Raw genomic sequence first — 56,891 nt, 5'->3', positions numbered from 1 at the left:
TCATTGTAGCACATTCATTTCGTAAAAAAAGTGAGTCAAAAAGCCGATTCAACGCAAAATTCTATTTAGTTTACATAATGAATTTATTGTCATGTATTAAATGTTTGCATCCTGAAAATGAATTCAGTAAAATGGCAAATAATCCTACTGCTTCCTCCCAAATATTTGGGGAGGGGTTAACACTTGTTTACATTATCAGATATGTGGACATTTTGCTGGTCGTTTTTCGTCATTCTTCCTATCGTTGCCATCTTGCATCAGCTTGGCCATATTATGGTCGCGTGGATGTTTGGGGCAAAGGTTTCTTTTGCTCTTGGCAGAGGCAAAAAAGTATTGAAAATAGGCGTTGTTGAAATTAGACGAATCTATTTTCTAGATGCATTTTGCCATTATGAAGAAATGAGGAAAAATAACCGATTCTCGCACATTCTTGTCTACCTAGGCGGATCATTATGCAACCTGCTCAGTGTTCTCATACTGAATACAATGATCGCCAATGATATCCTGCCAGAACATCAATTTTTCTATCAATTTGCTTACTTCTCAGTCTACTATGTATTTTTTGCACTGCTGCCAGTCCAGTATGCAGATCATCATCCGAGTGATGGGCAAGCAATTGTGAATATCATTCGGCACGGTGAACCATGTGACATCATTGACTAACAGGATGGCTTCCAGCTGTCAATTTGATAATGAATCGTTAAAAAGGGAATACCGAATAGCTTCATTTGATGAACTGCTGTGAGACTTTTATCTGTCTCCGGCTTCATATGAAAGCTTTCTTCCATTGGCAGTTTCATGGTGATAAAAGGCGTATGCAAATACAATCCTTCGTCACCGGTACTGCCTTTTGGACATGCACTTTTTAAGAGGAAGTCTTCCTTTTCATTAAAAGGTTTTAAAATGGCAGTTAGCTGAGAATATGGAAGCGGCAGCGCAATATTCATATAACCCGCAGCTGCATCGTGATGCTGAGCATAAAGTGCAAAAAAGACCTGCTCCCCTTTTTCGTTGTGACGAATCCACGCCCTGACATTCTTTCGCTCTTCTTTAGGATGTTGAAATGTAGTCAGACGTCCCTTCATTTCATAAGGCCTGCGAGCTGTTCCCAAATAGAGCTGGCCTATTTTCTTAAAAATGGGCTGAAGTAAAAAAACAAACGGCCTCACCCACCAATGAAAACAGACGGCTGCTTTTAACGTAAATGACATGGGGTTTTCATAAAACCTTCGAATCACAGGTGATACCCTTTCAGCCGAAAATGTCATTCCATTTAATTCATCAAGTGAATCGACTAAACCGAGCTTCTCCCGCTCATGCATTCTTTCCTTTTGAAAAGAAATCAAATGAAAGCGGCCATGCACTCTTGAAATTGGAAAGTCCTTCTGCCTTAATTGATCCCTCGGTCCTTCGATCAGCCATCCAATCAGACCTGGTAAAATAACAAAAAAGGCATTGATACTGCCATGAAACCAAATCATCTGATCAATGCTGATATAGGTCACGCGCATGAGCATACCAGCTGAATAAAGAAGAGACAGCACGATCGTTCCCATTAACACGCAGCTAGAAAACACAACGAGCCTTTTTGCCACAGTTGATCGAAACCTTGTTTTCATACAAAGAATGCCGTACAAATAGAGTGCAATGACAAATAGCATAACGCTTAACGTATCAAATAGACGGGAGAAGCTAATCCCAACAGCAATCATCACAGGCGACAGCAAAATCACCCAGCCAGCCGCTTTGTATAAAGCTGTCTCTTTTTCTCTCTGTCTCCCTAATAATCCATAGAAAAGCGGGATAAAAAAAGCGGAGTAATGAAAATGAATAGCGGTCAAAAGCACTATAATCGGTGAAAAGGTCATCACCTGTATATCTGCCGTGTACAGCCAAAACCAAAGCCCGCCTAAAGCGAGATACATCCATGCACCATCGATCATCAATTCATGAAGTGAAAAGCTTCCCCTTTTCAGCAACCGAGTAAAGCCATATAACGCCAAAATGATCGTATACAAAAACCAGCCCGATGCGAACAGGGCAGAATGATAGACGAATGCAGCCGTTGCACAAAAAGCAGCTAATGGAAAGGCTTTCATTAAAAAGCCGATTAGTATCCCCGGCTTACTCTCCTTCCTTTCCTTCGCAAAAAAGCATAAAACAGCAGGAAGAAAAAACAGAATGGCTATAAGTACAAAAAACTCTGCTATCGGACCTGTCATCAAACGGGTGGCGATAAAACAACACATGAAGAGAAGGCTTGATATCAAATGCCATTTATTCATCATGAGACTCCACCCTTTCAGTAAACCGGCCTTTATATGTAAAAAGAGTGCCAAACAGTCGATTTTTCACATGCACATGAATGGTATACTCACCCGAGTGCTCCTCGTAGCCTTCTGTGACATCTGACACACCATAAAGCCATGAAGGCAGCGGCCACTCACGTCCTAACATCAACAGCTTCTGCTTGCCAGATTGAATGTGCAGAAAACCATGCTTTGTTACTGTAAAATGAAGCTCTGACATAAGAAGTCGAGGCTTTCCAAAATAGTCTAGTACTTTATGACTCTTCTGATCAATAATCATATCTGCATCAAAGTGCCTTTCCTTCTTTGGGAAATAAAACGTACGGAACCAGTGCATGCCTTCCTCTCCCTTATTTGTCATAAAGGGTTTATTCACAATTCGGAAGGGAATGTTTTTTCCTCTCTCAGGGAAAAAACAGCGAAAGCGTGGACCAATTTTGAAGAAAAATCGAATGAGCCTCGTTCCGCCGCCTATTTCCTTCATGGTACCTTCAGCAGTAAACGCACGGTTGTATCTCTCTTTTAATTTTGGATGCAGCTTATCGTAATCCTTCACTAGATGACGATGAACGACCATGTCTACCTCCCCTTTTCCGTTTGATCGAAAATACATCTATACAATCTTTTAAATTAATCATTCCTCCAATGGATAGAATCAAAAATGCACTCATCACAAGCGGCTCATGAAGTGTCGATTGTGGAGATACAATCCCGATACAAAGCATCATCAGCAGAAACACGCTTTGAAGAATGAACAGATATTTCTTTGATAGCTTAGGAATCAACCACGATACACCTATCAGGGCATAAAACAACCGAAATCCGGTGCTATGATCAAAAGCAGAATGTGAAAATGGGATGACCGCTTGGCATAGCCAGACGATGGCAAACAGCAAACAAATTCCATAATGGGCAAGTGTTCTCTCCAGTAACAACCGAGGGTGCGTTCCCTTTTCAAGCCACGTCTTTAGTGCGCCAAAACTAAAGGCCGTCATAAACCCCATCAACGGGCGAAAAAGAAATCGATCTGCCCACGCCCATCCTTTTCCTTCTTTCGTTTCGTAATCAAATTGAGTTTGAAACACAATATGATCGTTCGTTTTTACATATTTCCAATAGCCGCCGCCTTCTTTGATAAAAGACAACGGGTGTGACGATTTAAATTTCAGCGAGGATGCCCGTTCATTCCGTTCATCCATCATTCTAGTTCGATATGCTCCTGTCCCTGTGACACTTACACCAAATCCAAGATGCTTTTCATACAAAAAGGTTTGGGGCTGTTCATCTTGAGGTCCATTTAATGAAATAGTTGAAAAGCGCAAATCCCACTGTTCATGAAGCTTTGGATTTTGCGTATATTCCCATACTTTCTCTAAAGGTGCATGAATGGTTGTTTCCACATAAACAGGCTTTCTTTTCATCTGCCTCTACTCCTCTATGTGAATTATTTCACATAATAAGCATACCATGTTTCACAAAACTGTCAAATCTTTATTCATTTTTTCTCAAAAAAATTGTGCCAGAAGGACGCTCCTTTATGATATCGGTTCGCTGCAAAAAAAAGACCTGTCATATAGACAGACCTTCTTTTTGCAATACACCTGTGATATAGAGCCGAACCGCATAGCTCACACTTTCTTCAAGCTCTTCTTTTCGTTGAAATCCCTTTTTATTAGAAATATCACCGAAGCCGTGCAGTAAGCTTCTCAGTCCTCTGACGACATGCGTCATTTCCTCTTCCTTTACACCAAAGCGTGACATAATGGATTGAACAAACTGAACAAGGCGCTCTGCCGCAACACTTACTTCTTTTTCGTTCATATGTGAAAAGGCAGCTTCATAAAGGCCAGGGTGTTCTCGGACAAATTGCACATATTGTCTGGCAAAGGCTAAAACAGCTGCTTCTTTTTCCAGCCCCTCTGTGACTTGCATCCCTTCCTCACATAGCATGGATAGCCCCTTTACTGCGAGTGCGGCCTGAATCTCATGAAGGCCGGATACGTGATTGTAAAGAGAAGGCGGTCTGATGTTCAGCCTTTTAGACAATGTAGCAATGGTCAAAGCGGAAAAGCCCTCTTCATCAACAAATGCTGCCGCTGTATCCATAATTTTTTCTTGTGTAATACCCATTCTAGGAGACACAGTTTATTGCCCCCCTTTTTTTAGCTGGTGCTGCCTTTTACGGACGGCAGCTTGAAGCTTTTCATAAGGTTCTATCATAAGGTCACCATGTCCGGCAGCAAGACAGGATATGCGCAGCGCTAGTAATTTTTCAGCGCTTTTTAATGCGGTTTCTGCATCCCATGTGGCAAATGCCGGGAACGGGAAGCTCCACCGAAACTCACCCGTTACCGATAAGCCGCCTTTTGTCACAAGTGCATCACCTGCAATGACAACTCCTGACTTTTCATCGTATAAAGAAATGCTTCCAGGTGTATGCCCTGGTGTTGCAATTACTTTGAGGGTCCCAATCTCATCTCCTTCTTCGACAAGCACATCTGGTTTTGTATGAATATTTTTCATAAAACTGCCTTTGATTTTTTGCTGGGGTTCACCAGGGAGTAAGGAAAAGTCACCTTCAAAAAGGCGCGCATCACGTTTTGATAAATAGACGACTGCCTCGGGAAAAGCCTTCTTCACCTCATCTAATGCACCGATATGATCCATATGACTATGAGTGAGAATAATCTTATGAATTGGTTTGTTCTTTTTACGGGCAAATTCGATGATCGAGTTCGCCGCCATTTTTAAAGCAGCATCAATTAAAATGAGCCCTTCCTCTTCCTCAAATACATAGCAATTTACCGGAAATAATCGCGGCAGCAATGTAAGCTGGTGCAGACGGTCAAAAGTTGTTAATCTCATGATTGCCCTCCTAAAACTAATGTCGTTAGTTTTATATTAACTAATGGTATTAGTTTTAGCAAACATTTTTTCATCAACCGCAATATAAATATCAATTTGCGCTTCTTTTGGATCAATAGATCTTTCATCATACCATTCAAAATCACCTGTATAAGTGCGGTATTGCCGCTGATCCCACGTCCAAATCTTGTGCCATGTTTCAAGTACAACCTCTTCAATCGGTCCCTTTCTCGTTTGAAATCTTGCGTAGGTGGACGCAGGAATCTCTTTTACATGTTCGATCGGCTGATCCGCGAATTGCCCAGCCGTAAATAAATAAGAGCCATGTTCATCTTTTTCATAATCTGAATAAAGCCCTATGACTGGGGCTTGTCCCCCATGAAGCTGCTGCGCAAAAAATTCCTGCCAAAGCGGCGCAATCTTCCGCTCTTTTGTTTGCTCTATTTCGTTTGTAGTTCGAACAGACAACCCTTTGATCCATTGTTTCTCTAATGTCACGATATCGTACATACATTCTCATCTCCTTTTCTCCCATCATATAAAAAGAAACCTGACAACTGTGTGTCAAGTTTCTAATCTCTTCATAAATTGTTTTAATTTGAGATCAAACGCTTCCTTGATGTGCTGAGGTGAAAGAATGTCGACGTCCGGTCCTAAATGGAATAGGAAACTGTGCAGCCAATCATCTTGCGGCACGGTCAATGCTGCCAAATAGGTTCCATCTGAACTGACGATCAATTCGTTCTCATCCATCCATTCCTTCACTTTGCCAACTGATGCTTCCGTTAACCTGAGCGTGAGTGTTGTGACTGAAGGTTCTTCATGCCAAGAGTCATTCCAAGGCTTCTCTTCATTTTTAATTCTTTTCGGCCTGAAATATGCTGAAATGGTGACGAGGTCTGTTATTCTTGTCAGCTTGAACAAACGAAAAGCTTTTTTCACACAACAGTACGCATACAAATACCAATGCCTTCCTTTTAAGACAAGCGTATAAGGCTCCACTTTCCGTGGAAGTGTTTCCCCTTTTGCATTGCGATAAGTGAACTGAATGAATTGATGCGCGGAGGCAGCCGTATGGATCAGCTGCAGCTTCTTCTCTGCCTGGCTGTCTTTTCCCCATGAGCTTAAATCAATAAAGACATGGTGCTGTTTCTCACTTTCATGAGTTTGTCGCGGAATAAGAGATTTGATTTTTTTCAGTACATGTTCACTTTCTTTAAAGGAGTATGCACTCGTCATGCTTTCGAGGGCTGTTAAAATAAGCTCAATGTCATCATCGGTAAATAATTTTTTCTCTAAACGATAGTCATCAACAAGTGAAATGCCTCCACCTGCTCCTTGCGTTGTCACAACAGGAATCCCGGCTTGATTGATGGTCTCAATATCGCGATAAATCGTCCTCACGCTCACTTCATGAAGTTCAGCAAGGTCTTTCGCTTGTACTTGCTTCTTGCTAATAAGCAGCATCACAATAGACAAAATACGATCGATTTTCATGCCTTTTCCTCTTTTTCATAAATATAGGTTTTGATTTGATAAAAAAAGAAAGAATGGTAAAGATAAGGAACAGCCAGCATTCGTTTACATCCCTGCACATGCAGGAGGAGGTTGCATCATGACACATCACGTGTGGCAGTTATTCATAATTGGAGGCATTATGATGATCTGCATCATCTTTCGAATGAATCGAATGAGACGCTATCAGCCTGTGCGCCCAATCAGTCTTTTGATGAGAATGTATGTATTTGGACTCACTGCCCTTATTCTCTTATTAGAAGGCTGGCAAAATCACAGCATTTTCATCTATGCCGCTATTGGTATGCTCTTTGGAAGCAGTCTGGCCGTTCATGCCTATGAGACGATCCGCATGAAAGAAGAAAACGGCCGTCTTTATGTGAAAACGAGTAAATGGATTGAAAGCTTCATTTTATGCTTATTTTTATCTAGACTTAGTTTTAAGCTGGGTGAGCTGACGAACCATTCGCTCACAAAGATTGGTGTTGTTGAACTGTATCAGCATATTGTGAGTGATGATGCCATGACCATGCTCAGCTTTTTTCTATTAGCTGCTTACTATGTCGTTTTTTCTTATCAAATGGTAAAAGCAGGTAAACGATCAACACATATGCATCATGCGTAAAAACCTTCCTATATGAGTAGGAAGGTTTTTATTAGTCATGCTGCGCATGGTGAATCATTTGTTCAAGTACTTCCATCACATGCTGATCTTCAGGGCTGTAAAAAATCGATGTCCCTGCTCTTCTAGATTTCACGAGACGAAGGTTTTTTAAAAAGCGCAGCTGATGTGAAACAGTTGATTGCATGAGATTCAGCGTTTCCGCGATATCATTGACCGAGTATTCACCTTGAGACAGCAGGTGCAGGATGCGAATACGTGTCGGATCAGATAAGGCTTTAAACGTTTGGGATACAAGAAATAAACTTTCTTCATCAAGCTCCATCCGTTCCTGTTCTTGATTTGTATTCAGTTCTTCCTTCATTTCGCTTCACCTTTCTTGTTAGTCAAATCACGACTTATTCTATGTATCATCATATACCAAAACGTGCGGCGTGCAAAGCGGGCACACTTTAGAAAAAAGATTTATTCAAATAGCATTGACACTTGGTAGCATTCTTTTTAAAATGAGCATTATTTATTCATTTTTTTAGAGGAGCTGATAGGCAAATTGACTGAAGAGCCAAGACTAAAACGCAGCCTGACTGTCTTTCCACTTGTTGTGATCGGGCTTGCTTATATGGATCCACTTGTCGTATTTGATTCATACGGCATTGTTGCTCAGCTGACGAAAGGACACGTAGCTGCAGCTTATATATTTACGTTACTGGCATTACTATTGACAGCGCTTAGCTATGGGAATATGGTGAAGGCTTTTCCAAAAGCAGGATCTGCTTATACATATGCGCAAAAAAGTATTCATCCTCATGTCGGCTTCCTTGTGGGCTGGACACTTTTACTGGATTATTTATTTCTGCCTATGGTGAATTTTGCAATCGGAAGTGCTTATTTAACCGCAGCCTTTCCTGATGTACCTCATTACATTTGGATCATCATACTTGCTATCGCCATAACGTCTGTCAATGTAATCGGTATAAGGCTTACAGCCAACATTACGGCGCTATTTGTGACGTTTCAGGTCATTGTCGCCGTCACCTTTGTTGGGTTTGTTATTTATGGGCTCACGCAAAACGCTGGCAGTGGAGAGTTATTGTCAGCCCGGCCTTTTTATTCAGCGAGCTTAGATCCAGCGCTTATTTTTTCAGGAGCGACCATTTTATGTTTCTCCTTTTTGGGATTTGATGCCATTTCGACGATGTCTGAGGAAACCATTAAACCAAAAAAGACGATTCCGCTTGCCATTTTCTTAACAGTTGCGATTGGAGGCGTACTTTTTACTTTGACGTCTTATTTTTTGCAGCAGGTGTTTCCAAATTTTCAGCAGTTCAAGCATCCTGATGCAGCCTCACTTGAAATTGCAGAATTTGTGGGCGGCGCATTTCTCCACTCGTTCTTTTTAGCTGGCACAATGGTCGCAGTCATTTCTTCCTCCTTATCGTCACATGCAAGTGCAGCAAGGCTTTTATATGCAATGGGAAGAGATCAATCCTTACCGAAGCGTTTCTTCGGGTATATTCATCCGAGATTAAAAACCCCTGTTTTTAATATTTTATTAATCGGGGCTTTCTCCTTAACCGCAGTCGTTGGCGAACTTGAAGTCATTTATTCCTTTATCAGCTTCGGCGCGTTAATTGGATTTACCTTTGTGAATTTGTCTGTTTTTGCGTACTTTTTCGTCAGACAAAAACAAAGAGGTATTCTGAATACATTGAGATATGCAGTGATCCCTTTATGCGGGACGGCGTTTTGTATTTGGCTGTTAACGAGCATCAGTACAAATGCATTAATCATTGGCATGATTTGGCTGATTATCGGTTTTATTTATTTCTGCTTCAGGCTGAAAACAAGACCTGAATTTACGTTTGGATATGATTGATTATAAGGTTTTCACTTGGTATCCTGCACAGGATATGGCATAATAAAAAGGCTGTACTTCCCTTTTAAAAGCGGGGCAAAACAGGGGTGAACTGACCTTGAAAAAGAAAAAAACAGGATGTTTTGCCATTTCAGGCTGTTTCACGATTTTTCTCTTTGTTTTCGTATTAGCAGCCATTGCCATCTCCTTTAATCAAAAGGAGTTAAAAAAGCTGCCGATTGATACGGAATCAATTGTTTTGTCGAGATTGGATGATTACAAACCGCTTGTAGAAACAGAGTTAAGAGATCAAGATTTAGATCAGTATACCGCGTTAATCCTCGGTATGATGTATCAAGAATCAAAAGGCAGAGGCGGAGATCCAATGCAGTCCTCTGAATCTCTTGGTTTGAAACGAAATGAAATCAATGACCCTCAGAAAAGCATTAGACAAGGAGTCCATCATTTTTCGACTATGTACAAGCATGGGAAGAAAAAAGGCGTTGATTTGGAAACCATTATTCAAAGCTATAACATGGGAATCGGCTATATTGATTTTGTTGCAAAAAACGGGGGAAAACATTCCGAGAAATTGGCAAAGCAATACTCCAAAAAGCAAGTGAAACGAAACCCCAAGATCTATACGTGTGGCGGCAACAAAGATAACTTCCGCTATCCATATTGCTACGGTGATTTCACTTACGCTGAAAAAGTAAAAGAAAAAACGAAAACAGTTGAAGAAAAGATGAAATTGGCTTCATCATCCACACCATCATCGTAAAAAAAGCACTTCCGTCAAGGAAGTGCTTTTCATTTTATCACTGTTCTTTCCCAATTTCCGGCAGGATCGTTTTTGCTAAATGCTGATCCATTTCCTCATACTCATCATAATGAATCGTTTCATACAGCTCTTTTCTCGATTGCATATCCCCAAGTATCCCCTGCTGCGTTCCCTTTTCCATGATTTCTGTAAATAAACGCTCATACGCTTTTGCAGCGACTCTGAGTGATGACACAGGGTAAATGACCATTTGAAAGCCAAACATTGAAAATTCGTCTGCATGATAATAAGGCGTCTTGCCAAACTCCGTCATATTTGCAAGGAGCGGACCTTTAATATTGTTTGACGCATGCGTGAAGTCCTCTGCTGTGATAAGTGCCTCAGGGAAAATAGCGTCAGCTCCTGCTTCTACGTAAAGATTGGCCCGGCGGATGACATCCTCCATTCCATTTACGGACTTTGCATCGGTTCTCGCAATCACCAAAAGCGTTGGTGCCGCTTGTTTGATGGCTTTGATTTTTGCGACCATTTCTTCTACTGGAACGAGTGATTTCCCATTTAAATGCCCGCATTTTTTCGGCATTTGCTGATCTTCAATTTGAACAGCTGCCACCTTGCTTTCAACCATTTCTTTTGCCGCTCTTGCTGCATTTAAAACACCGCCATAGCCTGTATCCATATCGACCAAAAGCGGCAGCTGGGATGCTCGAATAATCTCCTTCGCTTTTTCTGCCATTTCTGTTGAATGGATCATTCCGAGATCAGGAAGTCCTTTGCTGGCACAAAAAGCGGCACCTGATAAATAGAGTCCTTGAAAACCCATTTTTTTTGCATAGAGCGCAGACATTCCATCGTGAACGCCTGGAATTTGAAATAGAGCTGATTTGTTCATTTGTTCTTTAAAGGCTGCGGCTAAATCAGCCTGACTTCTTTCTTCATTCACGATCCACACACTAGCTCCCCCTTATATGACGAATAAGTCCATAAATGCTGGTACTGTTGTTGTTTTTAATTGATTTGGATTTTGGCAGAGTGACACAATTTGATCTACTTGTTTTTGTGGAAATCTTGTCTTCAAATGATAGACCCACTTCTTTTCAAGCAGCGGAATGCCTTCCTGTCTTCTTCTGCGATGACCAAGCGGGTATTCAATTTCAATTCGGTCTGTCATCGTCCCGTCTTTAAAGAAAATTTGTACACAGTTTGCAATTGATCTCTTTTTCGGATCTAAATAATCCTCTGTATAACGCTTATCCTCTTTCACAACCATTTGATCACGCAGACGATCAATGGCTGGATTTTGCGCCGTTTCCTCTTCATAATGGTCAGCTGTTAGCTCACCATAAATCAGTCCAATGGCTGTAATATACTGCAAGCAATGATCACGGTCTGCCGGATTATAAAGCGGCCCTTTCTTATCAATAATCCGAATTGCTGACTCATGTGTCGTAATCTCTACCCGATCAATTTCATCTAAACGATCTTTTACCGCGTCATGCAGCATCACAGCCGCCTCAGCAGCAGTCTGCGCATGGAACTCAGCAGGATAAGCAATTTTGAAAAGAACATTTTCTATGACGTATGATCCAAGAGGCTGGGCGAGCGTAAGCGGTTTTCCTTTCATAAGAACATCTTCAAAGCCCCACTTCTCTGCACTAAGCGGCGTTTGATAGCCCATTTCCCCCTTTCGTGTCATCATTGCCAGTCTCACTCCGCGGCTTGTTGCATCCCCTGCTGCCCATGATTTCCTAGATCCTGTGTTTGGGGCGTGGCGATATGTTCTAAGCGGGGAATTATCAACAAACGCTTGTGATAACACATGCTGGACTTCTTCCTTTGTTCCGCCAAGCATTGCACATACAACTGCACTTGTTGCCACTTTGACAAATAACACATGGTCCAATCCATTTCGATTCAGACAATTTTCTAAAGCGAGCACACCTTGAATTTCATGTGCCTTGACGATTGCATGCAGTACGTCATTCATCGTTAGCGGTTCTTCTCCGTTTGCAAGGCGAGTTCTGCTGATATAATCACTTACAGCTAATATTCCGCCTAAGTTATCTGACGGATGGCCCCACTCCTGTGCAAGCCATGTGTCATTATAATCTAACCAGCGGATCATACAGCCAATATTAAAAGCCGCTTGAACAGGATCTAGCACAAACGAAGTGCCGGGAACTCTTGCTCCGTTAGGTACGACTGTTCCAGGTATGATGGGACCAAGGTGCTTCGTACATTCTGGAAAATTGAGCGCAAGCATTCCGCACCCGAGTGTGTCTATGAGCACATAACGCGCGGTTTCAATGGCCTCTTTGCTCGTAATTTCTCCGTCTACTGCATAGGCAGCAATTTCTTCTAATAGCTGATCTGTTTGATTGGCGACTGCTGTTTTGTTCATATTCATTCCCCCGTTTTTCCATCATCATTTGAAACCTTTAATCCTCTTGGCCCTAAATACCGGACTCTCGGTCTAAAAATGCGATTATGCAAATGCTGTTCAATAACGTGGGCTGCTAATCCGCTAGCTCTTGCAGCAAAGAAAATGGGTGTATAAAGTGAAATAGGAATTCCGAGCACGTAATAAATAGGTGCAGCATAATAATCAAGATTCGGATAGAGGTTTTTCTGCTCTTTCATGTATGCCTCTCCTGCTACACACATGTCATATAGCGTTGTATCTCCCTTTGATTCAGTAAGCGTTTTCAATGAACGTTTTAAAAGAGCGGCTCGCGGATCCATTTTTCTCATGTATACTCTGTGGCCAAAGCCCATCATTTTTTCTTTTGCGGCTAATTTTCGTTCAATGAGCGCAAGAAATCCTTCCGTTGTTTTTCCTTCAAGAAGCATGTGCATGACAGCTTCATTTGCTCCTCCGTGGAGATCACCTTTTAATGAAGAGATCGCTCCAGTAAAAGCACCATACATGTCAGAATGCGTGGATGCAATGACTCTAGCCGCAAACGTTGAATTCGGCAGCTCATGTTCACTATATAATGTAAGTGTTTGGTCAAAAGCGGTGATTTCGTCTTCGATCGGGGTGCGTCCAGTTAGCATGGATAAAAAGTTTTCAGTGTAGGATTTGGTCTGATCTGGAGAAATAGCGGCGTCTTTTGTGAGAATATGATAGCTTCCAGCAACAATGGCCGGCAGCTGGCCTAGTAATCGAACGGCACGCTTCACTTGGCACGCTTCTGATCGATCATGTAATGCATCATCGTACCCCGCAAGAGCAGATAAGCACGTTCTCATCGCATCCATAGGGTGAGTGGTTTTTGGAAGTTTCGTTAAAATGGTTTGAATCGTTGGATGTAAGTTCGTTTGTGAGGATATATCTTGCTGAAATTGGTGATATTCCATCGTATCTGGTAATCTTCCATAAATGAGCAGATAGGCTGTTTCTAAATATGTCTTGTTTTGTGCTAGCTCAATGAGGTCGTACCCGCGAATCACAATTTCCTCTTGCTCCACATCTAAATATGATATGGACGTTTCGCTTGCCACAATGTCTTCAAGCCCCGGTTTATACTGCAATTGTTCAGTCATCATATAACCCCCGTTTCGTCCAATTGTTGATCTCCAAACGAGCAAACGGCCAGAAATGATGTGAATCTATAGATGGGAAGATACCGTGCACGTCGGATATCCAATTTCCATTCTATCCAAAGCACTTCATCTTGTAAATAAAAGAACGTATGTCCAGTTGGACATACGTTAGCTGTAGTATGGAGAAATCATGATATAGACAATGACGCCAGTGAGACTAACATAGAGCCAAAGCGGCATCGTCCAGCGGGCAATTTTACGGTGACGCTCGACCTGCATCTGTGCGCCTCTAAATAGTGTAATCAATGCAAGCGGTACAATAATTGCTGAAAGCACAATATGTGTAATCAAAATAAAGAAGTAAATTGGACGGATGATCCCTTCTCCGCCGAAGTGTGTATCAGCTGCCATTGAATGATATGTCACATAGGAAATTAAAAAGACAAGTGTTGTTGAAAATGCAGCAAAGATAAATCGTCTATGTGCTTTAATGTTCTTTTGTTTAATCATAATGAGTGCTGAAAGTAAAAAGATAAACGTAAAGCTGTTCATCACGGCATTCAGTAAAGGAAGAAATGTAATATCCAGATGACTAAATTTATCTGTTTTTGGCATTAAAAATAATAAAGCGATTAATCCGTTTATGGCAATTGTTAAAATGACAACAATGCCGGTGAAATTTTTCGGTTTTTGATTCTGTTCGTTCATGTTTGAAAACCTCTCTTTATTAGTTCCGACTAAGAGTATGTTATTTAACTTTCTCTATAAAGTCAATGAATTCGCTGTCTTCGTCGAATTTTAGACAAACTTGCCGATTACTGGCGTTCTAACGGCTTGAAAGATCCATCCACTTCCTTTAGAATGGGAATTTATGTGGTTTTTATGATTTCTTATATGAAAGGAGTAATGGACTTGTCAATCTTACAGGAAACAACCAAAGATGTGAAGACGTTAGAGCAAGAATTACAGCAATTGCAGTTCCAAATGTATCGAATGCAAGAAAATATGAAAGATATTTCGAAAAAAGCAAAGATCATTGGCATTGATCAGGCGAAAGAAGATGAATGGATGATTGTCTCTGCCATTGAAAGTGCGGATACATGCAAAATCATGCTCAGCGATTGTGAAAAAGCTTTTCGCGGACAATCTGATTTTTCCTTAATCGCGGAATACCCTGAAGAAGGAAAGATTCATATTGCTGATATTAAAGGCCCTCCCGATAATGGATACGGCTCAATCTGCATGAAGCATTTAAAAGAAATCGCAAGAGAGCAGAACATCCCAGTCATCACAGGTGACCTCGTCAAAAGAGATTGGAATCACGTGGACCGCTTGATTCACTTTTATGAAAAACACCAATTTGATGTCCAAATCAATTGGAAAGAACAAAGCGGGGAAATTTATTGGGTGGACAGCTAACGCCAAAAAACCAGCGTGTATGATGGAATATACGCTGGTTTTTGTCGAAAATGCAAATTTTTCTGAAAAATATGTGTTTTTTTGACCAAAAAAAGGGTACAATAAAAGCATCAGGCCGCCACCTGATGCTTTCTTCCAAAAAACAATAGATTACTAGTTAAGTACTTTCACTTTGACTGATTTTACGCCCCAATTTTTTGCTTGGGATTTGCTTGGTACATGTACATCAATTTTGTTACCTTTAATTGCGCCGCCAGTATCTGCTGCGGTAGCTTCACCGTAGCCTTCAACATAAACCTTACTTCCTAATGGAATGACATTAGGATCTACTGCAATGACTTTCGCATTTGGGTTTTTGTTTAAGTTTACCCCTGTTGCAGTGATACCTGAGATGCCACCATCATTTGCTGTATAAGCCGTAGCCGTTACAGTCAATTCTTTTTGTACACTTTGACTAGCAGAAGATGATTCTGCTTTAGCTGTTTCCTTTTTAGGAGCAGCTTTTTGTGTTGTTTGCTCTTTTTGGACAGGCTCCTGTTTTTGTACAGGCTCTGAGCTTACCGGAGCTGAGCTTTGACCAGCAACACTTAGTGTTGAACCAGTCACAATTATATCTGAGTTTAAGTTATTCCAAGACTTAATATCGCTAATTGACACATTGAATTTTTGAGCGATTTTCCAGAGGCTGTCCCCCTTCTGGACTTTATACTGCTCCTGAGTTTTCTCTTTTGAAGAGATTGTCAATTTATCACCTACATAAATCATGTCTGTAGATAAATTGTTCCAACCCTTTAGGTCCTTTAGAGACACATCATTTTTTTGAGAGATTCCCCAAAGTGTATCACCTTTCTTCACAGTGATTTCCTTTGCAGAAGCTTGCTGTGCTCCAAATGCTGTTGTTGAGATTGCTGCAACAGCAACCAAGGACATAATAGTCTTCTTCATAAAGTAAATCCTCCCTTGTTAGCTTTTTATGGCGGCTAACGAGTGCTATCGTAACATATGTAAATGTCAATTCAATAACAAAACGATATGTTTTAGATTACAGTTCCTTTACATGAAACATCTCTCTCCATTGGTAAATCAGACCACAAAACAGCTCAATTACCCGCCATATCAAGGTTTTGAAAGGATCAGAAACCTCCTGTTGAAAACGTGTCCAAACGTAGCGAAAAAAATTTATTTTTCTTCTTCAATCTCTTTATTTTTCTCTTTTTCTATAAATAAACGGATTTCTTCTAGAAAAACATCCCCGTATTTCTCTCTTTTTTGAGCGCCTATTCCCTTAATATGGAGTAGTTCTTCTTCTGTTTTAGGCTGAACAGCTGACATTTCCTTCAAGGTTTGATCAGAAAATACAACAAATGGCGGAACACCCTGCTCTCTCGCCAGCTTCATTCTCACCGCTCTCAGCTGCTCAAATAATGCATCGTTTTCTTGAATCGCCTCTCTTTTAACTGCCTGCTTTTTATACACAGCCTCTTGTCCGACTAACACTTTCTTCCCTTTATGTGTCACTTTTAATGTTGGGTAAGCCCCTTCAGACATGTGCAAATATTCTTCTGTAATTAAAAATTCGATGAAATCACTGATTTGCTGGGCTGATTGCTGCTTCATTAAAGCGTATGTAGGAAGACGGTCGAAACCAAGATCAAGCACTTTTTTATTTTTAGAGCCTGCCAGTACTTGAGCAATCATCATTTTTCCAAATCGCTCGTTCATTCTAACCGTACACGATAAAACCATTTGCGCTTCTCGAGTGACCTCTTCACGCTCTCTTTCATCAAGGCAATTGCTGCATTTTTGGCAAGGAGTACTTGTTGATTGATCAAAGTAGTCCATCACAAATTGCTGCAAACATTGCTCAGTATGACAGTAATCCACCATTTGTCTTAGTTTAAGCAGCTCATGCTGATAGCGCACTTCATCTTCTGTTGACTGTTCGATGAGGAATCGCTGCATTCGTACGCCCTGCGGCGAAAACAGTAAAATGCATTCACTTTGGAGCCCATCTCTGCCTGCGCGCCCAGCTTCTTGATAGTAGCTTTCAATATCCCTTGGAATTTGATGATGAATGACAAAACGGACATTTGATTTATTAATTCCCATGCCAAATGCAGATGTAGCGACCATGACCTGGATGTCATCATTTAAAAACAGGTTTTGCTGCTCTTCTCTCACATCGTCATCTAACCCGCCATGGTAAATGCCAGCTTTGATCTTTTGTTTCTTTAGCCGATTGAAAATGTTTTCAGCTTCTTTTCTTGTAGCTGTATAAATAATGCCTGACTCAAGCTTGTTTTTCTTCATATAATGTGTGATAAAGCGGTCACTATTTTCTCCTTTGACCACCTGAAAAGATAAATTCTCTCTAGCAAACCCAGTAAAAATAGTTTCTTCTTCGTTCATGCCAAGCTGTTCACAAATATCTCGGTGGACCTTTTTCGTGGCTGTAGCCGTTAGTGCGACAATCACTGGCCTTTTTGTCAATTTATCTAAGCATTCTTGAATAAAGCGATAGCTTGGCCTAAAATCATGCCCCCACTCAGATATACAGTGTGCTTCATCAATTGCGATTAAAGGGATCGTTAACCGATCAAGGAGCTGAAAAAAACGTTCATTTTGTAAGCGTTCAGGTGTGATATAAAGCAGCTGATATTCCCCATCTTCACATTTTTTCAGTCTCTTATTCATTTCAGCTGCAGAAAGTGTGCTGTTTAAAAAGGACGATCGTATGCCCATCTCATTTAGCGCATCGACTTGATCTTTCATTAAAGAAATTAGCGGGGATACAACGATCGTTGTTCCTTCCATCATCAGGGCAGGAATCTGGTAACAAACCGATTTCCCTCCGCCTGTCGGCATAATACAGACGGTATCCTTCTGTTTGTTTACAATCGATTCAATGGCTTGTTTCTGTCCTTGCCTAAAGGTGTCAAATCCAAAGTATTGTTTCAGGAGTGCTTCTGCTTGTTCTAACATCCAATTCCCTCTCCGTCTTTTGTTTTGTCTATTTTAACATACATTCATGCCTCTTCCGGCTGTCTGTGCAATTTCGTTTTTTCACAAAATAAAAAGCCATTTTCCGAAATGGAAAATGGCTTGAATCATCCTAGGAAAAGCTGCGGATGCCGTAATCTAAGTAAGAAAGTTTTAAACCACCACTCCTCAAAGTGGGTGTTTGCAGAAACGTTCCTGTCTTCCTCTCTAAGGAGGCATGACATTCCGGCTTCAATATAAAACTCCCTATTACAGCTTAAAGGTTAAAACTTAATTAACATTACGCGCATCGCAGCCTTTAAACTATACTACACGAAAGTTAATTAAATTTCAAGAGATCTTTTTTCTTTGAAATACTCATGTATACAAGATTTTTGTCCACGAGTACATTTGGAAACATTATTCTGAAAAAATTTAACCTGCGCTAATGATCCTATTTTTCCTCATCCACATCAACATCCTGCTCTTCCTCTAATCTTTCATACGTATCCGAATGCATTTGATCCATTGTTTCTCTATTCGTTAAATCACGCATTTGATCGGAGAATGAACGGTCAAACTCGTTTGGATCTGGAGTCGTTTCTTCATTTTTCTTTGCATCAATTGAAAAACGTGTATATGGAACTGCTTTTAAACGCTCATATGGGATCTCTTTCCCTGTTTTCTCACAAATCCCATATGTTCCGTCTTCCATTCGTTTCAGTGCTGCATCGATTTCTCCTTCAAGTTGCTCATCGACTTGATCGAGCGTTTGTTCTGTCATGCGGTCTAAATAGATGCTCCCATGATCAGCGATATGATTACCAACACCATTTGATATCTCACTCGATTCAACGAGCATAGATTCTTTTTTCTTTTTTGATCCCTTCACATCTTCTTTTAATTGAATCAATCTTTCGTATAAATCAGCTTGTTGTTCTTTCGTTAAGCCCACGGTCAATCACTCCTTTCTCATTACCTTCCCGCTGGAAGGGGAAAGAAAACATCAAAAAAGCCGCCGCCTATTTGGCAGCAGCTTTCTTCTCTTACAGATGGCGAAGTGCTTCTTCGATTCGTTTATCGCCTTTAATCAAGTCAAAGGACTTATTTTTCACATTCGATTCTGTTAAGCTCTCCACAAGAACAATGGCTACGTCCTCTCTTGAAATCTCGATGTTTTGATCATCTGTAATATGCTCGGCAGCTTCAATCTTTCCTGTCTTCTCCTCATGCAGCAGGGCACCTGGACGGACAATCGTATAGGAAAGACCAGACTGTTTCAAGTGCTCATCAGCTTTTCTTTTCGCTTCATAATAAGTTTCCATACTTCCTTGCCCTTTTCCTTGGTTTGGATCATCAGCATTATAGGAACTAAGCATAACAAAATGCTGGATGTTTTCTTTTTTCGCTGTATCAACGAGGCGTTTTGCCCCTTCTTGATCGACCGCAATGGTCTTATCTGCACCTGTTTTTGAGCCTGAACCAGCTGCAAAGATGACAGCGTCTGCTTGTTTCACAGCATCTGTCACATCTTTTTCAAGATCACCGATGACAGGTGCTGCACCAAGTTCTTTTAGCGCATCAGCTTGTTTTTCATCTCGAATGAGAGCAAGCGGCTCATGTCCTTTTTCTTTTAAATAACGAACGACAAGTCTACCTGTATGTCCATTTGCTCCTGCAACTAACACTTTCATTATTCATTCTCCTTTCTGTATCTGTTTCATCTTTAACCTTTTTTGCTATCATTCAAACACTTAAGCAGAAAAAAGCCCTTCCCATCAGATGGGAAAGGCTCAGAAACGTGCGATCTATGAAAATAAGAACGAAGAATGAGAAAAGTGCATATGATCTATGTAATCGCAAGATTGATCAGCAAAGATGTTTTGTCAAAATGGCTTGCACATCACTCAAATCCGTCTCTTTAGAAAAGTCGAGTTCAAATACTTTTGAGCTTGTGACAAGTAGCATACCTGTGTCCTGATCAAACACGCCAGCTTCTTGAATGGCAAAACTTTCAATTGATCGATATGGCAAGGAGACCCTGACTTTCTTCTTAGAAAATACGCGGTTATCGCCAAAGATCAGTCGTTTATTTGTAAAGCAAATTTGGTCGTGACGCAGTCTGTAAACAGCCTCAATTCTTTCCCCTTCAATCAATAAGGATTCGAATTTCTTATCATTTTGTTTACTGACAGAAAAAATACCCACGTAAACCCCCTCTTCCTGCATCAAATTCCTTTATGACAAAACGGCCACACGGCTCTGTGGGTACGTTTTATTCTCACTTATAGAATACGCTATAAATGATCGTTATTCCATTACGAATAGATTAAATTTCATTTAACTTTTTCTTTTTGATCCGATGCTCTTTCCTCTATTTATTTAGACTGTTAAAGCAGGAAAAAAGTTTCAGTTCTTTTCGAGAAAAAATGCTGAATCATTCCAATAAAAAAACAGTGATTATGCCAAATCACTGTTTTTAAATGACTATTCGTCTTTTGGTGTATCAATCGTTCCCTCGGCATACACATCGGAAATCTGTTCAAGTGTAATCGCCATATCAGCATCTTCGTGTTCATGCCATGCATTTTGATTTTTCTGCTCGTCATTTTGCTGCTTTTTCATCATCATCACCCTTTACTGTTTTTCTTAGTATGAGTGATGACCCTCAAAATCATTCAGCCGAAATATCTTCGAAATACTCCTTGTAATACCCGCCTACTTTACCCGTATTGTCAACGACAAACAGGAATTCCTCTGTTTCATTTTTCACTTCATATGTGCTTCCAACCGTTAATGCCCGGTCGACCATATATTTTTTCGCATTTGTATGTACACATTTTACTTGTTTTAACGTTTGAGCCGTTTGCCAGTTTTGATGGATCATGTTTTAAAAACTCCTTTTTTCATCTATACATTTATTGTAGCCAAATTTTCACGAAATGCAATGAGTGTTATGGATTGCTTTCAGACATGTCGTGTAATATGATAATTGTATACGTTTACATTTTTGTACGTATACAGTTTCATTGCATGTCCGCTTTTCTCACCTAGAACTCGCAGAAAACAATCCATATCTTTAAGGAGGTTTGTTTATTTATGAGCTCTACAACACTTCAAATTAGTTCAAAACTCGAATCTTTTCTCCAAGGGACGAAAAAACTCTACATTAACGGTCAGTTTGTCACAAGTCACGATAATAAAACCTTTGCTACTCCTAACCCAGCCACAGGCGAAACCCTTATTGATGTATATGAAGCAGGTGCAAAAGATATTGATGAGGCAGTAAAAGCTGCAAAAAAAGCCTTTCATGGTCCTTGGCGCTCAATGTCTGCCGCTGAACGCGCCCGCCTCATGTTCAAGCTTGCTGATTTAATGGAAGATAACCAAGAAGAGCTTGCACAGCTTGAAACTTTAGATAACGGAAAACCAATTAATGAAACAACAAATGCAGATATTCCCCTCGCTATTGAGCACATGCGCTATTATGCGGGCTGGACGACAAAAATGAATGGACAAACCATTCCTGTTAGTCAAGGATATTTTAATTATACCCGCCATGAGCCGGTTGGCGTTGTAGGACAAATCATCCCATGGAACTTCCCGCTACTCATGGCCATGTGGAAAATGGGTGCCGCACTTGCAACAGGATGCACCATCGTTTTAAAGCCAGCCGAACAAACTCCACTCTCTGCTCTTTATTTAGCAGAATTAGTGGACAAAGCCGGCTTCCCAGAAGGCGTCATTAACATCGTTCCTGGATTTGGCGAAACAGCCGGAAATGCCTTAACTGAACATCCTGATGTGAACAAGCTTGCCTTCACAGGGTCAACAAGCGTTGGAAAATTAATTATGGAGAAAGCGGCTAAAACCATTAAGAGGGTCACATTAGAGCTTGGCGGAAAATCACCGAATATTATTTTACCTGATGCTGATTTAAAGAAAGCCATTCCAGGTGCTTTAAATGGCGTCATGTTTAACCAAGGTCAAGTATGCTGCGCGGGCTCCAGAGTCTTTGTTCACCGGAGCCAATATGATGAAGTAGTCGATCAAATGGCCAAATATGCAGGATCACTCAAGCAAGGCGCTGGTCTTCATCAAGATACGCAAATTGGACCTCTTGTAAGTAAAGAACAGCACGAACGCGTATTAGGCTATATTGAAAAAGGTAAATCCGAAGGGGCAACAGCCGTTGTCGGTGGCGATTGCCCTTATGAGGCTGGCTATTTCGTCTCCCCTACTATTTTTAAAGATGTAGAAGATGAAATGACCATTGCCAAAGAAGAAATCTTCGGACCTGTTTTATCTGCAATTCCTTACGATTCCATTGATGAAGTGGTCGAACGGGCCAACCAGTCTGAATATGGATTAGCAGCAGGACTTTGGACAGAAAACTTAAAGCATGCCCACGATATTGCTGCACGTCTTGAAGCAGGAACGATTTGGGTCAACTGCTATAATGTCTTTGATGCCGCCTCCCCGTTTGGAGGATATAAGCAATCAGGTCTTGGCAGAGAAATGGGGTCATATGCCCTTAACAACTATACAGAAGTCAAAAGTGTATGGATTAATCTCCAAGACTAATGACGCCAGAAAGCCGGTGACCCTGTCATCGGCTCAGATCGTTGACAAAGTGCTAAAATGATTTTTATTTTAGCACTTTGTCTTCTTTTCAGCGTGATAGAAAACCTTTGCAGTCTAGGAAGGACGACCACTGGCGCGCAGCGAATTGACATTCGTGAGCACCAGCGCGCAGACCTGACACCGAATGCGAGGGTTTGTCTACACGCTGAGCCGGTGACCCTGTCATCGGCTTTTTTTGTGTTTGCATGTGACAGGCCGGCTCCTGAATATAGTATGAAAGGAAAGGAGCATGGCCGCATATGCAAGATTTTCAATTGAAAGTAAACGAATTTATCGAAGAATTGCACATACAAATGCAGCGAAGACAACGAGAAGATGGCGCCTTTGTTTTCTGCTTTGAAGGTCCTATGATGACAAATGCTTTTTTGATTATGCTGTTAAAGGCTGTCGGTGATTCGGATCAGGCGTTGGTTCATCAATTAGCAGAAGCGATACGCGAAAAACAAAATGAGGATGGGTCTTTTTCTTTGTATCATGATCAAACGGGACATGTAACTGCCACTGTGCAGGGCTATTGCGGAATGCTCGTATCAGGCAGGTTTCAACAAGATGAGCCTCATATGGAAAAAGCAGCGCAATATATACGTTCAAAAGGCGGATTAAAGAACGTTCACTTTATGACAAAGTGGATGCTCGCTGTCAACGGCATGCACCCTTGGCCGTATTTCTATGCACCACTTTCCTTTTTACTCATCCCTACATACTTTCCGCTGCATTTTTATCATCTTAGTGCATATGCAAGAATTCATTTTGTACCAATGATGATTGCACTCAACAAACGATATACCTCTCATGAGACATTTCCAAGCTTGGCACACCTTGATGCAAACATGTCTAAGAATCCATTTGACTGGTTTATGGCAAGAGAAGAACGTTCCGCTCAACACTTTCTGACTTACATGCGATCGTATACAGCACTCGACAGCCGGCTGGACTTTTTCGGATATGAAGCAGCAAAGCGATATATGTTTGATCGCCTTGAAAAAGATGGCACGCTGTACAGCTATTTAAGTGCCAGTATTTTTATGGTCTATGCACTTATGAGTCTTGGGTACTCCCCAGGGCATCATCTCATTTTAAAAGCAGTCAAAGGCATGAAAAAGCTAGTCACTGTTTGTCAGGGCAGAATGTATGCAGAAAATTCCACATCCACAGTTTGGGATACAGCGCTTGTCAGTTATGCTTCTCAAAAAGCTGGCAAAAAACAAGAAGACCCAGTCATCACTAAGTCTTTCTCATACTTGCTGAACCGGCAGCAAATGAAAAAAGCAGATTGGGCGATTCATAACCGGCATGCTGCTCCGGGAGGCTTTGGTTTTTCAGATATCAACACAAATAACCCTGATTGTGATGATACGCAAATTGTCTTAAAAGCCATTCCGCGAACATACGCACCAGTTCAGTGGAAACGAGGATTTCATTGGCTTCTTTCCATGCAAAACCGTGACGGCGGGTTCTCTGCTTTTGAAAAAAATCAAGATCACTTCCTGCTTCGACATCTGCCGCTTGAATCTGCGGAGGATGCAGCGATTGATCCATCGACTCCCGATATTACAGGCCGCGTGCTTCATCTCATTGGTCTTGAAGAGAAAAACATGTCACCACCTCTTCACAGGCAAAAAGATCAATGTGTCAAGTGGCTCCTAAATCATCAAGAGACAAATGGGTCATGGTTTGGCAGATGGGGTGTTTGTTATATTTATGGAACGTGGGCAGCATTAACAGGACTAAAAGCGGCCGGCATCCCCTCTACCCATCCTGCTGTTCAAAAAGCGTGCCGATTTTTAAAGCAGATTCAACGAGAAGATGGCAGCTTCGGAGAATCGTGTAAAAGTGCAGAGGAAAAAACGTATGTCCCCCTCCCGTTTGGCACAGTAGTGCAGACGGCTTGGGCAGCAGAGGCACTTTTACAATATGAAAAGCCAGATGACAAAACGATTTTAAAAGCCATCTCATTTTTGATCCATCAACAGCACACGAGTGAAGCCTTGCACTATCCAGTAGGCATTGGCCTGCCAAAGCAATTTTACATCACCTATCATAGCTACCCATTTGTCTTTCCCATGATGGCTTGTTCCACATTTTTAGAAGAAATGAGGCGTAAGAATGAATAAGGAAGAGTATCGAATGCAGCTCAAAGAGTGGCTTAGCTCCATTCAACCCGCGATTCAAGATGACAACACCCGTCAGAAAGTAGACCATTTATGGTTCTCAATGGATGATGAACATTCCAGTGAACAAGAGTGGTACGAACTGGCAGAACGTATTTCTGAGGACATGAAACCACAAGAAGACATGCGAGAGGTAGCAGCGGGAAATCATAAGCTACCTCCTCTCCCTTACCGGTATGATGCACTAGAACCGTTTATTTCAAAAGAGATTATGTATTTGCATCACCAGAAGCATCATCAATCATATGTTGATGGTTTGAACCAAGCTGAGCTTGCATTAAAAAATGCAAGAAGAACCAATGATTTTAAAATGATCAAGCATTGGGAAAGAGAGCTTGCCTTCAATGGTGCAGGGCACTATTTACATTGTATTTTTTGGTTTTCCATGAGTCCTTCAGGAAAACGAAAGCCCACAGGACAAATGCTTCGTCTCATTGAACAATCATTTGACAGTTATGACGCATTTAAATCTCAATTTTCAGCAGCGGCCAAACAAGTAGAGGGTGTCGGCTGGGCCATTCTCGTATGGGCGCCCAGATCCCAGCGATTAGAGATTTTACAAGCTGAACGCCATCAATTTTTGTCACAATGGGACGTAATCCCTCTTTTAGCCCTTGATGTATGGGAGCACGCCTACTATCTTCAATATCTGAATGAAAAACCGAAATACGTAGATCGTTGGTGGAGTGTAGTTGACTGGCGTGAGCCAGAAGCAAGGCTTAAGCAAGCACAGCAAGTGAAATGGCCTCCTTTTTAAGACGATGCTCCATATAGGCAAATGCTTATATGGGGTGTTTTCAGTTTACATAATTTTATTATTAACACCTTTTATAAAAAATAGGTTGTTTTTTCAGAAAATTTGTTTAAAATAGAAAAGATATGTGAGGAAAGTGAGATGAAGCAATGAATGAACATTCTTTTAACCATTAGTCAATTTGCAGGAAGAACCTTTGCAATCTGGGTCATTATCTTTGCATGTCTTGGATTTGCTTTTCCTGACGTATTTTCTCAGATTGGACCGTATATCCCTTTTTTACTAGGAATCATTATGTTTGGGATGGGGCTTACGTTATCAGGTGAAGATTTTAAGGAGCTTTTTCGTAAACCTCTTTATGTGCTAATCGGGGTTTTGGTGCAGTACACACTCATGCCGCTGATCGCCTTTCTATTAGCTTACGGATTACGGTTGCCATCTGAAATTGCAGTAGGCGTTATTCTTGTGGGCTGCTGCCCGGGCGGTACAGCATCCAATGTCATGACCTTTTTGGCAAAAGGCAATATGGCATTATCGGTAGCGGTCACAACTATATCGACCCTTCTTGCTCCCTTTTTAACGCCTCTCTTTATCTATATTTTTGCAAGATCATGGTTACCTGTATCACCGGAGGCGTTATTTTTGTCGATTGTCCAAGTTGTGCTAATTCCTATTATCTTAGGGGTTATCGTTAAGGTGTTTTTCAAAAAACAAGTAAACTATGCGGTTCAAGCATTGCCGCTTGTATCTGTTGCTGGAATTGTGGTGATCATTGCAGCGGTTGTCAGTGCAAATAAAGAGCAGATTCTTCAATCTGGATTGCTGATATTAGCCGTTGTCATTTTACATAATGGGCTCGGTCTTTTATTTGGTTACCTGATCGCAAAATGGTGCAAAATGGATATTCCTTCTCAAAGAGCGATTTCGATTGAAGTAGGCATGCAAAACTCCGGGCTTGGTGCAGCCCTTGCAACAGCACATTTCTCGCCGCTCGCAGCCGTACCAAGTGCGATTTTTAGTGTGTGGCATAACTTATCTGGTTCCTGGCTTGCGACGTATTGGTCAAAACGAGGACAACCTGACAGTGAAGAGAAAAAAAGCTAGCACCTGTTAAGGTGCTAGCTTTTTATAATGGAAAATTATCCTTCAAGCAATAGCTGCTCTGGATCTTCAAGCAGGTTTTTAATCGTAACAAGGAATCCAACTGCTTCTTTACCATCGACAATACGGTGGTCGTAAGAAAGAGCTAAATACATCATCGGACGGTTCTCAAAACGTTCTTCATCAATCGCCACCGGACGAAGCTGAATTTTATGCATTCCTAAAATTCCAACTTGTGGGCTGTTTAAAATCGGTGTTGAAAGCAGAGAACCAAATGTTCCGCCATTTGTGATCGTGAATGATCCACCTTGTAACTCACTAAGAGCCAATTTGTTATCTCTTGCTTTTTTCGCAAGATGACCAATTTCTTTTTCAATCCCCGCAAATGACAATCTGTCTGCATCACGGACAACCGGTACGACAAGTCCTTCGTTTGCAGCAACAGCGATGCCGATGTCATAGAATTTCTTCAAGACAAGCTCATCACCTTGAATTTCTGCATTAAGCAGCGGATACTTCTTCAGTGCTGCTACAACTGCTTTTGTAAAGAAGGACATGAAGCCAAGCTTGACATCATTTTGTTCTAGGAAGGCATCTTTACGACGCTTTCTTAAATCCATCACAGCCGTCATATCGACTTCATTAAATGTCGTCAGCATCGCAGCCGTTTGTTGAACTTCAACTAAACGTTTTGCAATTGTTTGTCTGCGGCGTGACATTCTTTCACGTTCAACTGGCTTTCCTGGTTGTTCAGTTTGCACCGCCGCATTTGCTTTTGGCGCGGCTTTCGGTGCACTTGCAGGTGCTTCATTCTTTTGATAAGAAGCGACATCCTGCTTTCGTACCCTGCCCAGCGGATCTACGGTTGGAATCTCAGATAAGTCTAATCCCTTCTCTCTCGCTAGTTTTCTAGCTGCAGGAGAAGCGATGGTTCTGCCATTACCAGCTTTCGGCTCTTCTTTCACTGCTTCTTCTTTTTGAGCAGCTGCCGGTTCTTCTTTCGAAGCTGGTGCAGAAGCTTGCTCAGGTGCTGGAGCTGCGGACTCGCTTCCGCCAGCTTCACCTGCTGCAATCGTTCCGATGACCTCTCCAACTTGTACAGTGTCACCAGAATCTTTGAGCACTTCTTTTAATACACCAGATTCTTCAGCAGTCAGTTCGACATTGACTTTATCTGTTTCGAGTTCCAGCAGGTACTCCCCCTGCTCCACATAATCGCCCGGCTGCTTTAGCCATTGAGCAATCGTTCCTTCCGAGATTGATTCCGCTAATTCAGGTACTTTAATTTCCGCCATTTTTCATTTCCCCCTTAGTTTTTGCGAGTCAAGCTATCAGATACAATTCGTTCTTGTTCTTTTTTATGCACAGTTGGATCACCCTCAGCCGTACTTGAGCGTCTTCTTCGGCCGATGTAACGTACTTTTACTTTTTCAGGAGCAATTTCACGTAAATATGGCTCAATGTATCCCCAAGCTCCCATATTTTGCGGTTCTTCTTGCACCCATACGATTTCTTCTAAGTTTGTCAGCTTTGTTAAAATTCCTTTAATATCTTTGGCTGGGAACGGATATAGCTGTTCCACTCTTGCAACGTGAAGCCAATCTTTCGGCTCTTCCATTTGAGTAAAACGATCACTAATATCAATGGATACCTTCCCGCTAGAAAGCACGAGACGTGATACTTTTTCGTGATCATGTACAAGACCTGGCTGTTCAAGAACTGGACGGAACTGTCCATCCGTTAATTCTTGGACTTCAGACAATGTGTTCGGGTTACGAAGCAGACTCTTCGGTGTCATAATGACAAGCGGACGAATCTCTTCACGAAGCAGCATTTTCGCCTGTCTTCTAAGAATATGGAAATATTGCGCTGCACTTGTCAGATTCGCAACTGTCCAGTTATTCTCAGCAGCTGATTGCAGGAAGCGCTCTGTTCTTCCACTTGAATGCTCAGGACCTTGTCCTTCATATCCATGAGGCAGCAGCATCACTAAACCTGATTTTTGTCCCCATTTTGCACGGCCAGCTGAGATAAATTGATCGAAATACACTTGAGCCGCATTTGCGAAGTCTCCGAATTGAGCTTCCCAAATCACTAACGTTTCAGGAGAATAGACATTATAACCATATTCAAATCCGATGACTGAGCCTTCTGACAGTGGACTGTTATGAACAGTAAACGATGCATTTGCATCACTCAGTTCATGAAGAGCAATAAATTCATCTCCCGTTTGACTGTCGTGAAGAACAAGGTTTCTTTGAGCGAAAGTACCACGCTCTGAATCCTGTCCGGTCATTCGAATTGGCGTACCGTCTTTTAGTATAGATGCAAATGCGAGTGCTTCACCAAGTGACCATTCTACTTTACGGTCATCTGTAAACACTTTTGCACGTTTTTCAAGGATCCGTTTCAGCTTACCAAATACTTGGAAATCATTCGGCCAGCTGATCAATTCTTCATTCAGCTTTCGCAATACATCAAATTCTACTGATGTATCCACTGCTGGGAAGCCGTTTGATACAGGCTCTGGCAGTTCGATTTCTTGAATCGTGTGCTCTTTCTTTGAAGGCACCTTTTTATAAGCTTCTTCTATTTTTGCCGTCACAGCCTGCTCGATTTCTTCACGCTGCTCTTTTGTCAAAAGACCTTCTGAGACAAGTTTATCTGCAAAGATATTCTTGACCGTTTTGTGCTTTCTGACCGCATCGTACAGCATTGGCTGAGTTGTAGAAGGCTCATCCATTTCGTTATGACCATATCTGCGGTAGCCAATCAAGTCAATAAGGAAATCCTTCTTGAAACGTTTGCGGTATTCTACAGCTAGCTGAACAGCCGCTAAACACGCTTCTGGATCATCTGCATTGACGTGAACAATAGGAATCTCAAATCCTTTTGCAAGGTCACTCGCATATTTCGTCGAGCGAGATTCATTGCTTTCCGTTGTAAACCCGATCATATTGTTGGCAATAATATGGATGGTTCCGCCCACTTGATAGCCTACAAGTTGACTTAAATTTAATGTTTCTGCCACAATTCCTTCTCCAGGGAATGCTGCATCCCCATGAATTAAGATGGCTAACGCTTTTTCAACGTCTTGAACTGGATAGCCTTTTTGAGTACGTGATTCCTGAGCGGCACGCGTGCTTCCTTCAATGATTGGATCAATGAACTCCAAGTGACTTGGGTTATTAGCAAGCGTGACTCTCGCACTCTTTGTATCTTCGTCTTTAATTTGACGGTCAGCTCCAAGATGGTACTTAACATCCCCCGTCCATCCATAGCTGATGCCGATAGAGCCTTCTGATGGAACAAGCTCTTTATTTGGCGCATGCTGGAATTCTGAGAAAATAATCTCATATGGCTTCCCTAACACATGTGCTAATACATTTAAACGGCCTCTGTGTGCCATTCCAATGTTAATATTTGAAGTCCCTTGTGTAACGGACTCTGAAATAATTTCATCAAGTACTGGGACAAGTGCGTCTAAACCTTCTATAGAAAAGCGCTTTTGCCCAACAAATGTTTTATGAAGAAACTGCTCGAACTGCTCAACTTCTGTTAATCTCTTGAATACAGAAACTAGTTTATCAGCTGGTTTTTTCTTAAATAATTCACCAGACTCGATTGATTTTGAGAGCCAGTTTCGCTCTTCAAAGTCATGCACGTGATCAAACTCAAATGAAATAGTACGCTTATACGTATTTCTCAAATGGTTAATGGCTTCTATGCCGTTTGAAATGTGTTTTGGTGCATCCGGACTAATAATAGATATCGGAATATTCTTGACATCTTCTTCTTTTAAACCGTACTCCTTTAAAGGAAACAGTTCTTGTAATTCCTTTTCTTTACGAAGAGGATTGACGGAAGCATTTAAATGGCCATACGTTCTGATGTCTTCTGCCAGTTTAACGACTGATGCTATCTTTTGGATTTGTTCAGAAGTAACTACGCTATTTTCTTTTTTCCCAATTTCCTCCTTCATTTCACTCGGTGGTGCACCAAGTTCATCAAATATGCCTCTTAGATCTTCATCAACACTAGTAGGATCCTGGACATACTGATCGTAGAGCTCGAGCACATAGCCGAGGTTCGGACCATGAAATTCTTCCCAACTCAACGGTTGTTTCACATCATTTTGAAACATTTTGAACACTACCCCCAACTTTGATCATCAAGTGATTGAACACTATCTCGATATAACTTCCAGAACACAATGACCAAATTTATGTAATAAAACGCTTCCAATAATATTCTACCACTGTTTTGGATTACTTTCTACATTCTTTGTTCAATTAAAGATAAAAAATTCACAGAAAAACAAAAAATTTAAATCATTCCGAAAAATAATTTGAAGAAAGGGGCAAAACCTTATGCCCCAATGCTTTTATGCAGCAGTTTCTTCAGTAATGGATATAAAACATCTGGCAATGTATCGACATCTGGTACAAAAATGCTGAACTTGCCATACATATCTTGAATGGTTTTCATCTGTGCTTCCTCTATCGGCGAATTGGATAAAAACACATTGATCACCTCAATGCCCTTTTTCCTCGCTTCAAGAACTGCTTCATGCGTGTCGACAATCCCATTTTGTTCGTAGCTGAACGCAGCTGGCTCTCCGTCTGAAAAGACAATCAGAAACTTTTGCTCTTCTCTTCGCTTTAAAATCATCTTTGTCATTTGACGGATTGCATAACCATCCCGGTTATCCTCTTCTGGCTCAAGAGACATAATAGAAGGCCCTGCATCAAATAAAGAATCTTTGAACGACACGACTGTGTTGAAGTAGTTTGGCTGACTTGTTTCTGTTGCGTCGTTTGTATCTTCCCAAAACCCAACAATTTGATGTGGGACTTGTACGGATTTTAACGCTTCATGAAATAGAACAATGCCTTTTTTCGTCTCGTCCATCTTGTCAAACATGCTCGCTGAACAGTCTACTAATAAAGTGAAAACAGCATCAATCTGAGAAGACGGTGCTTGTTTTTTATAGAAAAGACGCGGATTAGACTCTGTAAAGTAGCGAATCAGCTTTTTGCTGAGACGACCTGCATGAAGGTCCGTTTTAGGCCATGATTTTTTATGTTCAAGAGTTTTTTGGATCATTTGTTTTAAGCGTTTTTGGTAAGGTTCAATTTCCTTCGCATGCTGCTTGTATACATCGATTTGTTCTGGCATAGGCGGATCTGGTGAAATCATGACTGGAAACGCATATTTGTTCTCTTTTCCATTCTCATGACCATCTGCTCCGCTTTCTTCACCTTCAGCCTCTTCCAGCGCCTCAAGCTTTGAATAATCTTTTCGGTGAGTTTGCTTTGCAGAGCCTTGGACAGTTCCGAGTGCCTGATCTCCGTCATCGCCTTCTCTTGCTGCATCCTTACCAAGATCACTTTTACCGCCGTGCTCTAAATCAAATTGAAGGAAGCTTTTTGATGGCGCTTCGGTTTCTCGATGCCACACTTCCATGTACTCTTGGTGAATGTCTTCATCGCCTTCTTTTTCCCGGTCGACTTTAATGTCCTCACTTAATTTAGGTTTTCTTTTTAAGTCATGGAACAGTGGTTCTTTTGCCGCTTGTTCATAGTCCAATTCAGGGAAGAAAAAGTACGTATTCAGCATGTCCTTTTCAAGCAGTTCATCGAAGCCTCCCATCAATTGTTTGACAATAGCTGCGATGTCTGCTGTTGAACCCGCATCATACACACGTTCAAGACTTGACTCAATAAACGGAATCATCGGGTTGATCTGCTCATGAAGAGGCGGAATCTCTTCGAGCGGGGAATCAGCTGTCAGTTTCACATAAATCGCACAAAAGAGTGCATCTGTTAAAATGCTTCGTTCTTGGTTAATTGTTAATTGTGTCTTAAAGTGACGCCTGTACAGTTCTCTTCTTCGTTTAAATACCTTTTTTGTTCCTGGGCGGCCATATTTAATCCGCTCTTCAATCCGGATATCTTCAAACAGCATAAACAATTGTTTACATATATCAGGAATGGATAATGTATGGGCATAGTGAATGATCTCCTGAAATACAGTAAGATCACTATAAACGGTCCCTACTGCACGAAGGAACACATCACTTTTCAGCCCTGCTAGCATATCTTCTTGTTTACGATCATCCCAAAAATGACTGATGAAAATTTTCTTTTCAAACGGTTCATAGTAGGACTGCACACCGTATTCAAGCTCGACATCATCACTTTTTGCTAACGTTTTGGCTAAATCCGTTAATTCCATAAATAGAAATGAATCGATTCTGCTGTCATTAAATTTGATGAATTTCAAAAGTCAGAACCTCACTCGAATAATGTTTGGGCGATATTTCTTACCGCTGCTTTTTCCCGGTCATCTTCCAGCTTTTCAACAATCCCTCGTTCAACGGCACGAAGCGGCGGGATGTATTGCGCAAGATCACAAGTATCTAGGAGCGCGCGGATGGATGCTGCTTCTTCACTCACCTGACCGTTATGAGCTTGTGTAATGAGGTCTGATGAGAGCTGAACGAATTGATCAATTAACCGCTCATCCTTTAAAACAGATTGAGATTGCAGCACATCTTTCAGGATACCGCCGCCGATATATGGAACGTCAATGACAACAAATCGGTTTTTTAACGCTTCATTTAGAGGCACTGTGCCTACATACCCTTCATTGATTGCCGCAATGACGCCAAAGCCTTCTTCTGCTCGAACAACCTCACCTGTAAATGGGTTTGTCATCATTTTTCTGTAGTCGAGTACACCATTTAAAATAGGCAGTGTTTCTGGCTTTGCCATGTTGATTTCATCAATATATAAAAGATGGCCTTTTTTCATTGCTTTTGTCACAGGTCCTTCAATGAATTCAATCGAAGCCACCTGACCATCATTGTGAATGGTTTTATAGCCAATCAAGCTTTCAGCATCAAGATCAACCGAGCAGTTCACACTGTGCATCGGCTGCTGAAAGAAAGCGGATAATGTTTCTGCTAGTTTTGTTTTACCTGAGCCGGTCGGCCCCTTTAAAAGAACGTTTTTTCCTAGTGCTAATGCAATCATGGCATCTTGAATGATAGAAGTATCCTGTGATTCATAGCCGCCTGTTCCAATAAGTGGACGAAATTCTTCTTCCAGCACTTTTGCTTTTGCTTCAATCATTGCTTGAATTTCTTCTGGGAGTGATTGTTCGTTAAACATGTATGATTAATTCCTCTCTTCGATCATTTTCCTCACCAAGTATACTAAAAAAACCTTTATGCACTCAATACATAAAGGTTAGACTTCTGTTATTTCACCATTTCTTTTGTGATCGCTCCGCAAGCGATGCGTTTCCCTGAGTTTCCAGAAGGGTTACTTAAATAATCATCTGCTTCTGCATGAATGATAAAGCTTCGCCCATTTTGATCGATTAATTGATTTGGGCCTCCCTTTAATGTCACATCTGGTACGTTCACGACAACATCAATTTGTCCATCTGCCCCTACCTCTAAATTAGGCATATCTCCAGCATGATGCCCTTTTGGATTGTCAAAACCATGCTCTCTATGGGTTGGATTAAAGTGAGCTCCTGCCGTTTCAAAATCTGGCGTTTCACATATTCCTGTTTCATGAATGTGAAAACCGTGAGGACCTGCCGGCAGCTCTTTCGCTTTTACATGCAGATCCAGCCCATTTTCTGAGGATTCTCTGATTTCAATACTTCCTATTTTTTGCCCGCTTTCGTTTATGAGTGACGTCGTGACTGGTGATTGTTTAGGTGCGGCAACTTCGCTTGTTTCTTCTGTCATTTCTTTTTTCGGAGGTGCATGACATGCTGACGCAGCAAAGACCAAACATATCATGATCATCCACACTGACTTTTTCATTTATGACTGCCCCCTTTTGTTATCAGTATGGACAATCACAGCAGCGGGCAAACAAAAAAAGCCGAAAATCGGCTTTTTTAGAAGAAACGTTTTGCACCTAAGTAGGCTTTTTTCCAATATGGGTTGCTTAAGTTCGAGATCCCTACTCCATTGTCACTTGCATGAAGGAAATCTCCCCCGCCAAGGTATAGTCCCATATGAGAAGGGCCCGCTTTATACGTTGTAAAATAAACAAAATCTCCAACTTGTGGTGTGCTAACAGAAGTCATCATATTCCAGTAGCCTGCTGTGCTTAGTCTAGATACAGATGAAACTTTGTTAATGAGATAGTAAACAAAGCCGCTGCAGTCAAATCCTGCTGGAGTATTACCGCCCCATCTGTAAGGAACGCCTGTCAGCTTTTTCCCTTCTTGGATCATTGTCGTGATCTTTGCGTTCATTGGTACATCGTTTTTGTTATTGTTGACCGGAGTTGTTGAACCGTTAGACGTAGATCCGTTCGATCCAGTTGAGCCGGAAGCTGCACCATTAATTTTTAATACTTGTCCAATTCTAAGCACATCGCTTTTCAAGCTGTTGGCTGTACGGATGGATTGAACCTGTACTTTGAACTGATTCGCAATTTTCCATAACGAATCGCCTGATTTTACAGTATAAGATGTTGTTTTCCCGCTAGAAGACTGGTTACTGTTTGAATTGCTTGGTTTAGTAGGTTTTGACTGACTTGGTTTTGATGCAGCCTTCCCTTTTACTTTCAATACTTGATTCGGATAAATCATATCAGATTTTAATCCGTTCAATGTTTTGATTTCACCAATCGACATATTTAGCGAATTCGCAATTTTCCAAAGTGAATCCCCTAATTTGACCTTGTATGTACTTGAAGACGATGAACTATTTGAGTTCGTAGTCTTATTGCTTGAGCTGGAATTTGAAGATGAGTTTGAATTTGAAGACTGGCTTCCGCTCGTCTTCGTACTGCCAGATACCTTTAACTTTTGACCAGGACGAATCAAGTCACTGTTTAAGCTGTTTAGGCTTTTTAAGCTCGCAACTGACATTTTATGATTTTTTGCAATGAGCCATAAAGAATCTCCAAGCTTTACAGTGTAGCTGGAAGTCGTTGAAGCACTTGATTTCTTTGCTTTTGACCCTGTTGATGAACTGGATTTCTTGCTTTTTTCGCCAGGAATTTTCAAGCTTTGTCCTGCAAAAATCATTGTCGTTTTTAATTGATTAAAAGATTGAAGCTCCGAAATACTTGTATTGTACTGTTCGGCAATCTTCCAAAGTGAGTCACCGCTTTTCACCTTGATCGTCTGTGCTTCTGCCGGTGCAGCAAACACAGCTGAGCCAGCGATCGCTGAAACTGTGAGGCCGGTTACTACTTTTTTCTTCATAAAGAAATCTCCGCCTTTCGTATTTTTGTTCATTAAGACTTATGTACTAGTTTCGAGTTTAGCATTTAATGGTTCTGCTTCTCTTGCACTATTTTATCTTTATTTCTATTATATTACTCGACATGAAGACGTTGGGCAATAACAAATAGGCTAAAGCAGCCAACTCAAAATGCTAAAAAACAAAGCCATATCGTTTCTATCGGCTGTTTGTTGTATTTATAAACATTTTTTAAGGAATTTTTAAGTTGACGTTTAGAAATTTGTCAAAACAAGCACGCTGCTAGTTTCATAGTTCTATTCTACATGACAAATTTTTCTGTATCAAATGACTTTTTACTTAATTGGCTGTTTTTTCTCCGCAAATAAAAAAGCATCCTTCCAAATGAAGAATGCAGTGTTCGTTTTTATTTTCTTATTTCCGGATCTTTTACGGTAAGCGGATAAAGCACGCCTTCTTTCGCAAACGACATTTTTCCCGTTTCTTCTGATACGACAAGAACAAGTGCATCTGTCATACCAGATAGTCCGATCGCTGCCCTGTGCCTTGTGCCAAGCGAAGGACTCACTTTTTTTGATGTAAGCGGCAGCACATTTGCAGCAGAAACAAGTGTATTTTCTTTGACTAAAAGAGCACCATCATGAAGTGGATTTCCCGGGTAAAAAATGCTTTCTATTAAGGAAGCACTAATTTTCGCATGAAGGTTTGTCCCTTTTTGAATAAAATCTTCAACCTCATCCCTTCTTTGGATCACAATGAGTGCGCCATGCTTTTGTTTTGATAAATGCTCAATGGCTAAAGAAAATTGAGCAAATCCTGGTGTGAATTCTTCCATATACGCTTGTAAATAAAACGACGAAGCCTCTGCATGCATTTCATTAAACTGCTCATGCAATGATTCGAGATCACAAAGTAAGCACTGCTCTGTTTCATCAAGAGAATCAATGATGTCACTTGCATCCTTCATAATGTTCATCAAATGTGTTCTCATTCCGGCTTTAAATATGACTTCTTCGTTCGTCCGATGGATCATCTGACCTTTTCCCTCCTTCTTTCGCTTGTTGTTATAAAATAGCAAATTGTGCACATTCTATTTGTATGGAGGTGAGCTTAATATGACCATTCAGAAAATCATCCAATATGCTTGCAGCATTTTAGGTGTTGTCAGTCTTTCATTTATTTATGCCCAAATGTTTAAAAAAACGAAGCCATCTAAGAAAAATAATCCGACGGAGAATTGATTTTTTTACATAGCATGATATAATTCCTCTCGTTATTTCTGTTCAGAGAGGAACTTATAATGAGAGAAACGAATAGCATTCGAGCAAAGCTGACACTATTTTTAACCATTTTGATCCCGATTTTAATCACCCAAGCAGGTCTTTCACTTATTACCTTTTTAGATACGGTGATGTCTGGAAAAGTGAGTGCAGAAGACCTTGCGGGTGTTGCGATCGGTTCTAGTATTTGGACACCTGTTTATACAGGACTTGCCGGTATTTTGATGGCCGTTACACCAATTGTGGCTCAGCTGATGGGCGCTGGGCATAAAGAAGATGTTCCCCGGGCTGTCTTTCAGGCGATCTATTTGTCCTTTCTTTTAAGTATCGCTGTGATTGTCATTGGTACGATCAGCGTTCCTTATATACTCGGAGGACTTGGACTCGAGCAATCTGTAGAGGATATTGCCCGGCATTTTCTCAGCTTTCTTGCGTTTGGCATCATCCCGCTGTTTGGTTATTCGGTGCTAAGGTCATTTATTGATGCGCTAGGAAAAACACGTGTGACGATGTTCATCACGCTTACAGCACTTCCTATTAACTTTGTTTTAAATTACGTATTTATTTTTGGGAATTTTGGCTTTCCAAAGCTTGGCGGTGCGGGTGCCGGTCTTGCATCTGCAATGACGTATTGGGCGATTTTCATCATGAGTATTTGTATCGTCATTAAAGCAGAACCATTTGCCTCTTTTCGTTTGTTTCAAAAACTGCCTCGAATGAATATTTCCCGTATAGGGCAAATACTGAAAATTGGCCTTCCTATCGGGTTTGCGATCTTTTTTGAAACGAGTATCTTTGCAGCAGTGACGCTTTTAATGGGTCACTTTGATACCATTACAATCGCCAGTCACCAAGCAGCGATGAACTTTGCTTCTATTCTTTATATTTTACCGCTTAGTATCTCTATGGCTTTAACGATCGTTGTTGGGTTTGAAGCGGGGGCTAAGAGATATAAAGACGCGCAAAGCTACAGCTATATCGGCATTGGTACGGCGGTATTATTCTCATTATGTACGGCCGCACTTATTTTGTTATTCAGACCAGAGATCGCTGGTTTATATACAGCTGAATCAGCTGTTTTACAAATGACACAGCACTTTTTGATTTACGCGATCTTCTTCCAGCTGTCAGATGCGATTGCTGCACCCATTCAAGGGGCTCTGCGCGGCTATAAAGACGTGAATTATACGCTGATTGCTGCTTTTGTCTCTTACTGGGTCATCGGTCTTCCTGCCGGTTACCTCATTGGCACATATACCTCCTTTGGTGCGTTTGGTTATTGGATTGGGCTGATTGCCGGGCTTGCCGCAGGTGCCATCGTCCTCTTTATCCGTCTTAGATTGATTCAAAAACGTCAACTTCGATATGTATCGAACCACTAAATACAACACAAAAGCAGCTGATTTATGTCAGCTGCTTTTGTGTTTAATCATTCCATTGGTACGTCCAGAAAATTTCTTCATCAAACCATTTTTGGACGACTGGTTCTTTATTTTTTAGTTTTTGTTCAAGTTCTCTCAGCATGCCTTCTGTTTGCGTTCTATGCGCTCTCAGTGCATTTAATTTGATATCTGCAACATCTGTAATATCAATCACAATATCCGCATTTCCAAGCACTTCTTCTCTATTTTTGGTAATGGCCATGCAGTATGTGACAGGGCGGTCTTCTTTTTTCTTGCGGTATAGAGCACGAATCACAGCTTCGCCTGTCGCATCATGATCAGGGTGCACACCGTGTCCTGGATAAAACGTCACAATGAGCGTCGGTTTGACTTCATCAATGATGGATTCCATCACATCTGCCAAATACTCGTCGTCTTCAAATTCCAATGTTTTATCACGCAAGCCAAGCATACGTAAGTCTGTGATATCCATTTCTTTGCAGGCATTGATTAATTCCTGTTTTCTTAATTCAGGAAGAGTTTCACGGTTAGCATATGTTGGGCTGCCCATATTTCTGCCCATTTCTCCAAGTGTCCCGCATGCATACGTGACGGGAATTCCGCGTTTTCTGCTGTGTGCAATGAGACCTGCAACCCCAAAGGATTCATCATCGGGGTGAGGCAGCATCACTAGTACATGTTCGTTCATGACTCGTCACCCTTTCTTCTACACCTGAAATGGTGTTTCACTAATTTGTAATGAGATCGCTAGTTTCCCGTCTGGCAAGTGCCCAGCTAAAAGCAGGCGGCCTTGGTCATCAAACACATAATCGGTTAATCCTTCTGCGTAAATCCAGCCATCTTCTGTTTTCATTCCAACACGGTATGGACCTTGTCCTTTTATTTTCGCCTGTGAATAGACGACTTTCGCGTTGCGGATATACGCCACAACCGTCATATTTTGTTCGTTTACATGAGCTGAATAAGAACCAGTTGTCGTTTCAAGATGAACGAAGACTGGACGATTTAAAAACGATTCAAGATGTGCTGTGACATCTTCCGTTTGAATTGGTTTCATGAGTGGTTCCTTCCTTCATTTTGAATTAATTCTCGCAGCTTTTTTGTATGTAAGCTGATCAGTTGTAGCTGATGATCATGCTTAAGCTCACTTTCTAAAATTCTCTCCACAGCAAGCACATACTTTTGATGTAATGATTTCCTCGCCCGCGGATGAGTTCGTGCATCAAGTAAATCATCACATATGGACTCGTGTAAAGAAGGCATATCATCAACATCAAGCTGACGATTTTTCCATAAAGATTGATAGGCGGCTGCAAGCTCATGAGCTGACGACATATGATCACCTCTACAGTTTTGGTAACAACTTATTATGACATGATCCGCCTGCAAAAAAAAGCAAACTGCTCGTTTGGCTTAATGAGAATTCGCTGTTTTTTTCATGCGTAATTGAGAGGTGGTAAACAGTAAAATCGCCACCCAAATACAAAGAAACGTCACAATTTTAGCTGCAGATAAGTGTTCGTGATAAACAAACAGCCCTAAAAACAGCGTGATTGTCGGTGCAATGTATTGCAAAATGCCCACTTGATAAAGAGGAATTCTTTTTGCGCCTTCTGAGAATAAAAGAAGCGGCACGGCTGTAAATACCCCTGCAAAAAATAAGAGACCGAGCGACCCGAAGCTGTTAGGATTCATAGTCACAACAGGTTCTTTTAAGAAAAATAATAAGTACACGAGTGCAGCCGGTGCGAGAAGCAGCGTTTCAATTGTCAAACCAATCGCGCTCGTGAAGCTCATCCTTTTTTTAATCAGACCATAAAAACCGAAGCTAAAGGCTAATAAGAAAGCAACGACAGGAAATGACCCGTATTGAACTGTTGAAAGGATCACCCCAAATGCGGCAATAAGGATGGCAATGGTTTGCCATTTATTTAGTCGTTCTTTTAAGAAAATAATCCCTAATAGAACGGATACAAGCGGATTAATATAGTACCCTAAACTTGCTTCTAGCATAAGACCATGATTGACTGCCCAAATATATACATACCAGTTGACCGAAATTAAAATAGCAGATAAAAGTAATGAAAAAAATGCTTTACCATCTAGTATGAGACCTTTTACTGTCTGCATCGCTGGGCGGACTTGTTTTAAATACAAAAGAATACCGCACATAAACACAAATGACCATACAATTCTGTGCGCTAAAATTTCGCCTGACGAAATATGCTCCATCAGCTTCCAATATAACGGGAATAAACCCCAGAGTGTAAAAGATGCTGCCGTGTAGAGAACACCTTTTGAATGCTGTTCGTTCAATGTAACCATCCCTTTCTAAATCTAACGTATATTATAGCACGCACGCTGGCGAATGGGCATATACTAATTCAGGGCATTTAGAAAGGATGATTCGCATGTTCGACTGGAACCGATTATTCCCTTTTCAAAAGCAGTTCTCAAAAGAAGCCTTAAAGAATTCAGATCCTAAAGACGTTGAGCAGTATGTCAATCAAGTCATGGAAAGTGTATTCGGCTCCAATTATCCTGCTCAGTTCCCATTTCAGGACCCCCTTTCTCAAAATCAAAAAACGAGAGAAACTGACGTCCAAAAGGAAAAAGAGCCAGAAGTCGAAGTGTTCGAGACGACTGATCATGTGTTTGTCAAAATTGAACTTGCTCGTCCGAACACAGAAAAAGTCAAAATCAAACATACAGCCAATCTGCTGTTTATTGATCATTTTCCTGAAGAAGGGGCGCAGAAGAAAGTAGTCCTCCCTGCTGCTGTGAAGCGAAAAGGAACGAAGGCGTCGTATCAAGATGGTATATTGGAAATTATGTTTTTAAAGCATGATGATCCAGGAATTTCTGAAATTGATATTCCATTATAAAAAGCCTGCTTTGGAATGGAAGCAGGCTTACTCTTTTTCCTTAATAATATGGTGGATATCCGCCGCCATAAGGTGGTGGAGCAGGCGGTGGTGGCGGGGGATAATATGGACGGGGATAATTAAAAATCGCACTTCCTAGAAATCCGCCAAGCAGTCCGCCGACCAAAGGAGCGCCAAAACCAAAAAACAAAGGGACTCTGGATTCATATGGCGGAATGCCAGGGGCGCCGCCTCGAAAATACGGAGTATGAGGGTACATGCATTTCTCCTCCTTTGTCATGTGCCTAACATCAGCATATTCATCAGGAGTCAAAATGTTTGGGCAAACCTGAAACTAGGCTTGCTCCTTTTTGTCGTGAGTGTCTGTATACTCCCCTGCCCACCGAGATACCTCATGAAACACATCATGTAACGCATTCCCTTTTTCAGTTAAACTGTAAATGACTTTGACAGGCGTCTCAGGCAGGACGGTCCGCTCTATAATCCCTTCTTGCTCGAGCTCTTTTAAACGCTCTGCAAGCATTTTTTGACTGATAGACGGTATCGTGTCTGTGAGGTCTTTAAAACGCTTTGGACCATCAAGCAAAACATGTATAATGAGCCCATTCCACCTTTTGCCTAGGAGTAAAAAAGCTTGCTGAATGTGTGGACATAATTGGAATTCCATAAATTTCAGCCTTTCTTTTCATGATTGTTTGACAAACTAACGGTGTACAATTTAAAATATTCCTAGTTACAATAAGTAAGCTTCTCACTTTTTAGTTATTGTACCATACTATTTGCAAAAACGGGAGGAAATATCCATATGGCGACCGATCAAAAAACGATTGACATCTTAAAACAAAGAGCTTCAGTAAAAGAGTATGATACTACTCATGAAATGACAAAAGAAGAGTTAACAGAGCTACTTGAAATCACAACAAAAGCACCATCTGCTTGGAACCTTCAACATTGGCACTTCACTGTGTTCCATAGTGCTGAAGCAAAAGCGAAGTTACTTCCGATTGCGTACAACCAAAAGCAAGTATCACAAGCATCAGCTGTTATTGCAGTTCTAGGTGACCTTGAAGCTAACCAAAATGGCGAAAAAATCTACAGTGAGCTGGCTGAACAAGGCTTTATTACTGAAGACATTAAAGAAACATTGATGACTCAAATCAATGGCGCATACCAAAGCGAGCAATATGCACGAGAAGCAGCGTATTCAAATGCTTCATTAGCTGCTATGCAATTAATGATTGCGGCAAAAGCAATGGGCTATGATACGTGTGCAATGGGTGGCTTCAGTAAAGAAGCATACATCAAGGAATTCAATGTCAGCGGCCGCTACGACCCAGTGATGCTGATTTCAGTTGGTAAAGCAGCAAAAGAAGCTCATAAAAGCAATCGTTTCGACATCGAAGAAGTGTCTGATTTCCTTTAAAAATTGGCAAGGTCTCAGCTTTTATGCTGAGGCTTTTTTATTTGTTTTAAATATTATTTCTACATACTTTCTTTTACCTTCTTCCTCTTTATACTTTCACTCTTTCTCCTTTTTCATGAATGAAAGCGTTATATTAGTATGATATTCACCAAAATGATTGTTTTTTCTGAAAATGGTCTTGTGATCTAATCTGACAACTGCTATTATTATGAAATTACAAAATATTCAGGAGGAAATCATGAACAAAAAATTGATACTGGCATTACTTATCGCGATTCCATTCATCGGACAGCTCGCATTACTGCCATTTGCGAATCGCATTCATCCATTTGTCATCGGCCTGCCCTTTTTCCACTTCTGGCTCTTACTATGGATTGTACTCACACCAATTTGCACATTTATCATTTATAAGATGCAACATTCAAATGGAGGAACTGACTAATGCAAGGAAATTTAACAGCTTTATTGATTACTGCAAGTATTATTTTCATCGTCGTGGTCATCGGTTTTGCCGCTGGTCGTGACAAATCATCAAGACAGTCAGTAGAAGAATGGTCTGTCGGCGGGAGAAAATTTGGCGGACTGCTTGTCTGGTTCCTCGTTGGCGCAGACTTATATACAGCTTATACCTTTTTAGGGCTTACAAGTACAGCTTATACAGCTGGAAGCGTCGCTTTTTTCGCTATTCCCTATTCAGTCCTAGCTTATTTTATTGCTTATTTCTTTTTACCGAAACTATGGACGATAGCGAAAAGTCACAACCTTACAACACTTGCTGATTATGCACGTGAGCGGTTTGACAGCAAGCTGTTATCTAGTTTGATTGCGATTGTTGGGGTACTTATGCTGATTCCTTATATTTGTCTTCAGCTGAGCGGGATTCAAGATACGTTAACTGTCGCTGGAACGAATTATATTAATGTCAATGCAGTTGTTATCATTTCATTTATTTTAGTCGCACTTTATACATTTTTCAGTGGTATTAAAGGTCCTACATATACAGCCATTATTAAGGATATTCTCGTTTGGGTGATCATGTTGTTTATGGTGGTTTCACTGCCAATTATTCATTTTAACGGCTGGACACCGATGATGAACACGTTAGCCAAAGAAGCGCCTCAGCTTCTCACGATCCCTGAAGGCGGTCCTAAGGGGATTTTATGGTTCATTACTGCTTCAGGCGTTTCTGCCCTTGCTTTGTTTATGTGGGCACACGCCGCAACTGGTGTTTTTACAGCCAAAAGTGCAGATGCCATCCGTAAAAACAGCATGTTTTTGCCTCTTTATAATATTGTATTGATTTTGGTCATCTTCCTTGGATTTATTGCCTTTTTAGTCTTACCAGAAGATACAAATCCAAGATTTGCTCTTCTTCATTTAATTCAAACATCATATGGCGGCGTGATGCAGGGGCTCGCTTATTCAACGATTGCACTGGCTTCCCTCATTCCATGCTCCATCATGGCAATTGGCGCATCGAATTTATTTGCCAATAATTTATACCGTGACTTAATTCATCCGAATGTGTCACCTAAAAGATTGACCATCATTACACGTTCGATGGTGTTTATCGTCATCGGGCTCGCTCTTTTATTCGGGATGCTGTTCCCAACTGCACTTGTCACACTTCAGCTCATTGGTGTTTCAGGAATGGTCCAAATCTTCCCTGCTATTGCCATCAGCTTATTCTGGAAAAAACAATCGAGAGAAGCAACGATTGCTGGGTTAGTCATTGGAATCATCGTCACCTTTACAGCGAATATCTCACAAGTCACGTTCGGTCTTTATGAAGGTTTTCTGGGTTTACTAGCAAACGTCGTAGTCATCTTGATTTTAAATCCATTCTTCCAAAAGAAGGTCACATCCAATTCTGTCATGAATGAACTATTTGAAAAGGATGATGAAAAAACAGAAGCGATCACAAGATAAGAAAAAGCAGTCCCCTGAGAGGACTGCTTTCATCTTGTAGACAAAGTCTACAAGATTTTTTGTATAACACAATTCCAATGTACATGCTGGAGTTTTATTTTTTTACGGCATGAATGTAATGAATGGTCTCAAAAGCTGATAGGTAATCTTCTCTATTGTTAAAATACAGTTTATTAATTTTTTCAGGTGATAAATGTTCATAAATGAGTAAATCTGATTTCTCTAACACCTTTTCGATTTCAAAGTACGAAAAACATGATTTCATCGGTTCTCCGCCTATTGAAGCCATTTTCACCATATTTTCAACTCTATTAGAGGTTCCTTTTTCTTCGAATAGTTTTTCATCTGCATAATCAAAAACGATTGAACTTCCTGATGGAACCTTGGTGAATAAATAATCTATTAAGCTTGAAACTTCCTCTTTCGTTAAATAGTAAGAAACCCCTAGAAGGCTAAAGAACGTCTTTTTGTTATCAAATCCTTGACCTATTAGGTTTTGATAGGACAAATTTTTGGTGAAGTCCATAGAAACAAAATGAAGATTACTTGGGATTTTTAAGTTAGCCTCGTCCAATCTTTGCTTTTTAAATTCCTGTGTAGTGGGATGATCAATTTCAAATATTTCTAAGCTGTTTTCCAATTCTGAATGTCGGAAGCTAAAAGTATCTAATCCAGCGCCAAGTATGACATATTGTCTTAATCCTAACGCTACCTCATGAAGCAATACTTTTTCGCAATACGCAGCACGTGATAAGGTTATTGGAGACAGCTGGACTTGTGTAATCCATTTTAATATTTCTTCTGTATTTCCTTCGAATTTTTGTGCGATATCTTTGTTGAATAAATGTATGCCTTGAACCATATTTTCTTTGATGTCATTGAATTCTTTTTCAGAAATTAATTCTTTAGCTATATAATCATTAAAGATTTTAGGCGTATCAAATTGACTATGATAGGATCTAGCAAAAGCTGATATTAACGAAGTGACACTGGACTCATCTTTCTTCATACAAACACACTCCTTTATTTTAGAACAAAAAAATAGGATTCTCCTGGCCAGGAGAATCCTATTATATATTCTAAAAATAAGAAAGTAAATTATAGCATAATCACATTTTTTTGTCAAGTTTAAAACAGTCTTTTTCCATACAAATAGTAACACCTAACAGCGTTACATGGATCAAAAAAGAAAGTATACTTACTTTCATTGCCATGAATTTTAAAAGGAAGCAAACTAGACATGGAAAGACCCGTGTTCAGCTTAAAACTCTATATGTTTTTATCAAAAAACCCCACTTCACTTAAAATAAAGGTGGGGTTTTTCTACAATCTTAAAGCAGTCCCCTGATGAGAACTGCTTTTTCTTTATTTCATTTCTTTTTTCAAGACTTCAATGGCTCTTTTCATTTGTGTATCGTTGTTCTTTAACTTATCTTGGATCTTTGTCATCAGAACGGTCGTTGTATCTCCTGTCAGAATACCGTCTGCCTTTAAATCGTTGTCTGTTTGGAAGCTTTTGACGATAGTCTGGAATGCTTGATCGTACTCACCGTTCGCTTTTGCTTTGTAGCCGAGCGCTTGGAACATTTTTTGAGCCGCTTTGACTTCATCTCCATTGTCATTTAGCTCATACGATTTTTTCGGGCTTAAGTACGGCAGCTTTGCATAACTTGGAAGAGCTGCTTTGATCTGTGGTTCAATTCCTTTTTTGTGAATCCAAGAACCGTCTGGAGTCAGCCATTTTGCAATGGTTAACTTGACACTAGAACCGTCATTATAGTTTTGCGCATTTTGAACAGTTCCTTTGCCGAACGTCTTTTCACCCACAATTTGAATGCCTGAAGATTGGTGCAGAGCCGCCGCCATGATTTCAGCAGCGCTGGCTGAGCCGCCATTTACAAGAACAACTGCCGGCTGATGGACTTTGCGTTCTTTTTCAGCCTTGTACACTTGTTTCTTCCCTTTTTCTTCAACTTGCATAATGACTTTCCCTTTATCGATAAAGTCATTGCTCATTTCTATGGCTTCTGTCATAATGCCGCCTGGATTATCTCTTAGGTCAATGACAAAACCTTTTGCCCCTTTTTTCTCGAGGTCATCAATCGCTTTATCCAGCTCTTTCGATGTAGTTTCAGCAAAGGACGTAATTTGGATTTCTCCTATTTTGTCTTTTGTGAGTTTGGCATACACCGTCTCAAGTGGAATCGTGTCTCTTGTGATGGTCACATCTACATTGCCAACTCCTTGACGGTTGAGATGCAGCTGGACATCCGTTCCTTTTTTTCCTCTGATGAGAGAGACGGCTTTATTGACCGACATTCCTTTGGTGCTTTTTCCATCCACTTTTAAAATATGATCATGAGGTTTCAAACCAGCTTTTTCAGCAGGAGAGCCTTTAATCGGCGCGACAATTAAAATTTGTCCATCCTTCTCTTCTACTTGTGCACCAATTCCTTCAAATGATGAAGAAATGGTGTTGTTAAATCCTTCGGCTTCCTCCTGATCCATGTATGTAGAGTATGGATCATCAAGTGATGCAATCATTCCTTGGATCGCACCATCTACTAGTTTTTGATCATCCGTTTTTTCGTAATACTCATCCTTTACCTTCGTATACGCAGCCATGAGTTTACTAAACTTCTCGTCTCCAGAGACGCTGACAGCACCTTGTTTTGTGATCACAAATGTAATCGCAGAGGACAGTGCAGCAGTCACCAGAATGGCTACCACGAACTTCATTTGTTTTTTCAAAAAAACACCACCTTTATCTCCTTTCATTATTATCAAGGACGATGCCTCATCCGTCAACCAAAGGATCAACTTCTATTTGAAAAGATAAGCCATTTGCTCCTTTATTGCATAATCTTTAGAGAGGAACAGGATAAGGAAAGAAGGGATGATATGAGTGATTATGTAGAAATGCTTGCCTATTTTGGCGTATCAGGTGCCCATCCTGGCGGAATTGAGTTAACAAAAACGATGATTGAGCATATAAAACTGCCGCCTCATGCACGTATACTGGATGCCGGATGCGGTACAGGACAGACGGCCGCCTACTTAGGAAATATAGGTTATCAGGTGGAGGCCATTGATACGCATCCATTGATGATTGAAAAGGCGAACCTGCGATTCAAGCGGGAGGAACTGCCAACCCGCGCCTTAGAGGCATCCATTGAGCAGCTGCCCTTTCCAGATCAAGCGTTCTCTCTACTCATCAGTGAATCTGTTTTAAGCTTTACCAAGCTGCCTGCTGCACTTGCTGAGATCAAACGCGTCCTTGCTCCTGGCAGTCAATTGATTGCAAATGAAGCTGTGTTAAAAGCTCCTCTTACATGTGAAGAGATGGCAATTGTTCGAGATTTTTACGGTTTTCACTCGCTCTTGTCGCTTGAAGAATGGAAGGAGCAGTTAACAGCAGCAGGCTTCCGTGACATTCAGATTCTCTCATTCGATGAACATATGGTGCAGGAGGAACCGACAGAAATGGAATTATCTGAACACATACCGCCTTCTCTTTACGAGACACTGCAAACACACTACGATCTCATTCAAGCACACCGAAAGCAACTAAGTCACATTCTATTTGAATGTACCGTATAAAATGAGCGAATCTCCTATATGTTTTGTCCAAACTCTATGAAGTCTCTCGCATAGGATAAGAGTGAAAAGAGTTTGTCATAAGGAGGAAAAACATGGAGCGCTACTACAAGCTTTGTCAGCAGCACATGGGGAAAGTCGCTAGAATCACTGATCGTAATGGCAGAGTACATGTCGGACGCATTGAGCGTGTGACAAACCGCAAAGTTTATATTCGTCCAGTCGGCGGGTCTCGCGGGGGCTTTGGCTTTGGCTATTGGGGCGGATATTATGGCTGGGGTGCAGCGTATGGCATCGGCCTTGGGTTCATTACCGGCTTCGCACTAGCAGGATTGTTCTTTTTTTAAAAGAAGAATAAGAGAAGGCCTCCCGAATAGCTGGGAGGCCTTTTACTTGTTTAGATTTTCTTTACTTTGTTCATGTATTCTTCAAATGTTAAATCGTGATCATGCATCGCTTTTGCAGCTTCTTTTCCCACATAGCGCAAATGCCACGGCTCATATTCGTATTTGGTAATGTCTTCTTTTCCTTTTGGATAACGGATGATAAAACCATATTTGTAGGCGTTTTTAGCCACCCATTTGCCATCTGGTGTTTCACCAAACTTTTCAGAGATCTCAAAGCCGGCACTTTTTGAGGAAATGTCCATGGCTAAACCTGTTTGATGTTCACTTTCGCCTGGTAAAGCGACTGCTTCTTGTGCTTTTTCTTTGCCTTTTAATTTGACCTCACTATCAAAAATGACTTTTTGACGGTCATAAGAGCGATAGCCAGATACTGCAGCAAGCTCAAAGTTTTCCTTTTTTGCACCTTTGAATAACTTTTCAAGCGCTTCCGCTGCTTCTTTGCGGATATATCGCTTTTCAATATCTTCCGAAAAAGAGAATTCTACTTTTGGTACAACGAGATCAGAAGGTTTATAGGTTCCTGGTAATGCATATTCTTTGTTGACAAGTGCTAGCACATTTTCAGGATTTTGAATGGTTTTCAGACCGCTCACAACCTTGATGTCATTGAAATATTCACTCTTTAACGTCAGCTCTTGATTCGAGGAATCTGCCGTATCGTTTGAGTTGTGCTGGGGAGATGAACTTGCTGCGTTTTTTTGTTCGTTTGTTTTGTTTGATTCAGATGTACCGCTTTTTTGATCCAGCAACTGGCAGCCTGATAGTGCGGCTGTCAAACCAAGAATCGATGCGATTGAGAGTATTTTGTAGCTTTTCTTCATGACATACCTTCCTTTTGCTCTTCTAAAAAAATAAAGATGCGCTACGTTGTAGCACACCCTTTATACTATTATAAAACGGAGTCTAGCGCAATTAAGATCATTTCATCAAACGTTGTTTGACGCTCTTCAGCCGTTGTTTCTTCTCCTGTTAGAACATGATCACTCACTGTCAAAATGGATAACGCTTTTCGATCAAATTTTGCTGCAAGAGAATAAAGAGCGGTTGTCTCCATTTCGATCGCTAAGATACCATATTGAGCCATGAGCTCAAGTGGTTTTTCATTGTAAAATTGGTCAGCTGTAAATACATTTCCAACACGTACAGCGACATTTTTTGCTTCAGCAGTGTCGTACGCTTTCTTGAGCAGACCAAAATCAGCGCATGGCGCATAATCAATCGGTCCAAATGCCACACGATTCATTTGTGAATCTGTTGATGATGTCTGGGCTAAAATGACGTCACGTACATTGACATCCCTTTTGATAGCTCCGCAAGATCCAACGCGAATTAAGTTTTGAACATCATAGCTTTGAATGAGTTCATTCACATAAATTGAAATAGATGGTACGCCCATCCCAGTGCCCTGTACAGAAACACGTTTTCCTTTATAGGTTCCAGTATAGCCATACATTCCGCGCACTTCGTTATAGCACTCAACATCTTCTAAATATGTATCTGCAATATATTTCGCACGAAGCGGATCACCTGGTAGCAATACCGTTTCTGCAATTTGTCCTTTTTCAGCTCCAATATGTACACTCATTTTTTAGCCTCCACTTATGTTTACTATGTATTTTATCCTATTTATTATAAACGATCGAGCTTAAAAAAGAAAATACCAGCTGGATCTCAAGCTGGCATCATTCATCATCTATTTAGCCTATCGTCATTAGTCGTTCACTGCGTTTCCATCCTGCCGGAGAGAGCTGATAATAGCACTTCCCCTTTTTCCTATCATCAATCACAACAATATCACCTGTTGTGATAAACCGCGCATTGTAATCATTAGGGACTGTATCATGTACATTAAATGTCGAGAATGCTTTTTCCAGTACATCAAGGTGTGTCCTGCCGCCAATCTTTGTCCGGTACACAGGCTGATGCCCGCTTGCAGCGCCATATTCAGGTGTTTGATAAATGGTTAAGTGAAATGCTGAAGGTTTCTTTTGAAAAAATCTCAACGTCAATTGCATTCAAATCCCTCCTCTTTAATATAAAATTGGCTGGGATCTGTCAATTTCCTTCTTCTATTTTTGTCGAATGGCAGACAATCTTTCGTCAATCTTTTTACAAATGAGAAATAAAGCAAGTCCTATCGCAAAGCCTCCAGCGACATCTGTCAAATAATGCACGCCAATATACATCCGGCTGATGCCAATGACTAGGACGCCTAGTCCTGTGATCAAATAGACAATTTTCTGTCTTTCTTTCAGCCCTGGAATCATCTTAACTAATAGATAAGCCATAAAAGGATAGATGGTGGCTGCATTCATCGAATGTCCACTCGGAAAACTGTAATACGTTTCACCTACAAGGTGATCAAAGGCCGGACGCTCTCTAGCAAACAACCCCTTTAATTCATGATTGATTGTTTTTTCTGTGAGATATAATAGAAAAAGCATCATGATAGAGTAGTAGCGCTTATACATAAACAATACCACACTAAAAATGAGCATGATTGGAACGAGCAGCGCGCTGATGCCAAAGTCCGTCAAAGCCAACATGACATCATTTAAAAAAGGGAGTCTGATGCTTTCAAACCATAAGATGATCTGGTTGTCCAAATCTTGACAAGCCCCAGATACCATGAGCGCAGCAATGGCGCCAAATAAAATGAAAAGAAATAGGATGTACACGCGAAGGATTCCCCTCCCTCTCTCTTCAGAATCTCTTCAAAGTATAGTGCCTACCACGCCTCTTCTTCAACTATCATTGCTTTTTTCAGCATATATTCAAATGTAATGTCAGCCAGCTCAAATGTTTCAAGCTCAGCAGGTATGTACCCTCTTTTGATCAGCTCCATGTAGAAGAACTCCGCAATTTCCTCTGTATCAATCACCAAATCTGCTTCTTTCATTGCATTCCGCCTCCTTTTTTATGATGTATGAACGCCGGCTGTTTTTTATTACAGTTTGTCATAATGGCTCATTCCATACATATAAATGCAGTAAACAAAAAGAAAAGGGGCTTGAGGCAATGAAATGGTTAAGCATATTAGATGGAGAAACATTTGATCAGGTGATGGGCCGTATCTTGAGGGGATGGTTTTATGTGATTGCATTTTTCTGTGTGCCTTATTTTTTATTCGTGTTAGGACAAGTCTTTCTTTAACCAAAATGTTCGTGTAAACTTTCCAAAATAAAATCCATCATATCCTTATATTCTGGATCTTTGAAAAATTCGTAGAGAATTTTATAATCGTTATAAATATCAAGAAGCTCATCCACTATAGATACAGCGAGAAATTCAAGTGAAGCTTCGCTTTCTTGTTTCTCTTCTAGCTGCAATAGAGCCGTTTGAACCATATCTTCTTCTAACTCTTTTGAGGTTTCTCCGACGTAATGCACAAACAGAAGCTGATGAACAAACTGATCCATCTCATATTTCCTTAAGACAAGCGTTAAATCTTCCTCTTCTGTTTCCAGCCACTCTCCGTCTTTCAGCCTCGTAAGTTCGTAAATGACATCCTCCCAGCCATCTTCAAGGTAGCGCCAAATTTCAGTCCGATGACCGATGATTTTAAATAGCTCTTTTCCGTAATCTTTTACATATACAACATCGCCAATGAGGAACTCATATTCAATGTCCAGCTTTTCTGTATCGACAATCACCCCGCTATACTCATCGTAAAGCTGAAGTGATGTTTCAAAATAAAGCACCTCATTATGATTGACCTCATATAAATAGTGCTGGTCAATTTGATGGACTTTTGTAATCGTTCCGACTGTGCCGTACATGACAACGACGACAATATCCCCTACTTGATATTTTGGTGCTTTCGCCTTCATTCTGTCTCCCCCTTGCCCGACTTTTGGTCTTAACGTATCGTATGCCGGCGCAAGGAATTCTGCATGGGCAACCACACCATGCAAAACGCCATTTTATTTCTTATAAAAAACCGCTTCTCCCATATGGAACAAGCGGTTGTGTGTTATTTTTTTTTGACTTCTACTTCGTATTGCTCAAACGCTTCGTCAAATGTTGTCATTGAGCTTAGATAATCACCATTTAATTCTAAATAAGCACACAGCTCATGATAATCAGTGGAAGCTTTAGGAAAGCTGTGATCTTCATACGCAGCATTTGCAAAATGGCTGATTTCATCTTTCGGTTTTGGATGTCTGAACTTCATTAAATAATGGTAAAACGACTTCACCTGTTTTTCCCTCCGCGACACTCTATTTTGTTGTTATATTATACAGCAATTTGATGACTTGTATAGGCGGAGGTACAACTTATGAAGAAAAGTCAAAGTAATTTCGCTTTAATAACCGCTCCATGCTCATTAATTCTTCATAGGAGATTTTTTCTGGAAGTTTTGTCTGGTCCACTAAAATTAATTGATCTTCAATCTCTTTGACCGTCTCATCCTTTTGATATGTCATACCGCAGTGCGTGCAGGAGATGGACGGCGTTTCGATGATTTCAATTGATTGTGTGCCCGTGATCAGTTCCCAATAGACTGTTGTCTGCTTAGCATTTGCTTTGTTTTCCTCACACCAATCACATGTCAGCAAGGCTATTTCTCCTCCTTCACGGTTTGTTCTTTTTTGAGCTGAGCTTGATATTTCTTCTCTTTTAATTCATCCCGTTTTTCACGTTTGTTTTTAAGTGTGTCATGCTCAGGATTTGTCTCATATGCTTCTCTACGTTTCATTCGATTTAAATTCTCAGGCGTAAACGATCTTGCTTCATCCTCAAATAGTGCGGTAATACCAATTGCTGGTTCTTGTTTTTCTTCATAAATTTCATTGAAATACGCATCTGCCTGACCTGCGACGTAATGCTCTGGTTCTGGATAAGAGGTGATGACACCTTCAAAGTTACGAAGGACGACTTTGTCAGGGCTTTGCGATAATAAATAATTTGGCTGTAAGGCAATTTTCCCTCCGCCTCCTGGCGCATCTACAACAAAGCTTGGCACTGCATAACCGCTCGTATGCCCTCTTAAACCTTCAATGATTTCAAGCCCTTTTGATACCGGCGTTCTAAAATGGCCAATGCCCTCAGATAAATCACATTGATAAATATAATATGGTCTGACCCGAATCTTCACGAGGTCGTGCATCAGCTTCTTCATAATCGGCACACTGTCATTAATACCTGCAAGAATGACGGCCTGATTCCCTACAGGGACACCGGCATTCACGAGACGTTCGCATGCTTCTTTTGCTTCTTTTGTGATTTCAATACTTGTGTTGAAGTGAGTATTCAGCCAAACTGGGTGATATTTTTTCAAAATCTCGCACAGCTCATCTGTTATACGCTGCGGAAAGACAACCGGCGCGCGGGTTCCAATCCGAATGATCTCAACGTGCGGAATGTCACGTAAGTTTTTCAAAATGTATTCAAGCACTTGATCATTGATTAACAGCCCATCTCCGCCAGAAATTAACACGTCCCGCACCTCAGGTGTTTCTCTAATATATCCAATGGCAGCATCTAACTGCTTTTTCGGCACACCCATACCAATCTGACCGGAAAAACGTCTTCTCGTACAATAGCGGCAGTACATCGAGCACTGATTTGTCACAAGAAACAGCACGCGATCTGGATACCGGTGCGTGAGCCCCGGGACAGGTGAGTCCTCATCTTCATGCAGCGGGTCTTCCAGATCATATTTTGTTTTATGAAGCTCTTCTGCAATTGGCACAGATTGCATACGTATTGGACATCTTGGATCGTCTGGATTCATCAGTGAGGCATAGTAGGGTGTAATGTTGAGTGGAATGGTTTTGGTGGATATCTTCACCCCTTCTTTTTCCTCTTCTGTTAAGTTTACGATTTTTTCTAAATCCTCAAGCGTTTTCACGGTATGCGTCAGCTGCCAAATCCAGTCGTTCCACTTTTCCTCAGGTACATCTTTCCAAAGCTCAATGTCCTTCCAGTGACGTGCCGGTTCATACAATTTCTGATTCATTTCCATTCCCCCTATCAGCATTCACTTTATACTATGCAAGTTATGTGCCAACATGGGAAAATGCCCCTATTCTTTAGAAAAGGAGCTTTACCCTTCATATTCAATTGGATGCAGTGCCTACATTTCGGCATCTGCATATTTCTTTAGTTTATATTGCAGCGTTTGTCGAGGGATTTTTAAGGCGGCGGCGGTTTTTTTAATATTCCCATTATGCTGATGCAAAGCTTCTTGAATCAATGTTTGTTCAAATGAAGACACTTGATTTTTTAAGGAGGATTCAGATGTTTCCTTTTCCAGCTTTTGCTCACGTAAATGAGCCGGAAGGTATAGAGGGGTGATCTCTTCCGCTTCCTTTGGCATCATCAACACAGCATGCTCTATCGTATGTTTTAATTCTCTAACATTCCCAGGCCAGTGGTGCGCCATAAACAATCGTTCCGTTTCTTCAGAAAGCCGTGTGACGTTTTTTGAAAACTGCTGATGATAGGTTTGAATGAAGTGGCGGGATAGCAGCGTGATATCTTGCTTTCTCTCACGAAGCGGCGGAATATGAAAAGATGACACATGCAGTCTATAAAATAAATCTTCTCTTAAAATTTGCTTTTTCACTGCTTCGAATGGGTCCATATTGAGCGCAGTAATGAGCCGAACATCCACTTGAATGGACTTTGCATCACCGATGCGGCGGACAACGCCATCCTCTAACACACGTAATAATTTCGTCTGAAGCGTGAGCGGCATCGCTTGCAGCTCATCAAGAAAAAGCGTGCCTCCATCAGCTAACTCGAAAAGTCCCTTGCGATCAATTGCGCCCGTATAGCTCCCTTTGACAGATCCAAACAATAGACTTTCAAGTAATGATTCTGGCAGTGCTGCGCAGTTTTGCGGAATGAACACTTGGTTTTTTCGGTCAGATTCATGCACAATGGCTTGAACGAGCACTTCTTTTCCTGTCCCTGTTTCTCCGTAGACAACAACTGATGATGGATAAGCAGCTGCTTTTTTTGCCCTTTCAAGCATTTCTTTTAAAAGCGGGTCATTTGTTAAAAATGAAGCAAAATCATGCATTTGTTCGACCTCAGCCGCGTCATGTATCCGCTTTTTTTGACCTAGACGATTGGAAAGGGCTGACAGCTTTGATACATCTTTTGCGACTTCGACCGCACCTATTAACTCGTTATCTTCAATAATAGGCAATGTCGTGTTCACTGTTTCAATTTTTTCTCCGTTTTTATTCAAATAGGTTTGCAGTGAATGATAAATGGGCTTACCTGTTCTCAACACATGCATGAGCGTACTTGTTTTTTCAGTTAAAGAGGGATACACATCAAGGATGTACTTACCAATCACCTCTTCTTTTTGTAAACAGTCAAACTTAGCGGCATTATGATTGTAAAAAATCGTCATCCCTCGATCATCTACAACGTGAATGGCTTCATCAATGGCTTCTAAAATTAATTCAAACCAATCTGCTCTTTCGACAACCTTCCCCATTCTTTCCCCCTCACTTTCAGTGCCAAAAAACTGGCATCAATTGCCGAGTTTTCAGCGGCTTGATCATTTTTAAATGGTTCTCTATCCTTTTCATGTTTCGCTTTATCCTTTCTACTTCCTGCAAAAATTTAAAAAAGCACCCCCCTTATGAGGAGTGCTTTCGCCCAGATGTTTGATAAAGTGACAGATCGAATTCTTGCAGCGATTCCCTATACAGCGGCACAATCGGCTTTCCTTCCTGAAATAACGTAAATTGGGACGGGTACAGCTTAATCGGCTGATGATAAAAAGCAAACCGCTTCACGACCTCAGGATCAATACGGCAAAAGGCATGATGCACAAGTAAATAAACATCTTGTTTCCATTTAAACAGCCGCCTGTTTGGCGGACTGAATACAGGAGAAACTTTGATGATATCGCCATCCTCAAATGCCTGAAGCTGGTCATTTGAAATCGTATAGATCTCCTTTGGGTGAAACTGAAAATATTGCACGTCACGTTTTGAAGCAAACCGTCTTTTTTTCTGATCTTCAATATAAAAGAACGTTTTCCCCTGATCTGCGGTGACGACCGTATAATTGGGGACTGCCAGCTTCTCTTTCATTTCATATTTCATCTCACATAATAGCGGAACACGGATCGCACGCCTGTTCTTTTCATTTATCCAGCGCTTTTCAATTCCATGAAGTTTTCCGCCTGCGATTTGATA

At 40.9% G+C, this 56,891-nt stretch carries 63 protein-coding genes and 1 other RNA gene (1 of these 64 running past the window's edge); 18 read left to right on the top strand and 46 right to left on the bottom strand.

What is annotated here, in order from left to right; genetic code table 11:
• Positions 1–183: 183 nt before the first annotated feature.
• On the top strand, positions 184–663 hold the full coding sequence (locus tag V6Z54_RS16755; protein WP_024422662.1) for a hypothetical protein: 480 nt from the start codon (positions 184–186) through the stop codon (positions 661–663).
• Here the strand turns inward: V6Z54_RS16755 and V6Z54_RS16750 are convergent.
• The 7 genes from V6Z54_RS16750 to V6Z54_RS16720 form a co-directional block, all read right to left on the bottom strand.
• The gene (locus tag V6Z54_RS16750) at positions 660–2,288 is read right to left on the bottom strand and encodes a YndJ family protein (RefSeq protein ID WP_338527507.1); all 1,629 of its coding nucleotides are present in this window, start codon (positions 2,286–2,288) and stop codon (positions 660–662) included. The two genes, V6Z54_RS16755 and V6Z54_RS16750, sit on opposite strands and share 4 nt — an antisense overlap.
• Positions 2,278–2,886: a DUF4166 domain-containing protein gene (locus V6Z54_RS16745; RefSeq protein WP_041085662.1), complete on the bottom strand. Its 609-nt coding sequence runs from the start codon at positions 2,884–2,886 to the stop codon at positions 2,278–2,280. The genes V6Z54_RS16750 and V6Z54_RS16745 overlap by 11 nt, the downstream gene beginning before the upstream one ends.
• Positions 2,849–3,730, bottom strand: coding sequence for a hypothetical protein (locus V6Z54_RS16740; protein ID WP_305960230.1), 882 nt, complete (start codon positions 3,728–3,730; stop codon positions 2,849–2,851). Before V6Z54_RS16740 ends, V6Z54_RS16745 begins: the two co-directional genes overlap by 38 nt.
• A gap of 148 nt (positions 3,731–3,878) precedes the next feature.
• On the bottom strand, positions 3,879–4,451 hold the full coding sequence (locus V6Z54_RS16735; protein ID WP_073979198.1) for a TetR/AcrR family transcriptional regulator: 573 nt from the start codon (positions 4,449–4,451) through the stop codon (positions 3,879–3,881).
• A 3-nt stretch (positions 4,452–4,454) separates the two neighbouring features.
• Positions 4,455–5,174: an MBL fold metallo-hydrolase gene (locus tag V6Z54_RS16730; RefSeq protein ID WP_338527506.1), complete on the bottom strand. Its 720-nt coding sequence runs from the start codon at positions 5,172–5,174 to the stop codon at positions 4,455–4,457.
• 36 nt (positions 5,175–5,210) lie between these two features.
• Positions 5,211–5,684 carry a GyrI-like domain-containing protein gene (locus tag V6Z54_RS16725; RefSeq protein WP_041085671.1) on the bottom strand — a complete coding sequence of 158 codons (474 nt, stop codon included), beginning with the start codon at positions 5,682–5,684 and terminating at the stop codon, positions 5,211–5,213.
• Positions 5,685–5,738: 54 nt separating this feature from the next.
• Positions 5,739–6,671: a YafY family protein gene (locus V6Z54_RS16720; RefSeq protein WP_041085673.1), complete on the bottom strand. Its 933-nt coding sequence runs from the start codon at positions 6,669–6,671 to the stop codon at positions 5,739–5,741.
• Between the two features lie 118 nt (positions 6,672–6,789).
• Between V6Z54_RS16720 and V6Z54_RS16715 the strand changes: the two genes are divergently transcribed.
• Positions 6,790–7,314 (top strand): mother cell-specific membrane sporulation protein, encoded by a 525-nt coding sequence (locus V6Z54_RS16715; RefSeq protein ID WP_338527505.1) that lies wholly within the window; start codon positions 6,790–6,792, stop codon positions 7,312–7,314.
• 31 nt (positions 7,315–7,345) lie between these two features.
• Here V6Z54_RS16715 and czrA read toward each other — a convergent pair whose 3' ends face one another.
• Positions 7,346–7,675 (bottom strand): Zn(II)-responsive metalloregulatory transcriptional repressor CzrA, encoded by a 330-nt coding sequence (czrA, locus tag V6Z54_RS16710; RefSeq protein WP_024422670.1) that lies wholly within the window; start codon positions 7,673–7,675, stop codon positions 7,346–7,348.
• 186 nt (positions 7,676–7,861) lie between these two features.
• On the opposite strand from czrA, the gene V6Z54_RS16705 reads away from it, so the two are divergent.
• Complete coding sequence (locus V6Z54_RS16705) at positions 7,862–9,187, top strand: APC family permease (RefSeq protein ID WP_305960234.1); 1,326 nt, start codon at positions 7,862–7,864, stop codon at positions 9,185–9,187.
• Positions 9,188–9,284: 97 nt separating this feature from the next.
• Entirely contained in the window at positions 9,285–9,947 is a 663-nt protein-coding gene (locus tag V6Z54_RS16700; RefSeq protein ID WP_041085680.1) for a lysozyme family protein, read from the top strand.
• A 37-nt stretch (positions 9,948–9,984) separates the two neighbouring features.
• Here the strand turns inward: V6Z54_RS16700 and prpB are convergent, their stop codons facing one another.
• The 4 genes from prpB to V6Z54_RS16680 form a co-directional block, all read right to left on the bottom strand.
• Entirely contained in the window at positions 9,985–10,899 is a 915-nt protein-coding gene (gene prpB / locus V6Z54_RS16695; protein WP_073980128.1) for a methylisocitrate lyase, read from the bottom strand.
• A gap of 12 nt (positions 10,900–10,911) precedes the next feature.
• Positions 10,912–12,348, bottom strand: coding sequence for a bifunctional 2-methylcitrate dehydratase/aconitate hydratase (locus V6Z54_RS16690; RefSeq protein ID WP_073980127.1), 1,437 nt, complete (start codon positions 12,346–12,348; stop codon positions 10,912–10,914).
• Positions 12,349–12,350: 2 nt separating this feature from the next.
• Entirely contained in the window at positions 12,351–13,493 is a 1,143-nt protein-coding gene (gene mmgD / locus V6Z54_RS16685; RefSeq protein ID WP_338527504.1) for a citrate synthase, read from the bottom strand.
• A gap of 168 nt (positions 13,494–13,661) precedes the next feature.
• Positions 13,662–14,201 carry a DUF420 domain-containing protein gene (locus V6Z54_RS16680; RefSeq protein WP_024422676.1) on the bottom strand — a complete coding sequence of 180 codons (540 nt, stop codon included), beginning with the start codon at positions 14,199–14,201 and terminating at the stop codon, positions 13,662–13,664.
• 198 nt (positions 14,202–14,399) lie between these two features.
• Here V6Z54_RS16680 and V6Z54_RS16675 point away from each other — a divergent pair, with 198 nt between their 5' ends.
• The gene (locus V6Z54_RS16675; RefSeq protein WP_041086829.1) at positions 14,400–14,912 is read left to right on the top strand and encodes a GNAT family N-acetyltransferase; all 513 of its coding nucleotides are present in this window, start codon (positions 14,400–14,402) and stop codon (positions 14,910–14,912) included.
• Between the two features lie 153 nt (positions 14,913–15,065).
• On the opposite strand, the gene V6Z54_RS16670 is transcribed toward V6Z54_RS16675, so the two are convergent.
• From V6Z54_RS16670 to V6Z54_RS16635, 8 genes are all read right to left on the bottom strand, one after another.
• Positions 15,066–15,857: a 3D domain-containing protein gene (locus V6Z54_RS16670; RefSeq protein WP_039179273.1), complete on the bottom strand. Its 792-nt coding sequence runs from the start codon at positions 15,855–15,857 to the stop codon at positions 15,066–15,068.
• A gap of 234 nt (positions 15,858–16,091) precedes the next feature.
• Positions 16,092–17,894: a DNA helicase RecQ gene (gene recQ / locus V6Z54_RS16665; RefSeq protein WP_041085689.1), complete on the bottom strand. Its 1,803-nt coding sequence runs from the start codon at positions 17,892–17,894 to the stop codon at positions 16,092–16,094.
• Positions 17,895–18,027: 133 nt separating this feature from the next.
• A non-coding RNA gene (ssrS, locus tag V6Z54_RS16660) (6S RNA) lies at positions 18,028–18,213 on the bottom strand.
• A gap of 132 nt (positions 18,214–18,345) precedes the next feature.
• Positions 18,346–18,846, bottom strand: coding sequence for a TraR/DksA family transcriptional regulator (locus tag V6Z54_RS16655; RefSeq protein ID WP_073979719.1), 501 nt, complete (start codon positions 18,844–18,846; stop codon positions 18,346–18,348).
• Between the two features lie 91 nt (positions 18,847–18,937).
• A complete protein-coding gene (locus V6Z54_RS16650; RefSeq protein WP_041085693.1) occupies positions 18,938–19,585 on the bottom strand; it encodes an SDR family oxidoreductase in 648 nt (215 codons plus the stop codon).
• 175 nt (positions 19,586–19,760) lie between these two features.
• A complete protein-coding gene (locus V6Z54_RS16645) occupies positions 19,761–20,099 on the bottom strand; it encodes a PH domain-containing protein (protein WP_024422682.1) in 339 nt (112 codons plus the stop codon).
• Positions 20,100–20,378: 279 nt separating this feature from the next.
• Positions 20,379–20,516 (bottom strand): DUF4025 domain-containing protein, encoded by a 138-nt coding sequence (locus V6Z54_RS16640; RefSeq protein WP_075611524.1) that lies wholly within the window; start codon positions 20,514–20,516, stop codon positions 20,379–20,381.
• Between the two features lie 49 nt (positions 20,517–20,565).
• Positions 20,566–20,778 (bottom strand): DUF6501 family protein, encoded by a 213-nt coding sequence (locus V6Z54_RS16635; RefSeq protein WP_024422683.1) that lies wholly within the window; start codon positions 20,776–20,778, stop codon positions 20,566–20,568.
• Between the two features lie 212 nt (positions 20,779–20,990).
• Here V6Z54_RS16635 and V6Z54_RS16630 point away from each other — a divergent pair, with 212 nt between their 5' ends.
• The 4 genes from V6Z54_RS16630 (at position 20,991) to V6Z54_RS16615 (ending at position 26,564) form a co-directional block, all read left to right on the top strand.
• The gene (locus tag V6Z54_RS16630; RefSeq protein ID WP_338527503.1) at positions 20,991–22,475 is read left to right on the top strand and encodes an aldehyde dehydrogenase family protein; all 1,485 of its coding nucleotides are present in this window, start codon (positions 20,991–20,993) and stop codon (positions 22,473–22,475) included.
• A gap of 299 nt (positions 22,476–22,774) precedes the next feature.
• The gene (locus V6Z54_RS16625; protein ID WP_338527502.1) at positions 22,775–24,649 is read left to right on the top strand and encodes a prenyltransferase/squalene oxidase repeat-containing protein; all 1,875 of its coding nucleotides are present in this window, start codon (positions 22,775–22,777) and stop codon (positions 24,647–24,649) included.
• Positions 24,642–25,463, top strand: coding sequence for a superoxide dismutase (locus V6Z54_RS16620; protein ID WP_041085700.1), 822 nt, complete (start codon positions 24,642–24,644; stop codon positions 25,461–25,463). The genes V6Z54_RS16625 and V6Z54_RS16620 overlap by 8 nt, the downstream gene beginning before the upstream one ends.
• Positions 25,464–25,613: 150 nt before the next feature.
• Complete coding sequence (locus tag V6Z54_RS16615; protein WP_041085702.1) at positions 25,614–26,564, top strand: bile acid:sodium symporter family protein; 951 nt, start codon at positions 25,614–25,616, stop codon at positions 26,562–26,564.
• A 35-nt stretch (positions 26,565–26,599) separates the two neighbouring features.
• Here V6Z54_RS16615 and odhB read toward each other — a convergent pair whose 3' ends face one another.
• The 7 genes from odhB to cdaS form a co-directional block, all read right to left on the bottom strand.
• Positions 26,600–27,856 (bottom strand): 2-oxoglutarate dehydrogenase complex dihydrolipoyllysine-residue succinyltransferase, encoded by a 1,257-nt coding sequence (odhB, locus tag V6Z54_RS16610; RefSeq protein WP_039179294.1) that lies wholly within the window; start codon positions 27,854–27,856, stop codon positions 26,600–26,602.
• A gap of 14 nt (positions 27,857–27,870) precedes the next feature.
• A complete protein-coding gene (gene sucA, locus V6Z54_RS16605; protein WP_041085704.1) occupies positions 27,871–30,705 on the bottom strand; it encodes a 2-oxoglutarate dehydrogenase E1 component in 2,835 nt (944 codons plus the stop codon).
• Positions 30,706–30,929: 224 nt separating this feature from the next.
• Complete coding sequence (locus V6Z54_RS16600) at positions 30,930–32,846, bottom strand: VWA domain-containing protein (protein WP_073979714.1); 1,917 nt, start codon at positions 32,844–32,846, stop codon at positions 30,930–30,932.
• An 11-nt stretch (positions 32,847–32,857) separates the two neighbouring features.
• On the bottom strand, positions 32,858–33,736 hold the full coding sequence (locus V6Z54_RS16595; RefSeq protein WP_024428332.1) for a MoxR family ATPase: 879 nt from the start codon (positions 33,734–33,736) through the stop codon (positions 32,858–32,860).
• A gap of 89 nt (positions 33,737–33,825) precedes the next feature.
• Positions 33,826–34,404 (bottom strand): superoxide dismutase family protein, encoded by a 579-nt coding sequence (locus V6Z54_RS16590; RefSeq protein WP_338527501.1) that lies wholly within the window; start codon positions 34,402–34,404, stop codon positions 33,826–33,828.
• 77 nt (positions 34,405–34,481) lie between these two features.
• Entirely contained in the window at positions 34,482–35,804 is a 1,323-nt protein-coding gene (locus V6Z54_RS16585; protein ID WP_338527500.1) for a LysM peptidoglycan-binding domain-containing protein, read from the bottom strand.
• Positions 35,805–36,208: 404 nt separating this feature from the next.
• Complete coding sequence (gene cdaS / locus V6Z54_RS16580; RefSeq protein ID WP_041085714.1) at positions 36,209–36,835, bottom strand: sporulation-specific diadenylate cyclase CdaS; 627 nt, start codon at positions 36,833–36,835, stop codon at positions 36,209–36,211.
• Between the two features lie 82 nt (positions 36,836–36,917).
• Here cdaS and V6Z54_RS16575 point away from each other — a divergent pair, with 82 nt between their 5' ends.
• Complete coding sequence (locus tag V6Z54_RS16575; RefSeq protein WP_008359993.1) at positions 36,918–37,043, top strand: hypothetical protein; 126 nt, start codon at positions 36,918–36,920, stop codon at positions 37,041–37,043.
• 59 nt (positions 37,044–37,102) lie between these two features.
• Positions 37,103–38,464, top strand: coding sequence for an MATE family efflux transporter (locus V6Z54_RS16570; RefSeq protein ID WP_041085716.1), 1,362 nt, complete (start codon positions 37,103–37,105; stop codon positions 38,462–38,464).
• Between the two features lie 43 nt (positions 38,465–38,507).
• Here the strand turns inward: V6Z54_RS16570 and bshB2 are convergent, their stop codons facing one another.
• From bshB2 to rarD, 4 genes are all read right to left on the bottom strand, one after another.
• On the bottom strand, positions 38,508–39,173 hold the full coding sequence (bshB2, locus tag V6Z54_RS16565) for a bacillithiol biosynthesis deacetylase BshB2 (RefSeq protein ID WP_338527499.1): 666 nt from the start codon (positions 39,171–39,173) through the stop codon (positions 38,508–38,510).
• Positions 39,174–39,191: 18 nt separating this feature from the next.
• Positions 39,192–39,542 carry a YojF family protein gene (locus tag V6Z54_RS16560; protein WP_008359999.1) on the bottom strand — a complete coding sequence of 117 codons (351 nt, stop codon included), beginning with the start codon at positions 39,540–39,542 and terminating at the stop codon, positions 39,192–39,194.
• Positions 39,539–39,820, bottom strand: a complete 282-nt coding sequence (locus V6Z54_RS16555) for a hypothetical protein (RefSeq protein ID WP_041085720.1) — start codon at positions 39,818–39,820, stop codon at positions 39,539–39,541. The genes V6Z54_RS16560 and V6Z54_RS16555 overlap by 4 nt, the downstream gene beginning before the upstream one ends.
• A 78-nt stretch (positions 39,821–39,898) precedes the next feature.
• Positions 39,899–40,810, bottom strand: a complete 912-nt coding sequence (gene rarD / locus V6Z54_RS16550; protein WP_059375535.1) for an EamA family transporter RarD — start codon at positions 40,808–40,810, stop codon at positions 39,899–39,901.
• An 86-nt stretch (positions 40,811–40,896) separates the two neighbouring features.
• Here rarD and V6Z54_RS16545 point away from each other — a divergent pair, with 86 nt between their 5' ends.
• Complete coding sequence (locus tag V6Z54_RS16545; RefSeq protein ID WP_039179316.1) at positions 40,897–41,370, top strand: spore gernimation protein GerT; 474 nt, start codon at positions 40,897–40,899, stop codon at positions 41,368–41,370.
• 40 nt (positions 41,371–41,410) lie between these two features.
• On the opposite strand, the gene V6Z54_RS16540 is transcribed toward V6Z54_RS16545, so the two are convergent.
• Together V6Z54_RS16540 and V6Z54_RS16535 are read right to left on the bottom strand one after the other, a co-directional pair.
• Positions 41,411–41,629 (bottom strand): hypothetical protein, encoded by a 219-nt coding sequence (locus tag V6Z54_RS16540; RefSeq protein WP_024422697.1) that lies wholly within the window; start codon positions 41,627–41,629, stop codon positions 41,411–41,413.
• 75 nt (positions 41,630–41,704) lie between these two features.
• Positions 41,705–42,037 carry a winged helix-turn-helix transcriptional regulator gene (locus tag V6Z54_RS16535; RefSeq protein ID WP_041085725.1) on the bottom strand — a complete coding sequence of 111 codons (333 nt, stop codon included), beginning with the start codon at positions 42,035–42,037 and terminating at the stop codon, positions 41,705–41,707.
• Between the two features lie 138 nt (positions 42,038–42,175).
• Between V6Z54_RS16535 and V6Z54_RS16530 the strand changes: the two genes are divergently transcribed.
• The 3 genes from V6Z54_RS16530 (at position 42,176) to V6Z54_RS16520 (ending at position 44,722) form a co-directional block, all read left to right on the top strand.
• On the top strand, positions 42,176–42,793 hold the full coding sequence (locus tag V6Z54_RS16530; RefSeq protein ID WP_041085726.1) for a nitroreductase family protein: 618 nt from the start codon (positions 42,176–42,178) through the stop codon (positions 42,791–42,793).
• Positions 42,794–43,031: 238 nt separating this feature from the next.
• Positions 43,032–43,235: a DUF3311 domain-containing protein gene (locus tag V6Z54_RS16525; RefSeq protein ID WP_041085728.1), complete on the top strand. Its 204-nt coding sequence runs from the start codon at positions 43,032–43,034 to the stop codon at positions 43,233–43,235.
• Positions 43,235–44,722, top strand: a complete 1,488-nt coding sequence (locus V6Z54_RS16520; RefSeq protein ID WP_073979711.1) for a sodium:solute symporter — start codon at positions 43,235–43,237, stop codon at positions 44,720–44,722. The genes V6Z54_RS16525 and V6Z54_RS16520 overlap by 1 nt, the downstream gene beginning before the upstream one ends.
• 94 nt (positions 44,723–44,816) lie before the next feature.
• Here the strand turns inward: V6Z54_RS16520 and V6Z54_RS16515 are convergent, their stop codons facing one another.
• Both V6Z54_RS16515 and V6Z54_RS16510 read right to left on the bottom strand, forming a co-directional pair.
• Positions 44,817–45,731 (bottom strand): class I SAM-dependent methyltransferase, encoded by a 915-nt coding sequence (locus V6Z54_RS16515; RefSeq protein ID WP_073979710.1) that lies wholly within the window; start codon positions 45,729–45,731, stop codon positions 44,817–44,819.
• A gap of 356 nt (positions 45,732–46,087) precedes the next feature.
• Positions 46,088–47,473 (bottom strand): S41 family peptidase, encoded by a 1,386-nt coding sequence (locus V6Z54_RS16510; RefSeq protein WP_338527498.1) that lies wholly within the window; start codon positions 47,471–47,473, stop codon positions 46,088–46,090.
• A gap of 150 nt (positions 47,474–47,623) precedes the next feature.
• On the opposite strand from V6Z54_RS16510, the gene V6Z54_RS16505 reads away from it, so the two are divergent.
• Together V6Z54_RS16505 and V6Z54_RS16500 are read left to right on the top strand one after the other, a co-directional pair.
• Positions 47,624–48,322, top strand: coding sequence for a class I SAM-dependent methyltransferase (locus V6Z54_RS16505; protein WP_073979709.1), 699 nt, complete (start codon positions 47,624–47,626; stop codon positions 48,320–48,322).
• A 92-nt stretch (positions 48,323–48,414) separates the two neighbouring features.
• Positions 48,415–48,666: a hypothetical protein gene (locus V6Z54_RS16500; RefSeq protein WP_024422704.1), complete on the top strand. Its 252-nt coding sequence runs from the start codon at positions 48,415–48,417 to the stop codon at positions 48,664–48,666.
• A 50-nt stretch (positions 48,667–48,716) separates the two neighbouring features.
• Here the strand turns inward: V6Z54_RS16500 and V6Z54_RS16495 are convergent, their stop codons facing one another.
• The 5 genes from V6Z54_RS16495 to V6Z54_RS16475 all read right to left on the bottom strand — a co-directional run bounded on the left by V6Z54_RS16495 (position 48,717) and on the right by V6Z54_RS16475 (position 51,625).
• Complete coding sequence (locus tag V6Z54_RS16495) at positions 48,717–49,547, bottom strand: M15 family metallopeptidase (protein WP_039179330.1); 831 nt, start codon at positions 49,545–49,547, stop codon at positions 48,717–48,719.
• A 68-nt stretch (positions 49,548–49,615) separates the two neighbouring features.
• Complete coding sequence (deoD, locus tag V6Z54_RS16490; protein ID WP_012010274.1) at positions 49,616–50,311, bottom strand: purine-nucleoside phosphorylase; 696 nt, start codon at positions 50,309–50,311, stop codon at positions 49,616–49,618.
• A 112-nt stretch (positions 50,312–50,423) separates the two neighbouring features.
• Positions 50,424–50,741 carry a hypothetical protein gene (locus V6Z54_RS16485; RefSeq protein WP_039179333.1) on the bottom strand — a complete coding sequence of 106 codons (318 nt, stop codon included), beginning with the start codon at positions 50,739–50,741 and terminating at the stop codon, positions 50,424–50,426.
• 54 nt (positions 50,742–50,795) lie between these two features.
• Complete coding sequence (locus V6Z54_RS16480; RefSeq protein ID WP_073979708.1) at positions 50,796–51,404, bottom strand: phosphatase PAP2 family protein; 609 nt, start codon at positions 51,402–51,404, stop codon at positions 50,796–50,798.
• A gap of 50 nt (positions 51,405–51,454) precedes the next feature.
• The gene (locus V6Z54_RS16475; protein WP_064497481.1) at positions 51,455–51,625 is read right to left on the bottom strand and encodes a YozD family protein; all 171 of its coding nucleotides are present in this window, start codon (positions 51,623–51,625) and stop codon (positions 51,455–51,457) included.
• 119 nt (positions 51,626–51,744) lie between these two features.
• On the opposite strand from V6Z54_RS16475, the gene V6Z54_RS16470 reads away from it, so the two are divergent.
• Positions 51,745–51,879 carry a hypothetical protein gene (locus V6Z54_RS16470; RefSeq protein ID WP_255290989.1) on the top strand — a complete coding sequence of 45 codons (135 nt, stop codon included), beginning with the start codon at positions 51,745–51,747 and terminating at the stop codon, positions 51,877–51,879.
• On the opposite strand, the gene V6Z54_RS16465 is transcribed toward V6Z54_RS16470, so the two are convergent.
• From V6Z54_RS16465 to V6Z54_RS16440, 6 genes are all read right to left on the bottom strand, one after another.
• Positions 51,876–52,556 carry a hypothetical protein gene (locus V6Z54_RS16465; RefSeq protein WP_039179337.1) on the bottom strand — a complete coding sequence of 227 codons (681 nt, stop codon included), beginning with the start codon at positions 52,554–52,556 and terminating at the stop codon, positions 51,876–51,878. The genes V6Z54_RS16470 and V6Z54_RS16465 overlap by 4 nt on opposite strands.
• Before the next feature lie 143 nt (positions 52,557–52,699).
• On the bottom strand, positions 52,700–52,924 hold the full coding sequence (locus V6Z54_RS16460) for a YozE family protein (RefSeq protein ID WP_024422709.1): 225 nt from the start codon (positions 52,922–52,924) through the stop codon (positions 52,700–52,702).
• Between the two features lie 79 nt (positions 52,925–53,003).
• The gene (locus V6Z54_RS16455) at positions 53,004–53,285 is read right to left on the bottom strand and encodes a YokU family protein (protein ID WP_041085745.1); all 282 of its coding nucleotides are present in this window, start codon (positions 53,283–53,285) and stop codon (positions 53,004–53,006) included.
• 2 nt (positions 53,286–53,287) lie between these two features.
• Positions 53,288–54,688, bottom strand: coding sequence for a lysine 2,3-aminomutase (gene ablA, locus V6Z54_RS16450; RefSeq protein WP_041085747.1), 1,401 nt, complete (start codon positions 54,686–54,688; stop codon positions 53,288–53,290).
• A 117-nt stretch (positions 54,689–54,805) separates the two neighbouring features.
• Positions 54,806–56,182 (bottom strand): sigma-54-dependent Fis family transcriptional regulator, encoded by a 1,377-nt coding sequence (locus tag V6Z54_RS16445; RefSeq protein ID WP_041085749.1) that lies wholly within the window; start codon positions 56,180–56,182, stop codon positions 54,806–54,808.
• Between the two features lie 145 nt (positions 56,183–56,327).
• Positions 56,328–56,891: the final stretch of a glycosyltransferase family 2 protein gene (locus V6Z54_RS16440; RefSeq protein WP_041085751.1), read on the bottom strand. The gene runs 732 nt beyond the window's last position; 564 of the gene's 1,296 nt are visible here — the last part of the coding sequence; its start codon lies off the right edge, out of view; the stop codon is at positions 56,328–56,330.

This window comes from Bacillus sp. MAG717A (genome assembly GCF_036884855.1).
In the GTDB taxonomy this organism is placed as follows: Bacteria; Bacillota; Bacilli; order Bacillales; family Bacillaceae; genus Bacillus; species Bacillus safensis.
The sequence above is the reverse complement of the archived record's forward strand: the minus strand, read 5'-3'. Positions and strand labels throughout refer to the sequence as shown.

Bases quoted from the DNA above. Each gene is read 5' to 3' on its own strand.
- V6Z54_RS16640 (WP_075611524.1), bottom strand. From the start codon at position 20,516: ATGAAAAAGCAGCAAAATGACGAGCAGAAAAATCAAAATGCATGGCAT.
- V6Z54_RS16570 (WP_041085716.1), top strand. From the start codon at position 37,103: ATGAGAGAAACGAATAGCATTCGAGCAAAGCTGACACTATTTTTAACC.
- odhB (WP_039179294.1), bottom strand. From the start codon at position 27,856: ATGGCGGAAATTAAAGTACCTGAATTAGCGGAATCAATCTCGGAAGGA.
- V6Z54_RS16555 (WP_041085720.1), bottom strand. From the start codon at position 39,820: ATGTCGTCAGCTCATGAGCTTGCAGCCGCCTATCAATCTTTATGGAAA.
- V6Z54_RS16585 (WP_338527500.1), bottom strand. From the start codon at position 35,804: ATGAAGAAAAAAGTAGTAACCGGCCTCACAGTTTCAGCGATCGCTGGC.
- mmgD (WP_338527504.1), bottom strand. From the start codon at position 13,493: ATGACTGAACAATTGCAGTATAAACCGGGGCTTGAAGACATTGTGGCA.
- V6Z54_RS16505 (WP_073979709.1), top strand. From the start codon at position 47,624: ATGAGTGATTATGTAGAAATGCTTGCCTATTTTGGCGTATCAGGTGCC.
- V6Z54_RS16500 (WP_024422704.1), top strand. From the start codon at position 48,415: ATGGAGCGCTACTACAAGCTTTGTCAGCAGCACATGGGGAAAGTCGCT.
- ablA (WP_041085747.1), bottom strand. From the start codon at position 54,688: ATGAATCAGAAATTGTATGAACCGGCACGTCACTGGAAGGACATTGAG.
- V6Z54_RS16690 (WP_073980127.1), bottom strand. From the start codon at position 12,348: ATGAACAAAACAGCAGTCGCCAATCAAACAGATCAGCTATTAGAAGAA.
- cdaS (WP_041085714.1), bottom strand. From the start codon at position 36,835: ATGATCCATCGGACGAACGAAGAAGTCATATTTAAAGCCGGAATGAGA.
- V6Z54_RS16730 (WP_338527506.1), bottom strand. From the start codon at position 5,174: ATGAGATTAACAACTTTTGACCGTCTGCACCAGCTTACATTGCTGCCG.
- V6Z54_RS16520 (WP_073979711.1), top strand. From the start codon at position 43,235: ATGCAAGGAAATTTAACAGCTTTATTGATTACTGCAAGTATTATTTTC.
- V6Z54_RS16625 (WP_338527502.1), top strand. From the start codon at position 22,775: ATGCAAGATTTTCAATTGAAAGTAAACGAATTTATCGAAGAATTGCAC.
- V6Z54_RS16675 (WP_041086829.1), top strand. From the start codon at position 14,400: ATGGACTTGTCAATCTTACAGGAAACAACCAAAGATGTGAAGACGTTA.
- V6Z54_RS16495 (WP_039179330.1), bottom strand. From the start codon at position 49,547: ATGAAGAAAAGCTACAAAATACTCTCAATCGCATCGATTCTTGGTTTG.
- V6Z54_RS16465 (WP_039179337.1), bottom strand. From the start codon at position 52,556: ATGAAGGCGAAAGCACCAAAATATCAAGTAGGGGATATTGTCGTCGTT.
- V6Z54_RS16650 (WP_041085693.1), bottom strand. From the start codon at position 19,585: ATGAAAGTGTTAGTTGCAGGAGCAAATGGACATACAGGTAGACTTGTC.
- V6Z54_RS16485 (WP_039179333.1), bottom strand. From the start codon at position 50,741: ATGCAATTGACGTTGAGATTTTTTCAAAAGAAACCTTCAGCATTTCAC.
- V6Z54_RS16445 (WP_041085749.1), bottom strand. From the start codon at position 56,182: ATGGGGAAGGTTGTCGAAAGAGCAGATTGGTTTGAATTAATTTTAGAA.
- rarD (WP_059375535.1), bottom strand. From the start codon at position 40,810: ATGGTTACATTGAACGAACAGCATTCAAAAGGTGTTCTCTACACGGCA.
- V6Z54_RS16670 (WP_039179273.1), bottom strand. From the start codon at position 15,857: ATGAAGAAGACTATTATGTCCTTGGTTGCTGTTGCAGCAATCTCAACA.
- V6Z54_RS16680 (WP_024422676.1), bottom strand. From the start codon at position 14,201: ATGAACGAACAGAATCAAAAACCGAAAAATTTCACCGGCATTGTTGTC.
- sucA (WP_041085704.1), bottom strand. From the start codon at position 30,705: ATGTTTCAAAATGATGTGAAACAACCGTTGAGTTGGGAAGAATTTCAT.
- V6Z54_RS16575 (WP_008359993.1), top strand. From the start codon at position 36,918: ATGACCATTCAGAAAATCATCCAATATGCTTGCAGCATTTTAGGTGTT.
- recQ (WP_041085689.1), bottom strand. From the start codon at position 17,894: ATGTTAGAACAAGCAGAAGCACTCCTGAAACAATACTTTGGATTTGAC.
- V6Z54_RS16630 (WP_338527503.1), top strand. From the start codon at position 20,991: ATGAGCTCTACAACACTTCAAATTAGTTCAAAACTCGAATCTTTTCTC.
- V6Z54_RS16745 (WP_041085662.1), bottom strand. From the start codon at position 2,886: ATGGTCGTTCATCGTCATCTAGTGAAGGATTACGATAAGCTGCATCCA.
- V6Z54_RS16545 (WP_039179316.1), top strand. From the start codon at position 40,897: ATGTTCGACTGGAACCGATTATTCCCTTTTCAAAAGCAGTTCTCAAAA.
- V6Z54_RS16740 (WP_305960230.1), bottom strand. From the start codon at position 3,730: ATGAAAAGAAAGCCTGTTTATGTGGAAACAACCATTCATGCACCTTTA.
- V6Z54_RS16470 (WP_255290989.1), top strand. From the start codon at position 51,745: ATGAAATGGTTAAGCATATTAGATGGAGAAACATTTGATCAGGTGATG.
- V6Z54_RS16620 (WP_041085700.1), top strand. From the start codon at position 24,642: ATGAATAAGGAAGAGTATCGAATGCAGCTCAAAGAGTGGCTTAGCTCC.
- V6Z54_RS16515 (WP_073979710.1), bottom strand. From the start codon at position 45,731: ATGAAGAAAGATGAGTCCAGTGTCACTTCGTTAATATCAGCTTTTGCT.
- V6Z54_RS16590 (WP_338527501.1), bottom strand. From the start codon at position 34,404: ATGAAAAAGTCAGTGTGGATGATCATGATATGTTTGGTCTTTGCTGCG.
- V6Z54_RS16635 (WP_024422683.1), bottom strand. From the start codon at position 20,778: ATGATCCATCAAAACTGGCAAACGGCTCAAACGTTAAAACAAGTAAAA.
- bshB2 (WP_338527499.1), bottom strand. From the start codon at position 39,173: ATGAACGAACATGTACTAGTGATGCTGCCTCACCCCGATGATGAATCC.
- V6Z54_RS16530 (WP_041085726.1), top strand. From the start codon at position 42,176: ATGGCGACCGATCAAAAAACGATTGACATCTTAAAACAAAGAGCTTCA.
- V6Z54_RS16525 (WP_041085728.1), top strand. From the start codon at position 43,032: ATGAACAAAAAATTGATACTGGCATTACTTATCGCGATTCCATTCATC.
- V6Z54_RS16535 (WP_041085725.1), bottom strand. From the start codon at position 42,037: ATGGAATTCCAATTATGTCCACACATTCAGCAAGCTTTTTTACTCCTA.
- czrA (WP_024422670.1), bottom strand. From the start codon at position 7,675: ATGAAGGAAGAACTGAATACAAATCAAGAACAGGAACGGATGGAGCTT.
- V6Z54_RS16615 (WP_041085702.1), top strand. From the start codon at position 25,614: ATGAACATTCTTTTAACCATTAGTCAATTTGCAGGAAGAACCTTTGCA.
- V6Z54_RS16560 (WP_008359999.1), bottom strand. From the start codon at position 39,542: ATGAAACCAATTCAAACGGAAGATGTCACAGCACATCTTGAATCGTTT.
- V6Z54_RS16715 (WP_338527505.1), top strand. From the start codon at position 6,790: ATGACACATCACGTGTGGCAGTTATTCATAATTGGAGGCATTATGATG.
- V6Z54_RS16750 (WP_338527507.1), bottom strand. From the start codon at position 2,288: ATGATGAATAAATGGCATTTGATATCAAGCCTTCTCTTCATGTGTTGT.
- V6Z54_RS16720 (WP_041085673.1), bottom strand. From the start codon at position 6,671: ATGAAAATCGATCGTATTTTGTCTATTGTGATGCTGCTTATTAGCAAG.
- V6Z54_RS16595 (WP_024428332.1), bottom strand. From the start codon at position 33,736: ATGTTTAACGAACAATCACTCCCAGAAGAAATTCAAGCAATGATTGAA.
- deoD (WP_012010274.1), bottom strand. From the start codon at position 50,311: ATGAGTGTACATATTGGAGCTGAAAAAGGACAAATTGCAGAAACGGTA.
- V6Z54_RS16475 (WP_064497481.1), bottom strand. From the start codon at position 51,625: ATGAAAGAAGCAGATTTGGTGATTGATACAGAGGAAATTGCGGAGTTC.
- V6Z54_RS16725 (WP_041085671.1), bottom strand. From the start codon at position 5,684: ATGTACGATATCGTGACATTAGAGAAACAATGGATCAAAGGGTTGTCT.
- V6Z54_RS16540 (WP_024422697.1), bottom strand. From the start codon at position 41,629: ATGTACCCTCATACTCCGTATTTTCGAGGCGGCGCCCCTGGCATTCCG.